The organism is Streptomyces sp. NPDC038707 (assembly GCF_040636485.1).
Classification (GTDB): domain Bacteria; phylum Actinomycetota; class Actinomycetes; order Streptomycetales; family Streptomycetaceae; genus Streptomyces.
This window is the reverse complement of record NZ_JBEZUP010000046.1, coordinates 1-55,044: the sequence shown is the minus strand read 5'-3', so window position 1 is coordinate 55,044 and position 55,044 is coordinate 1. Positions and strand designations below refer to the sequence as shown.

The 55,044-nt window shown below is 72.5% G+C and carries 50 protein-coding genes and 3 pseudogenes; 28 read left to right on the top strand and 25 right to left on the bottom strand.

Going from position 1 to position 55,044, the window contains the following annotated elements; all coding sequences use genetic code 11:
• Positions 1-108: 108 nt before the first annotated feature.
• Positions 109-1,215 (bottom strand): annotated as a pseudogene (locus AB0E62_RS36490) (alkene reductase).
• A gap of 61 nt (positions 1,216-1,276) precedes the next feature.
• Here AB0E62_RS36490 and AB0E62_RS36485 point away from each other — a divergent pair.
• Positions 1,277-1,651 (top strand): MerR family transcriptional regulator, encoded by a 375-nt coding sequence (locus tag AB0E62_RS36485; RefSeq protein ID WP_362204203.1) that lies wholly within the window; start codon positions 1,277-1,279, stop codon positions 1,649-1,651.
• 79 nt (positions 1,652-1,730) lie between these two features.
• On the opposite strand, the gene AB0E62_RS36480 is transcribed toward AB0E62_RS36485, so the two are convergent.
• The 5 genes and pseudogenes from AB0E62_RS36480 to AB0E62_RS36460 form a co-directional block, all read right to left on the bottom strand.
• Positions 1,731-2,867: an NAD(P)/FAD-dependent oxidoreductase gene (locus AB0E62_RS36480; protein WP_362204200.1), complete on the bottom strand. Its 1,137-nt coding sequence runs from the start codon at positions 2,865-2,867 to the stop codon at positions 1,731-1,733.
• Positions 2,868-3,300: 433 nt separating this feature from the next.
• Positions 3,301-3,933, bottom strand: coding sequence for a DUF6368 family protein (locus AB0E62_RS36475; RefSeq protein WP_362204197.1), 633 nt, complete (start codon positions 3,931-3,933; stop codon positions 3,301-3,303).
• A gap of 34 nt (positions 3,934-3,967) precedes the next feature.
• A pseudogene (locus AB0E62_RS36470) lies at positions 3,968-4,237 on the bottom strand (DUF4232 domain-containing protein); the annotation flags it as partial.
• A 255-nt stretch (positions 4,238-4,492) separates the two neighbouring features.
• Entirely contained in the window at positions 4,493-5,569 is a 1,077-nt protein-coding gene (locus AB0E62_RS36465; protein ID WP_362204194.1) for a response regulator, read from the bottom strand.
• On the bottom strand, positions 5,562-5,774 hold the full coding sequence (locus tag AB0E62_RS36460) for a hypothetical protein (protein ID WP_362204191.1): 213 nt from the start codon (positions 5,772-5,774) through the stop codon (positions 5,562-5,564). The genes AB0E62_RS36465 and AB0E62_RS36460 overlap by 8 nt, the downstream gene beginning before the upstream one ends.
• 452 nt (positions 5,775-6,226) lie before the next feature.
• Between AB0E62_RS36460 and AB0E62_RS36455 the strand changes: the two are divergent.
• Positions 6,227-6,685: pseudogene (locus tag AB0E62_RS36455) on the top strand (VOC family protein).
• 73 nt (positions 6,686-6,758) lie between these two features.
• On the opposite strand, the gene AB0E62_RS36450 reads toward AB0E62_RS36455, so the two are convergent.
• On the bottom strand, positions 6,759-7,262 hold the full coding sequence (locus AB0E62_RS36450) for an Lrp/AsnC family transcriptional regulator (RefSeq protein WP_362204188.1): 504 nt from the start codon (positions 7,260-7,262) through the stop codon (positions 6,759-6,761).
• Between the two features lie 136 nt (positions 7,263-7,398).
• Between AB0E62_RS36450 and AB0E62_RS36445 the strand changes: the two genes are divergently transcribed.
• Positions 7,399-8,085 (top strand): nitroreductase family protein, encoded by a 687-nt coding sequence (locus tag AB0E62_RS36445; RefSeq protein ID WP_362204185.1) that lies wholly within the window; start codon positions 7,399-7,401, stop codon positions 8,083-8,085.
• A gap of 46 nt (positions 8,086-8,131) precedes the next feature.
• On the opposite strand, the gene AB0E62_RS36440 is transcribed toward AB0E62_RS36445, so the two are convergent.
• Positions 8,132-9,490 carry a hypothetical protein gene (locus AB0E62_RS36440; RefSeq protein WP_362204182.1) on the bottom strand — a complete coding sequence of 453 codons (1,359 nt, stop codon included), beginning with the start codon at positions 9,488-9,490 and terminating at the stop codon, positions 8,132-8,134.
• A 274-nt stretch (positions 9,491-9,764) separates the two neighbouring features.
• Between AB0E62_RS36440 and AB0E62_RS36435 the strand changes: the two genes are divergently transcribed.
• The 3 genes from AB0E62_RS36435 to AB0E62_RS36425 all read left to right on the top strand — a co-directional run bounded on the left by AB0E62_RS36435 (position 9,765) and on the right by AB0E62_RS36425 (position 12,494).
• The gene (locus tag AB0E62_RS36435) at positions 9,765-10,475 is read left to right on the top strand and encodes a lytic polysaccharide monooxygenase (protein ID WP_362204179.1); all 711 of its coding nucleotides are present in this window, start codon (positions 9,765-9,767) and stop codon (positions 10,473-10,475) included.
• Positions 10,476-10,758: 283 nt separating this feature from the next.
• Positions 10,759-10,905 (top strand): hypothetical protein, encoded by a 147-nt coding sequence (locus tag AB0E62_RS36430; RefSeq protein WP_362204176.1) that lies wholly within the window; start codon positions 10,759-10,761, stop codon positions 10,903-10,905.
• Positions 10,906-11,177: 272 nt separating this feature from the next.
• Positions 11,178-12,494 carry a phytase gene (locus tag AB0E62_RS36425; protein ID WP_362204173.1) on the top strand — a complete coding sequence of 439 codons (1,317 nt, stop codon included), beginning with the start codon at positions 11,178-11,180 and terminating at the stop codon, positions 12,492-12,494.
• Positions 12,495-12,583: 89 nt separating this feature from the next.
• On the opposite strand, the gene xdhC is transcribed toward AB0E62_RS36425, so the two are convergent.
• The 4 genes from xdhC to AB0E62_RS36405 all read right to left on the bottom strand — a co-directional run bounded on the left by xdhC (position 12,584) and on the right by AB0E62_RS36405 (position 18,249).
• Entirely contained in the window at positions 12,584-13,393 is an 810-nt protein-coding gene (xdhC, locus tag AB0E62_RS36420) for a xanthine dehydrogenase accessory protein XdhC (RefSeq protein ID WP_362204170.1), read from the bottom strand.
• Between the two features lies 1 nt (position 13,394).
• Positions 13,395-15,932 carry a xanthine dehydrogenase molybdopterin binding subunit gene (gene xdhB, locus AB0E62_RS36415; RefSeq protein ID WP_362204167.1) on the bottom strand — a complete coding sequence of 846 codons (2,538 nt, stop codon included), beginning with the start codon at positions 15,930-15,932 and terminating at the stop codon, positions 13,395-13,397.
• On the bottom strand, positions 15,929-17,392 hold the full coding sequence (locus tag AB0E62_RS36410) for an FAD binding domain-containing protein (RefSeq protein ID WP_362204164.1): 1,464 nt from the start codon (positions 17,390-17,392) through the stop codon (positions 15,929-15,931). The genes xdhB and AB0E62_RS36410 overlap by 4 nt, the downstream gene beginning before the upstream one ends.
• A gap of 359 nt (positions 17,393-17,751) precedes the next feature.
• Positions 17,752-18,249: a nucleoside deaminase gene (locus AB0E62_RS36405; RefSeq protein WP_362204161.1), complete on the bottom strand. Its 498-nt coding sequence runs from the start codon at positions 18,247-18,249 to the stop codon at positions 17,752-17,754.
• Positions 18,250-18,653: 404 nt separating this feature from the next.
• On the opposite strand from AB0E62_RS36405, the gene AB0E62_RS36400 reads away from it, so the two are divergent.
• Entirely contained in the window at positions 18,654-19,187 is a 534-nt protein-coding gene (locus AB0E62_RS36400) for a hypothetical protein (RefSeq protein WP_362204158.1), read from the top strand.
• Between the two features lie 154 nt (positions 19,188-19,341).
• Here the strand turns inward: AB0E62_RS36400 and AB0E62_RS36395 are convergent, their stop codons facing one another.
• On the bottom strand, positions 19,342-20,253 hold the full coding sequence (locus tag AB0E62_RS36395) for a helix-turn-helix transcriptional regulator (protein WP_362204155.1): 912 nt from the start codon (positions 20,251-20,253) through the stop codon (positions 19,342-19,344).
• Positions 20,254-20,396: 143 nt separating this feature from the next.
• On the opposite strand from AB0E62_RS36395, the gene AB0E62_RS36390 reads away from it, so the two are divergent.
• The gene (locus AB0E62_RS36390; protein WP_362204152.1) at positions 20,397-21,425 is read left to right on the top strand and encodes an alcohol dehydrogenase catalytic domain-containing protein; all 1,029 of its coding nucleotides are present in this window, start codon (positions 20,397-20,399) and stop codon (positions 21,423-21,425) included.
• Between the two features lie 674 nt (positions 21,426-22,099).
• On the opposite strand, the gene cynS is transcribed toward AB0E62_RS36390, so the two are convergent.
• Both cynS and AB0E62_RS36380 read right to left on the bottom strand, forming a co-directional pair.
• Positions 22,100-22,570, bottom strand: coding sequence for a cyanase (cynS, locus tag AB0E62_RS36385; RefSeq protein WP_362204149.1), 471 nt, complete (start codon positions 22,568-22,570; stop codon positions 22,100-22,102).
• Positions 22,571-22,621: 51 nt separating this feature from the next.
• Positions 22,622-23,215, bottom strand: coding sequence for a carbonic anhydrase (locus AB0E62_RS36380; RefSeq protein ID WP_362204146.1), 594 nt, complete (start codon positions 23,213-23,215; stop codon positions 22,622-22,624).
• Between the two features lie 128 nt (positions 23,216-23,343).
• On the opposite strand from AB0E62_RS36380, the gene cynR reads away from it, so the two are divergent.
• A complete protein-coding gene (gene cynR, locus AB0E62_RS36375) occupies positions 23,344-24,267 on the top strand; it encodes a transcriptional regulator CynR (protein ID WP_362204143.1) in 924 nt (307 codons plus the stop codon).
• 79 nt (positions 24,268-24,346) lie between these two features.
• On the opposite strand, the gene AB0E62_RS36370 is transcribed toward cynR, so the two are convergent.
• Positions 24,347-25,804 carry an MFS transporter gene (locus AB0E62_RS36370; RefSeq protein WP_362204140.1) on the bottom strand — a complete coding sequence of 486 codons (1,458 nt, stop codon included), beginning with the start codon at positions 25,802-25,804 and terminating at the stop codon, positions 24,347-24,349.
• A gap of 440 nt (positions 25,805-26,244) precedes the next feature.
• Here AB0E62_RS36370 and AB0E62_RS36365 point away from each other — a divergent pair, with 440 nt between their 5' ends.
• From AB0E62_RS36365 to AB0E62_RS36340, 6 genes are all read left to right on the top strand, one after another.
• Positions 26,245-27,090 (top strand): LLM class flavin-dependent oxidoreductase, encoded by an 846-nt coding sequence (locus tag AB0E62_RS36365; RefSeq protein ID WP_362204137.1) that lies wholly within the window; start codon positions 26,245-26,247, stop codon positions 27,088-27,090.
• A gap of 92 nt (positions 27,091-27,182) precedes the next feature.
• Positions 27,183-27,533, top strand: a complete 351-nt coding sequence (locus AB0E62_RS36360) for a hypothetical protein (RefSeq protein WP_362204134.1) — start codon at positions 27,183-27,185, stop codon at positions 27,531-27,533.
• A gap of 646 nt (positions 27,534-28,179) precedes the next feature.
• A complete protein-coding gene (locus AB0E62_RS36355; RefSeq protein ID WP_362204132.1) occupies positions 28,180-29,085 on the top strand; it encodes a 5-dehydro-4-deoxyglucarate dehydratase in 906 nt (301 codons plus the stop codon).
• The gene (locus AB0E62_RS36350; RefSeq protein ID WP_362204130.1) at positions 29,082-30,356 is read left to right on the top strand and encodes a glucarate dehydratase family protein; all 1,275 of its coding nucleotides are present in this window, start codon (positions 29,082-29,084) and stop codon (positions 30,354-30,356) included. Before AB0E62_RS36355 ends, AB0E62_RS36350 begins: the two co-directional genes overlap by 4 nt.
• A gap of 85 nt (positions 30,357-30,441) precedes the next feature.
• Positions 30,442-31,953: a sodium:solute symporter family protein gene (locus AB0E62_RS36345; protein WP_362204127.1), complete on the top strand. Its 1,512-nt coding sequence runs from the start codon at positions 30,442-30,444 to the stop codon at positions 31,951-31,953.
• Positions 31,954-31,997: 44 nt separating this feature from the next.
• The gene (locus AB0E62_RS36340; protein ID WP_362204124.1) at positions 31,998-33,320 is read left to right on the top strand and encodes an SGNH/GDSL hydrolase family protein; all 1,323 of its coding nucleotides are present in this window, start codon (positions 31,998-32,000) and stop codon (positions 33,318-33,320) included.
• A 316-nt stretch (positions 33,321-33,636) separates the two neighbouring features.
• On the opposite strand, the gene AB0E62_RS36335 is transcribed toward AB0E62_RS36340, so the two are convergent.
• A complete protein-coding gene (locus AB0E62_RS36335; RefSeq protein ID WP_362204209.1) occupies positions 33,637-35,163 on the bottom strand; it encodes an alpha-L-arabinofuranosidase B in 1,527 nt (508 codons plus the stop codon).
• 269 nt (positions 35,164-35,432) lie between these two features.
• A complete protein-coding gene (locus tag AB0E62_RS36330; RefSeq protein WP_362204121.1) occupies positions 35,433-36,038 on the bottom strand; it encodes a TetR/AcrR family transcriptional regulator in 606 nt (201 codons plus the stop codon).
• 100 nt (positions 36,039-36,138) lie between these two features.
• Between AB0E62_RS36330 and AB0E62_RS36325 the strand changes: the two genes are divergently transcribed.
• Positions 36,139-36,537, top strand: a complete 399-nt coding sequence (locus tag AB0E62_RS36325) for a nuclear transport factor 2 family protein (protein WP_362204118.1) — start codon at positions 36,139-36,141, stop codon at positions 36,535-36,537.
• A gap of 106 nt (positions 36,538-36,643) precedes the next feature.
• On the opposite strand, the gene AB0E62_RS36320 is transcribed toward AB0E62_RS36325, so the two are convergent.
• Positions 36,644-37,498: an alpha/beta fold hydrolase gene (locus tag AB0E62_RS36320; RefSeq protein ID WP_362204115.1), complete on the bottom strand. Its 855-nt coding sequence runs from the start codon at positions 37,496-37,498 to the stop codon at positions 36,644-36,646.
• A 112-nt stretch (positions 37,499-37,610) separates the two neighbouring features.
• Between AB0E62_RS36320 and AB0E62_RS36315 the strand changes: the two genes are divergently transcribed.
• From AB0E62_RS36315 to AB0E62_RS36300, 4 genes are all read left to right on the top strand, one after another.
• Positions 37,611-38,513 (top strand): LysR family transcriptional regulator, encoded by a 903-nt coding sequence (locus AB0E62_RS36315; RefSeq protein WP_362204112.1) that lies wholly within the window; start codon positions 37,611-37,613, stop codon positions 38,511-38,513.
• Between the two features lie 231 nt (positions 38,514-38,744).
• Positions 38,745-38,981 (top strand): DUF2945 domain-containing protein, encoded by a 237-nt coding sequence (locus AB0E62_RS36310; protein ID WP_362204109.1) that lies wholly within the window; start codon positions 38,745-38,747, stop codon positions 38,979-38,981.
• 123 nt (positions 38,982-39,104) lie between these two features.
• Positions 39,105-40,316, top strand: a complete 1,212-nt coding sequence (locus AB0E62_RS36305) for a spore photoproduct lyase family protein (protein ID WP_362204106.1) — start codon at positions 39,105-39,107, stop codon at positions 40,314-40,316.
• A gap of 101 nt (positions 40,317-40,417) precedes the next feature.
• The gene (locus AB0E62_RS36300) at positions 40,418-41,191 is read left to right on the top strand and encodes a maleylpyruvate isomerase family mycothiol-dependent enzyme (RefSeq protein WP_362204103.1); all 774 of its coding nucleotides are present in this window, start codon (positions 40,418-40,420) and stop codon (positions 41,189-41,191) included.
• Between the two features lie 50 nt (positions 41,192-41,241).
• On the opposite strand, the gene AB0E62_RS36295 is transcribed toward AB0E62_RS36300, so the two are convergent.
• Positions 41,242-42,177 carry a LysR family transcriptional regulator gene (locus tag AB0E62_RS36295; protein WP_362204100.1) on the bottom strand — a complete coding sequence of 312 codons (936 nt, stop codon included), beginning with the start codon at positions 42,175-42,177 and terminating at the stop codon, positions 41,242-41,244.
• Positions 42,178-42,305: 128 nt separating this feature from the next.
• Here AB0E62_RS36295 and AB0E62_RS36290 point away from each other — a divergent pair, with 128 nt between their 5' ends.
• Complete coding sequence (locus tag AB0E62_RS36290; RefSeq protein ID WP_362204097.1) at positions 42,306-43,682, top strand: MFS transporter; 1,377 nt, start codon at positions 42,306-42,308, stop codon at positions 43,680-43,682.
• A 322-nt stretch (positions 43,683-44,004) separates the two neighbouring features.
• Here AB0E62_RS36290 and AB0E62_RS36285 read toward each other — a convergent pair whose 3' ends face one another.
• Positions 44,005-44,703, bottom strand: coding sequence for an SDR family NAD(P)-dependent oxidoreductase (locus AB0E62_RS36285; protein WP_362204094.1), 699 nt, complete (start codon positions 44,701-44,703; stop codon positions 44,005-44,007).
• Between the two features lie 134 nt (positions 44,704-44,837).
• On the opposite strand from AB0E62_RS36285, the gene AB0E62_RS36280 reads away from it, so the two are divergent.
• From AB0E62_RS36280 to AB0E62_RS36260, 5 genes are all read left to right on the top strand, one after another.
• Positions 44,838-45,776, top strand: a complete 939-nt coding sequence (locus tag AB0E62_RS36280; protein ID WP_362204091.1) for a helix-turn-helix transcriptional regulator — start codon at positions 44,838-44,840, stop codon at positions 45,774-45,776.
• Between the two features lie 219 nt (positions 45,777-45,995).
• The gene (locus AB0E62_RS36275) at positions 45,996-46,265 is read left to right on the top strand and encodes a DUF4190 domain-containing protein (RefSeq protein ID WP_362204088.1); all 270 of its coding nucleotides are present in this window, start codon (positions 45,996-45,998) and stop codon (positions 46,263-46,265) included.
• 649 nt (positions 46,266-46,914) lie between these two features.
• Positions 46,915-47,403, top strand: coding sequence for a MarR family transcriptional regulator (locus tag AB0E62_RS36270; protein ID WP_362204085.1), 489 nt, complete (start codon positions 46,915-46,917; stop codon positions 47,401-47,403).
• 132 nt (positions 47,404-47,535) lie between these two features.
• The gene (locus AB0E62_RS36265; protein WP_362204082.1) at positions 47,536-48,516 is read left to right on the top strand and encodes a zinc-binding dehydrogenase; all 981 of its coding nucleotides are present in this window, start codon (positions 47,536-47,538) and stop codon (positions 48,514-48,516) included.
• Between the two features lie 75 nt (positions 48,517-48,591).
• A complete protein-coding gene (locus AB0E62_RS36260; protein ID WP_362204080.1) occupies positions 48,592-49,494 on the top strand; it encodes an NmrA family NAD(P)-binding protein in 903 nt (300 codons plus the stop codon).
• Positions 49,495-49,556: 62 nt separating this feature from the next.
• Here the strand turns inward: AB0E62_RS36260 and AB0E62_RS36255 are convergent, their stop codons facing one another.
• Both AB0E62_RS36255 and AB0E62_RS36250 read right to left on the bottom strand, forming a co-directional pair.
• A complete protein-coding gene (locus tag AB0E62_RS36255; RefSeq protein WP_362204077.1) occupies positions 49,557-50,516 on the bottom strand; it encodes a C45 family peptidase in 960 nt (319 codons plus the stop codon).
• A 21-nt stretch (positions 50,517-50,537) separates the two neighbouring features.
• The gene (locus tag AB0E62_RS36250; RefSeq protein WP_362204074.1) at positions 50,538-51,743 is read right to left on the bottom strand and encodes an MFS transporter; all 1,206 of its coding nucleotides are present in this window, start codon (positions 51,741-51,743) and stop codon (positions 50,538-50,540) included.
• 175 nt (positions 51,744-51,918) lie between these two features.
• Here AB0E62_RS36250 and AB0E62_RS36245 point away from each other — a divergent pair, with 175 nt between their 5' ends.
• The gene (locus tag AB0E62_RS36245) at positions 51,919-52,575 is read left to right on the top strand and encodes a TetR/AcrR family transcriptional regulator (RefSeq protein ID WP_362204071.1); all 657 of its coding nucleotides are present in this window, start codon (positions 51,919-51,921) and stop codon (positions 52,573-52,575) included.
• Positions 52,576-52,686: 111 nt separating this feature from the next.
• On the opposite strand, the gene AB0E62_RS36240 is transcribed toward AB0E62_RS36245, so the two are convergent.
• Both AB0E62_RS36240 and AB0E62_RS36235 read right to left on the bottom strand, forming a co-directional pair.
• Entirely contained in the window at positions 52,687-54,204 is a 1,518-nt protein-coding gene (locus AB0E62_RS36240) for an ABC transporter permease (protein WP_362204068.1), read from the bottom strand.
• A gap of 87 nt (positions 54,205-54,291) precedes the next feature.
• Positions 54,292-54,432 (bottom strand): keywimysin-related RiPP, encoded by a 141-nt coding sequence (locus AB0E62_RS36235; protein WP_362204206.1) that lies wholly within the window; start codon positions 54,430-54,432, stop codon positions 54,292-54,294.
• Between the two features lie 423 nt (positions 54,433-54,855).
• Here AB0E62_RS36235 and AB0E62_RS36230 point away from each other — a divergent pair.
• On the top strand, positions 54,856-55,044 hold a 189-nt coding region (locus tag AB0E62_RS36230), incomplete at its 3' end, for a hypothetical protein (protein WP_362204065.1).

The following is a 55,044-nucleotide window of genomic DNA, read 5'->3' as shown; positions in this document are numbered from 1 at the left end:
CTTGTCCATGGGCGGTATGCCTTTCGGAGAGGCCTTTCGGTATGCCTTCGGGAGGAGCCCGTTGTCCGGGGAGGTGGGCGGTCGGCGGTCCGCCACGGCCGTGCGGGGTCAGTGCGGGTGGCGGTAGGCGGGGTAGTCCGTGTAGCCGGTGGGACCGCCGGTGTACATGGCGTACCGGGCGCGGACGGGATTGACGGGGGCACCGGTGCGGATCCGCTCGACCAGGTCGGGGTTGGCGAGGAAGGGGCGGCCCAGGGCGACCAGGTCGGCTCCGGCCCGCAGGAGCCGCTCCGCTGCCGCCCGGCCGCCGTCGGCCGGGATCTGGTCGGCGGGCAGGACGGGATTGGCGACGAGGGTGCCGGCCCACTGCTCGCGCAGACGGGTGAACAGCGGCCGGACGGGGTCGGCGAAGGCGATGTGCAGGTACGCGAGGCCCTTGCCCGCGACGGCCTCGATCAGGGCGGGCTACAGGACCTCGGTGTCGGTCTCGGTGATGCCGTTGACGGTGTTGCCCGGGGAGATGCGCAGGCCGGTACGGCCGGGGCCGATCGCCTCGGCGACGGCGTCGACGACTTCGGTGGTGAAGCGGATGCGGCCGGCGACGCTGCCGCCGTAGCCGTCGGTGCGGCGGTTGGTGCCGGGGGCGAGGAACTGGTGGAGCAGATAGCCGTTGGCGCTGTGGACCTCGACCCCGGCGAAGCCGGCGTCGACGGCGCGGCGGGCCGCGGCGGCGAAGTCCGCGATGGTCTGCCGGATGTCCTCGGCGGTCATCTCGCGCGGGGTGACGGCCGGCCGCCGTCCGGTGGGCGTGTGGACCGGCTCGGGCAGCGGGACCGGCGAGGGGGCGATCGGTGTCAGTCCGCTGGTGTCGGGGTGGCCGATGCGTCCGCCGTGCTGGAGCTGGAGGAACATCGGACCGCCGCCCGCGGCCTGGACGGCCTTGGTGACCTGACGCCATCCGGCGGTGTGGCCGTCGGTGTGCAGGGCGGTGATGTTCGGGTACGTCCGCCCGACCGCATTGGGGGTGGACGCTTCGGCGATGATCATTCCGGCGGTGGCGCGCTGGGCGTAGTACTCGGCCATCAGCGGGGTGGGGGTGCCGTCGCTCTCGGCGCGGTTGCGCGTCATCGGCGCCATGACCAGGCGGTTCGCCAACTCGTACCGGCCCAGACGGGCGGGAGCCAGCAGGGGGGACGTGGTGGTGTCGTCTGTCATGGACTTACCGTAGAAGTTGACGCCCATGTCAGATTCAAGCCGGGGAGTTGTGATCCGCGTCATGCGCATCGGTGAACTGGCCCGTCGTACCGGAGTGAGCGAGCGCTCACTGCGCTACTACGAGAAGGAGGGCCTGCTCTCGGCCCGGCGGACGCCCGGCGGCCACCGTGAGTACGCCGAGACGGCGGTGGACCGGGTGCGGCGCATCCAGGAGCTGTACGCGGCCGGGTTGTGCAGTTCGAAGATCGCCGAGTTGCTGCCGTACATGCGCGACAGCGACGGCCGCCCCGTCCGGACCGCGGACGAGTACCTGGTCGGCGAACTGACGGTGGAACGCGCCCGGATCGACCGGATGATCCAGGACCTCCAGCGCTCCCGCGCCGTGCTGGACACGGTGATCGAGGCCGCCGCACGCCCCCGCGAGAGCGCTCCCTGATCCGCTGACCGGGCCGCCGCCGGGCAAGGGCGCCGGCCGGGCGTGCCGAGGCCCCGCGGGAGAGCCTCGGCCGCAGGTCCTACTGGGACTCCTCGTGCCGGATGAGGGCGGCGATCAGGTCGTGGGGTGTGGGGGTGCCGGAGTCGTTCCCGTGGGCGTCGCCGCCTTCGAAGGCGGCGGCTTCCGCGCTCCGGGGGAACATGGCCTGCTCGTAGGCGGTCAACGCGGCCTCCGTGTCGCCGGGATGCGCGGCGAGGGCCTCGCCGAGTCCGGCGCCGTCGAGCATGGCCAGGTTGGCGCCTTCGCCGTTCGGGGCCGCCAGGTGGGCGGCGTCGCCGATCAGGGTCACCCCCGGCACCCGGTCCCACCGGAGCCCTGTCGGCAGGGCGTAGAGGGGGCGCAGGACGGGCGCGGTGTCGCTGTCGGTGATCAGTGCGGTGAGTTCCGGTGCCCAGCCGTCGAATTCCCGCGCGATCCGGGTGGTGGCCGCGGTGGCGTCGGTGAAGTCGATGGCGGCGAACCAGTCCTCCGGTTGGGTCAGTCCCACGTAGGCGTGCAGGGTGTCGTCCTTCTCCCGGTGGGCGAAGAGGTCCTTGTCGGGCGTGTGGACGATCATCGAGCCGCCGCCGACCGCCTTCGCGGCGGCCGGATGGCGGGTGACGGCGTCGAAGAGGTAGGTCTCGACGACCGACTTGCCCGTGTACTCGGGTGTGGCGGTGGTCAGGAGCGGCCGTACCCGTGACCACGCGCCGTCCGCGCCGACCAGCAGACCGGTGACGACCGTGGCACCGTTGGCGAACGTCACCTCGTGACGGCCCTCGCCGAGGGTCCGGACGCGGCCCGCCTTGTGCCCCCATCGGACCGTGCCGGCCGGGAGCGAGTCGAGCAGCATCTGCCGCAGATCGCCGCGCTGCACCTCGGGGCGTCCCCCCGTGCCGTCGTCGGCCTGGTCGAACAGGACGGTGCCGTCCGGGGCCAGGAACCGCATCGCCTGTCGGCCCTCCAGGACGAGGCCGCCGAACTCGTCCAGCAAGCCGGCCGTTTTCAGGGCGAGTTGCCCGTTGTAGTCGTGGATGTCGAGCATCCCTCCCTGCGCCCGGGCGGCCGGGGAGGGCTCCGCCTCGTAGACCGTGGCCGGTATCCCGTGGACATGCAGGACACGCGCCAGCATGAGCCCGCCGAGCCCGGCTCCGATGATCGTGACATCAACAGTCATGGAAGGGTTCCTCCTCTGGTTCGGACCGCCCGGCAAACGCCCGGCGGCCGGTTCCGCAGACACCGCCGCGGACGGCCCGGACGATGTGCCACCGGCAGCCGCCCCGCTGGGAGCCCGCCGCCGGCCACCACCAACCTCCCTCCGCCCGCCTACAAACCACCGACAAACCACCCACGGCCACCGACAGTTCATCGACAGCCGTTCCTGGCTTGGCAGGCCGGCGCGGGTGACGAACGGGGTACCGCCGCCGGCACCGGGGTCGCGGTGCCCCTCGCGTACGGCGCCGCGCCGCTCACGCGCACCGGCGCCCCTGTCTGTCCACCGCCGGCCGGCCGGGCGTCCGCTGGGGCGCCGGCCCGCTCTCGCCTCCGGATCGGGCAACCTGGCGATGGTTCCGGGGCACAGCACGGCATCAGCCGCGGATCTGTCCGGGCTACTTGACCAGTCGGAAGGCGGGGTGCCCGACCCAGGCCCGCAGGAACTCCGCCGTTCCCAGCGCCGTCCAGTCGTCGTTCGTGATCCCCACCACCCCCGGAAGGCCGGCGACGACCGACGCCTGTCCGTCCAGCAGCTCGGCTTTCGCCACGCCCCCGATGACGTCCATGACAGCGGCGGTCAGCAGGGCCGTGGCCACGTGGTCGATCTCGCCGTTGCAGCCGGCGCTGACATTGACGGCATGGGTCGGCCTGAAGCCGAGGACGGCCTCCACCTCGGGCTCGTCCGCGTGCTCAGCCTCGAACGTGCTCTCGTCGCCGGCACCCGGCCCCATCAAGTAGACCAGGAAGGGCCGACGCCGGTCCTCGCGCTGCGGATTGAATCCCACCAGAGCTGTGAGACCCTCGTCCGCCATGGTGTTGCCGAGGAGTGGAAGCGGGAACGGCTTCCGCCAGTCCTTCTCCCGCCTGTCCTCGACGCCCAGTCGTTCCACTGGCACGTTGACGTCGAAGAACCCCGGCCGTTCCTCGTCGAAGCGGGAGGAGAGCCCCGCCATCAACGCGCGCAACTGCCGCAGGGCAGCCGGGGAGAGCGGCTCCGCCAACTCGATCACCAACGTCGGACCGGACATGCTGGAAGCCTAGTTCGATCGGCTCCTCGACCGCTCACCTTGCCTCCACACCGAGTCCCGCCGCTTCACGCACCCGCGCACCCGCGCCGCCGACCCGCCGGCGTACCGTCGTCCGCCACGGTCTGACGCCGAGCTTCCCGGTGGTGCCGAGGTCCAGGTGCGGGGTCACCGTCACCGGATCGGCGCCCTCCTTCGCCCGGCCCCTTACAAAGGGCACGGCGACCGGCGTGCCGGACTCCGTGGTGTTGCGCCAGACCAGGCCGGCGGTCGCCGACTCTCCGGGCTCGAGCCTGACCGGCCGGGGCCGCCCCCGGCCTACTCGGTCGTCTTCACCTTCATGAGCGGCGCCGGCCGGGCCGTGACCAACCGGACCGAGACCGTGCGCGACGTCCGCCCGGGACAGACCGCGCGGGGCCAAGCCGTGCCGTGCCGTGTCGTGCCGATGTCACGATCACCGACAGGCCACCGGCTCGCCGCACTGTCACCCCAGGGGTTCCGTGCCTCGGGTGAGCGCAGAGCGCAGCGGCTGTCCCGGCACGGGCGGTCCCGGCAAGCCGGGCTACTGGCCGTGTCGTTCCAGGTAGATGGAGGTGAACACGGCGACCTTGGCGCGCAGGGCCCAGGGGTCGAAGGGCTTGCTGATGTAGTCGACGGCGCCGGCGGCGTAGCCACGGGCGGAGTGTTCGGACCCCGTGCCCATCGCCGTCAGGAAGATGATGGGCACGTCTCGTGTGCGTGGGCGGCGTTTGATGTGGGCGCAGGTCTCGTAGCCGTCCATCTCCGGCATCTGCACGTCCATGATGATGACGGCGAAGTCGTCGTGGTCGAGCAGGGCCTTGAGCGCCTCCCGGCCCGAGGAGACCGTGACGAGCTCCTGTTCGAGCGTGGCCAGCACCGCGGTCATCGCCAGCAGGTTGTCCGGCTGGTCATCGACGACGAGGATCTTGGGCATGCCCTGCCGGCCCGGCGGCAGCACGGCCGTCGTGGCCTGTTCGACGGCATCCAGCTGGCGTTCGAGCAGCTCGCAGCGGTCCTCCGCCGCGGCGCGCTGGGCCTGTGCCTCCTCCAGGGCCGCGCCGAGGCGTTCGACCTCGAACTGCAGCGCGTCGCGCTCCCGGAGAAGGCCGTAGACATCCGGATGCGCCTTCGCGATCTCGTCCGCCCGCCGCTGCACCGCGGCGCGGTCGACCTCCAGCTGGTTGAGCCGTGTCTCGAGGTCTGCGATGCGCTGCGTCCGGTCCAGCAGCGCATCGCCGAGGACGTCACCGCGGACGCTGGAGCGGCGGGAGACATGGTCGGCGTCGGCCAGTTGCCGCTCCAGGATCTCCACGGCGTGCTTGGGCGAGGAGGCGGCGTCCACGGCCGATCCGTACAGGCCGCGCACCAGCTCGATGGCCTCGGTGGTGACCGCGGTCCCACGATGTTCGGCGACATCGGCGAAGAGGTCGCTGATCACCTGCCATGGCGGTAACCGGGTGCCGTTGAGGTACCGGGAGACCGTGCCCGGGTCGAGCCGGCGCCGGGCCGCGTACCGGCGGACGGACACATCGAGGCTTTCGAACAGTTCGCGCAAGGCCTCGGCCAGTGCCCGGGGCGCCTCGTTCAGGTCGTCCCCCAGAGGTCGCAGTTCACCCATGGCTGTCGCTCTCGGCCTGACCGGCGTCCGCGGGGGCCGGCGGCTGGGCAGCGCTGCCCTCGGCGGCGACGAGCCGGTTGAAGAACGCCACGGCCGGCCCCGTGGCGGCAAGGCCCACGAGCAGGCTGCGCGCGGCCCCTTCCCCGGCGGCGGCCGTCAGCCCGCCCGCCGCCGCGCCGGTGAGCAGGCCCAGCAGAAGTACCAAGGCCGATCTCAGTGACAACAGAGGACGGTCCACCGCGCGCTCCATTCTTCCCATCCCGCCGGCGTACGACGGGACGTGCCCCCCATCCGGCCGTTCGCGGACGGTGGGACCAGGATGGACGAAGCCGGGGGTGTTGCGGTCCACGATCCTGAAGCGGGGTCGTGCGAACCGCCTGTTGCGCGGACGTTGCCGCCGCTCGTGCCGCCGTTCTGGCCGGTCAGGCGCTCGGTACGCGGGCCTCGCGCCGGTGTTGCTCCGCAACGGTGTCGCTCTTGGGCAACGCCCGGCAGCGCGGGGCGACTTGCCGGAGGACGACGGCGACCGACTCGGCACATGTCCGTTACGGGTCACGCGGACCTGCTCCGCATCGTGCGGATGCGACAGAGCACCGGACATCCTTGCGCACCTCGCTCGGCGACACTCCTGGCGGGCACATTGGATCGTCGGCCGACATGACGCTGCGACCTGTGCAGGTGGACATCAAGGCTCTCGACAGCTCGCGGTCGGCCGGTTCTGGGCGGAGGCGCTCGGCTGGACCGCCGACAGCCCGGGCGTGACCACGTACGTCGGTCCCGCGGGCGGCATCGTCCGGCCGAACCCCGTCCTCGTGTGCGTCGATGTCATTCCCGTCTCCGAGTCCGGGACGCCCGCGAAGAACACACACGTCGGCCAGGGACACCGGGCCGGTCGCCAGGGTCGTGGTCGACTGCGCGGATCCGCGGGGCGCGAAGACCGTGCCGGACCGCGTCCACCTCGGCCTGTTGCCGTACCCCGGTGACGACAAGGCGGCGGAGGTGGCCCGGCTGCGGGCTCTCGGGGCCGCCGACCTCGACCTGGGCCAGGGCGACGTGCCGTGGTCGTGCCTCACCGACCCAGAGGGCCACGAGTACTGCGTCCTCGCCCCGTCCTGACTCGCCCCCTCCCGACACGGGGCCGCCGCAAGACGTCCGGCCCGCCGGCCCCGGTCCGTGCGGCCGGCGCCGGTCATCCGGGCCCTGCGTCCGGCTTCCCCGGCAGGCCGGCCAGGTCGTCGACCAGGGGCTGGACCCGGTAAGGGATGACCGCGCTCAGCGCGATGACCGTCGTGCTGCGACGGACTCCTGGCACTTCCAGGACGTGGTCGATCACCTGTTGCACGTGCTGGTTGCTGGTGCCCGCGATGCGGCACCAGATGTCGCCCGGGCCCGTCACGATGTGGGCCTCGAGGATCTGCGGCACGGCCCGCAGGCGCGCGGCGATGGCGGCGCGGGCCGGCTGGTCCACCTCGAACGTGGTGAACGCCTCGACGACGTGGCCGAGCGCGGCGACGTTCACGTCCGGTCCGTAGCCGGTGACCACGCCGGAGCCGGTCAGCCGGTCGAGCCGCGCCTGCAACGTGCCCCGGGCGACGCCGAGTTGGCGGGCGATCTCCAGCAGGCCCTCGCGCGGGCGCTCCCTCAGCAGGCGCAGCATCCGGCCGTCGAGCCGGTCGAGTCCCTGTCGTGCCACCGTACCTGCCGATCTGTGACCTCGGAGACACCTTCACGCCCCATTCTTTGTCAGATTAGCAACGGGAGACGGAGTCTGTTGCCTGTACGACGGCCGATGGCTCACGCTGTGGGATCCCCGTCCACGAGGAGCAGTCGTGAGGCAGCACTCCCACCCGTTCATCCCGTACCGTCCCGAGCGGTACGACGAGGCCGAGATGGTCCGGCGGGGGAAGGACTTCGTGTCGTTCCTCGACCGCCGGCGCAGTGTGCGGTTCTTCAGCGACGAGCCGGTGCCGCGCGGTTGCGTCGACCTCGCCATCGCCGCGGCGAACACCGCGCCTTCCGGGGCTCACCTTCAGCCGTGGAAGTTCGCCGTGATCGGCGACGCGGAGACCAGGCACCGTATCCGGATCGCCGCCGAGGAGGAGGAGCGGGTCAATTACGAGGGCGGCCGGATCCCGCCCGAGTGGCGCGCCGCGCTGGCCCGCCTGGAGACCACTTCGGACAAGAGCTATCTCGACGTGGTGCCGTGGATCGTCGTCTGCTTCGCCGAGAAGAGCACCGTCCTGCCGGACGGTTCGCTGCGCAAGAACTACTACGTGAACGAGAGCGTGGGCATCGCCTGCGGCTTCTTCATCGCCGCCCTGCACGCGATGGGGCTGAGCACCCTGACGCACACGCCCAACCCGATGGGCTTCCTCACCGAGATCTGCGGGCGGCCCGGCAACGAACGGCCCTACATCCTCTTCCCCGTCGGCTACGCCGCCGCCGACTGCGAGGTCCCGGACCTGGCGCGCAAGTCGCTGGCCGAGGCGACCGTGGAGAGCCCGGGGCTGCTGTGACCGCGCTCCCCCGAGCGGCGCGGCCTCGCGTGTCGCGGGGGGGCGTTCAGCGGTCCGCGGCTTCCAGGGACGGGGGCAGGCGCAGGGCGAGGATGTCCCGGTGGCCGTTGACGTCACCCGGTACCAGGCCGTCGTCGTGGGGGAAGACCGCGGTGCGGCCGGTGGTGTCCGTGGTGACCTCTTCCGTCCCGGTGGGGCTCTCGGTGCCGTCCGCGGCCACGTCCAGCCGTCGTACGACGCCGGTGCGCAGGTCCTTCGCGAACACGTCGCGGGCGCCGTTGGTGTCGCCGGGCACGAGATTGTCCGCCGCGGAGGTGAAGAAGACCCGGCGCGCGCCCGCGCTGAGCCGGCCCCGGCCCGAACCGTCGTGTGCCTGCGCGCCGTCGGCGGCGGTGCTCACGCGCCGGGTGGTGCCGGTCGTCAGGTCACGTACGAACACGTCGGCCGCGTCGTTGGTGTCGCCGTCCACCACGTCGGCCGACGGGGAGGAGAAGACCGCGTAGCGCCCGTCCGGGCCGAGGCCCGTCGTGGGTGACGCCGGCATGTTCAGGGTGTTGCCCTCGCGGTCGACGGCGGCGGGCACGGTCTTCCCGGTGCGGGTGTCGTGGACGTAGAACCACCAGGGCCTCGGTCCCCGTGGTGCCCGCGCCGCGGCCGTCCCGCGCGGCGGGTACCACATCCGGCGGAACCCGATCCTGCTGCCGTCCGCGCTGATCGTGGGCGCCAAGGAAGTGCTGGTTCCCCCGATGTGGTCGGTGAAGACGCTGGCCAGCCTCGTGGTGCCCCTCGCCCGGTCGTGCACGAACACGTCGATACCGCTGTTGGTGTCCTGCGGCACCAGGTCGTCGCGGTAGGAGGCGTACGCCACATGGCGGCCGTTCGCGCTGATCACCGGGTCGTAGCTGTTTCCGGGATCTCCGCCCGGGCGGGGCACGACGGCCTCGGTGCGTCCGGTGGCGCGGTCGTGCACGAAGACGTCCCAGGCGCCGGGGGTGTCTCCCGGGGCGAGGTTGCCGGCGTAGGAATCGAACGCGACGTAGCGTCCGTCCGCGCTCACGGAGACGTGCGAGGCGGCGGCGTCGGCCTGGCTGCCGTCGTCGGCGACGTCGGCGCGGTCCACGGCACCCGTACGCAGGTCCTTCACGAAGACGTCGGCGAGGCCGTTGGTGTCGCCCGGCACCAGGTTGCCGGCGTCCGAGACGAACGCGACGAAGCGGCCGTTGCCGCTGACCACGGCGTCTCGCGACTCCCCGTCGGCCGGGGTGCCGTCCGCCGCCGTGCTCACCACCACCGGGCGGGGGTGCCACGTCCCGCCGCTCGCCGGGGGTGTGGCCGCCGCCGGCACCACGCCCGCCACGCAGGCCAGCACCGCCGCCGGTAGGACGACCGGTCCCCGGAACCGCATGTCCCCTCCCCTGCCCCGCTGAGGGCCCTTGCGGCCCGAGCCGAGCCAATCCCGGCGCGCCCGCCCGGGTCAACAGGCGTTCCGGCCACCGGCGGTGGCTTCGCAAGTTCACCTTGTCCAAGGTCTTGACCGGGACCGCTCCATGGCTATGGTCTAGACCTAACAGGCGAAAGGTCCAGACCACCGTCGGCCCTCGCCCCGCCCCATCCCGCATGACCGGCAAGCCCGGTTCCTCAGGCGACGGTTGAGACACACACCGAAGGAAGTGGCAGGCATGAACACGAAGAGACGAGCGGCTCTCACGATCGGCGCGCTGGTCGCCCCGGTGCTCGCCGTCAGCCTCCCGGCGAGCACGGCCAGCGCCCACGGCTGGGTGACGCTGCCCACGAGCCGGCAGCAGCAGTGTGCCGAGGGCGTCGTCGCCTGCGGTCAGATCAAGTACGAACCGCAGAGCGTCGAGGGGCCGAAGGGCCTGCGGAGCTGCAGTGGCGGACACGCGGAGTACGCCGAGCTCGACGACGACAGCAAGGGCTGGAAGGCCACGCCGGTCGGCACGACCGCGACGTTCACCTGGCACAACACCGCCCGGCACGCCACCGCCAACTGGCAGTATTTCATCGGGGGTCAGAAGATCGCCGAGTTCGACGGCCGCAACCAGCAGCCGGCCGCGGACGTCAGCCAGCAGGTGAACTTCGGCGGCTTCACCGGCCGTCAGAAGGTGCTCGCCGTCTGGAACATCTCGGACACCGCCAACGCCTTCTACTCCTGCGTCGACGTCAACATCGGCGGCGGCAACGACGGTGGCAGCGGTGGCGGCGGCGGAGACACCTGCACCGCGCCGGCCTGGGACTCCACACGCGTCTACAACGGCGGCGACACCGTCTCCTACGGCGGTCACACCTGGCGCGCCAAGTGGTGGGTATCGGGCGACAAGCCCGGCACCACCGGCCAGTGGGGCGTCTGGGAGGACCTCGGCACCTGCTAGACCCGGGCCCGGGCCCGTCGGTGCGCCCCCCGGGGGGCGCACCGGCCTCAGCAAAGCGCGGGGACGGGAGTGCCCAGGGGAGCCCGGTTCGGGGCAGGGCACCCGTACCGTCGGCCGGGCCCGTCGCCCGCACTGCCCAGTAGGTGGCCAGGACGGCTCGCGGACGATCGGCTGGGCGGGGCCGTTCCCGCCCCCGGAAAGCGGGTGGACCGCCCGTCTCCGGGTAACCGGGAATCCAACCAGTGCCGCAGCAGGAGCAGCGCACGACGACGGGAGGAGCGTCATGGCCGGGGTTGTCGAACGGATCAAGCAGTTCGCGAGGAGCCCGCAGGGCCGGCGGACGATCGAGCAGGTGCGCAGGACCGCCGCCGATCCGCGCCGCCGCGCCCAGGCGCAGGAACTGATGCGGAAGTTCCGCGGTCGCCGGTGATCCGGACCGGGCCGCGGGCGGCGGGACCAGGTTCCGTGAGCGCGGTCGGAACACGGCGCGGCGGGCCCGTCCTCCCGGAGGCACTGCCGCCGGGGCCGGGCCTGCGGCACCGGCGGCGGCAGCGGGCCCGAGAGGAGCCGGACGAGCGGTGATGAACGACAGTTGGCCTGCGGTCGTCCCGCCCGTGACCGGCTGTCCAGCTCCCGGTTCCCTGAAGGCAAAGTTCTCCCCCCAAGATCGGCATGTCCGTGACACCGATCAAGGAAGCGCTTGTGAACACGCATCGCACACCGCGCAGAGCCGCCGCCCTCGCCCTGGGGGCCGCCCTGCTGGCCCTGCTGACCGCCGCCCCGGCCGGGGCCGACGACGAGGGCCTGCCCACGGTCACCCCGGTCGGCGAGACCGCCGCCCTGTACGACGACAAGGCGGGCGGCGAGGCCGACGCGGACGACCCCGCGATCTGGCGCAACGCGGCCGATCCCGACCACAGCCTCGTCATAGCGACGGCGAAGAAGGGCGGCCTGCGCGTGTACGGCCTGGACGCCCGCCTGGTGCAGTCGTTGCCGGCGCCGCGTCCGCCGGCCGAGGACGACGCCCCGGGCCGCTTCAACAACGTCGACCTGGTCACCGGCCTGAACACCCCCGCCGGCCGGACGGACGTGGCCGTGGTCAGCGACCGGGGCAACGACCGGCTGCGGATCTACCGCATCGACCCGTCCCGGCCGGGCGCCCCGCTGACGGACATCACCGACCCGGCCGCCGCCCCGGTCTTCTCCGCCGACCAGGCCGAGATCAACGACCAGCGCACCGCGTACGGCCTCGCCACCTGGCGGGACAAGACCACCGGCCGCTCCTACGCCCTGGTCAGCCAGCGGGAGCGGACCCGGCTCGCCCTGCTGGAACTGACCCCGACCGCGCGCGGCACCGTCGGTTACCGCAAGGTCCGCACGCTCGACCTGCCCGCGTCGTTCCGCCTGCCCGACGGCACCACCTGGTCCCCCTGCGCCGAGCCCGGTGAACTCCCCCAGGTCGAGGGCATGGTGGTGGACCCGGCCACCGGCACCCTGTACGCCGGCCAGGAGGACGTCGGCATCTGGCGGCTGCGCGCCGACCTGACCAGTCGGCCGGTCCTGGTCGACAAGGTCCGCGAGTACGGCGTCCCCGGCGTCTACGACGAGACCACCGAGGAGTGCACGGCCGGCGCCGATCCCGGTTTCGGCGGTGAGCACCTGACCGCGGACGTCGAGGGCCTGACCCTGTTCCAGGAGTCCGACGGCGACGGCTACCTCTTCGCCTCCAGCCAGGGCGACAACACCTTCGCCGCGTACGACCGCGAGGTGAGCGAGGACAACGAGTACGAGGGCGGCTTCCGCGTCGGCCCGGCGTCCGCGACGCTCGACGGTTCGGAGGAGTGCGACGGCGCCGCCGTGCTGAACGCGCCGCTGGGCAGCCGCTTCCCGAACGGCCTGCTGGTCGTCCAGGACGGCCATGACACCCCCGAGGTCCCCGACGGCGAGGGCGGGACGCGTACGGCGACCGGCTTCAAGTTCGTCGACCTGGGCGACGTGGTGGACGCCGCCGGCCTGTGACATGAGGGTGCCCCGCGGATGTGCGTTCGCACGAGCGCGGGGCACCCTGCCGTCCCGTGGGGGAGCTCCGGGCTTCGCAGGTCCGGGGGTCAGTCCCCCTCGGTTTCGAAGGTGTGCAACAGATCCGCGGCGACGCTCACGGCGATGGTCGCGGGTTCCTTGCCGGTGATGCCGGGCAGCCCGATGGGGGTCTTGATCCGGTCGATGGCCGAGTCCTCGTGACCGCCCTCGGTGGCGAGGCGTTTGCGGAACCGCGCCCACTTGGCCGCCGACCCGATCAGCCCGATGGAGCCGAGGTGGGCGGTGCGCAGGGCGGCGTCGCACAGAGCGGCGTCCTCGGCGTGATCATGCGTCATGATCAGGACATGGGTGCCGCGCGGCAGTTCCTCCAGCACCTCCTCGGGCAGCAGCGGCGTGTGATGCACGCGCACCTGCGCCACCGCGTCCGCCAGCACGCCGAGCCGTTCCTCGGTGAGCAGGTCGGCACGGCTGTCGATCAGGTGGAGGTCGAGGTCCTGACGTGCCAGGATGCGTGCCAGTTCCAGCCCCACGTGTCCGACGCCGAAGATCGCCACCGCCCGTACCACCGGCAGGGGTTCGAGCAGCACCGAGACCGTGCCGCCGCAGCACTGCACCCCGTGCTGGTTGGTCACCTTGTCGTTCAGGGCGAAATCGATCAGCTCCGGCTCCGGCTCGGACGCGGCGATCATCTCCCGGGCCCGGTCGATGGCGACGGCCTCGACGTTGCCGCCGCCGATCGAGCCCCACGTGCGGGTCCGCCCCACCACCAGTTTCGCACCGGCGTCGCGCGGGGCGTGACCGCGCACGGTCGCCACGGTCACCAGCACGCCGGGCTCCCGGCGTGCTCGCAACCGTGCGACCGCGGCGACCCAGGTCATGTCAGGCACCGCGCAGCGCTTCCGCGTCGGTCCGGTCCCTGCCGACGGCAGCCTGCCCGTTGCCCGCGTGCCCATTGCCCGCGTGGCCGTTTCCGGCGTGGCCGTCGACGGACTGCCCGAGCCTGACCTGGCCGTTCCCTGCGTGACCGTTCCCGGCGTGACCGTCGGCGGCGGACCCGGTGCCGGCCTGACCGCCCTGGGAGGCGTCGGCCTGGCGAGCCGCCTGGATCGCCCAGTACACCGCCTCCGGCGTCGCCGGCGAGGCCAGCTCGACGCTCGCCCCGCTCGGCCCGAACGCGGCGGCGGCCTGCCGCAGCGCCTCCCGCACCGAGAACGCCAGCATCAGCGGCGGCTCGCCCACCGCCTTGGAGCCGTAGACCGCGCCCTCCTCGGTGGCGTTCTCCAGCAGCGTGACGTTGAACTCCTCGGGCATCTCCGAGAAGCTCGGCAACTTGTAGGTGCTCGCCGCCTGGGTCAGCAGCCGGCCGCGGTGCGGCCCGTCACTGGCGTCCCAGCGCAGATCCTCGAGCGTCAGCCAGCCCGCACCCTGCACGAAACCGCCCTCGACCTGACCGATGTCGATCAGCGGGGACAGGCTGTCGCCGACATCGTGCACGATGTCCACCCGACGGATGCGGTACGCGCCGGTGAAGCCGTCCACCTCCACCTCGGTCGCCGCGGCGCCATGGGCGAAGTACTTGAACGGCGAGCCCCTGAAGGTCTTCGCGTCCCAGTGCAGCCCCTCGGTCCGGTAGAAACCGGCCGCCGACAGCTGAACCCGCTGGAAGTACGCCGTGCGCACCAGGTCGTCCCAGGCCAGCTCCTGGTCGCTGCCCAGGAGGCGCGCCACGCCCCCGACGATCCGCACGTCCGAGGCATTGCCGCCCAGCCGGCTCGCGGCCACCCGCAGCAGTCGCTCGCGCAGCTGCTCGCAGGCGTTCTTGATCGCCCCGCCGTTGAGGTCCGCCCCGGAGCTGGCGGCGGTCGCCGAGGTGTTGGGCACCTTGTCGGTACGCGTCGGGGCCAGCCGCACCTTGTGCAGCGGGATGCCCAGCGTGGTCGCGGCCACCTGCATCATCTTGGTGTGCAGGCCCTGGCCCATCTCGGTGCCGCCGTGGTTGATCAGGACCGAGCCGTCCTTGTAGATCAGCACCAGCGCGCCGCCCTGGTTGAAGGCGGTGAGGTTGAACGAGATGCCGAACTTGATGCCGGTGAGCGCGAGCGCCCGCTTGGTGTGGGGGTGCGCGGCGTTGAAGGCGGCGATCTCCCGCTTGCGGTCGGCGAGGCCGGCGTTGTCCTTGACCTGCTGCCAGACGGTGGCGATCCGCTCGGCCTGCGTGACCGGCTGTCCGTACGGCGTCGTCTGGCCCTGGGCCGGCCGGTAGAAGTTGCGCTCGCGCAGCTCCACGGGGTCCAGGCCGAGCCGCGGTGCGCAGCGGCCCAGGATGTCCTCGATCACCAGCATGCCCTGCGGTCCGCCGAAGCCGCGGAAGGCGGTGTTGGAGACCGTGTGGGTCTTGGCGATACGGCCGGCGACGCGGGCGTTGGGGATCCAGTAGGTGTTGTCGATGTGGCACAGCGCGCGGGCCAGCACCGGCTCGGACAGGTCCAGGCTCCAGCCGCCGTCCGCGACCAGGGTGGCGTCCAGGGCCTGGATGCGGCCGTCCGCGTCGAAGCCGATCTTCCACCGGGCGTGGAAGCCGTGCCGCTTGCCGGACATGGTCAGGTCCTGCGTCCGGTTGAGCCGGAACCGCACCGGCCGGCCGGTCAGCTTGGCGCCGAGCGCGGCGACCGCCGCGAACCCGTGCGGCTGCATCTCCTTGCCGCCGAAGCCGCCGCCCATGCGCAGGCACTGCACGGTCACCTCGTGGGCGGGCACCCCGAGCACGTGCGAGACGATCTCCTGGGTCTCCGACGGGTGCTGGGTGCTGCTCTGGATGAACACCTGCCCGTTCTCGTCGATCTGGGCCAGCGCGGCGTGGGTCTCGAGATAGAAGTGTTCCTGACCGGCGAACTGGAACTCGCCGGTGAACACGTGCGCGGAGTCGGCGAAGCCGGCGTCGATGTCCCCGGTCTCCATGAGGGGCTGGGCGCCGTGGTAGCTGCCGGCCGCCATCGCGTCCTGGAGCGTGACCAGGGACGGCAGTTCCTCCAGCTCCACCTCGACGGCCGCCGCACCGAGCCGGGCCGCTTCCAGGGTCTCACCGAGCACCCAGGCGACCGCGTGGCCGTAGAACATGACCTCGTCGGGGAACAGCGGTTCGTCGTGCTTCATCCCCGCGTCGTTGACGCCGGGCACGTCGGCTCCGGTCAGCACGCGTACCACGCCGGGCAGCGCGAGCGCGCGCTCGGTGCGCAGCGCGGTGATCCTGCCGTGGGCCTTCATGACCTGGACGGGATAGGCGTGCAGCACGTCCTTGGTGCGCCAGACCAGGTCGTCGGTGTAGAGCGCGGTGCCGGTGACGTGCAGGGCGGCGCTCTCGTGCGGCAACGGGACGCCGACGACGGGATTCTCGGGGCGTTCGGACAGATGACTCATGACGACACCGCCTCGGTGGTTCCAGCGTACAGCTTCAGCAGGCTCTGGCCGAGCATCGCGGAGCGGTAGTCGGCGCTGGCACGGTGGTCGTTCATCGGCGTGCCCTCGGCCTGCAGCACCCCGGCCGCGGCCTCGACCGTCTGCGCCGTCCACGGCCTGCCCTCCAGGGCCGCCTCGGTGGCCAGGGCGCGGATCGGGGTGGCGGCCACGCCGCCCAGGCCGATGCGTGCCTTGCGGACGATCCCGTCCTCGATGTCGAGCGCGAAGGCGACCGCGACGCTGGAGATGTCGTCGAAGCGCCGCTTGGCGATCTTGTGGAAGGCCACGACCGGCGACAGCGGCAGCGGGACGCGCACCGCGCGGATCAGCTCGCCGGGGCGGCGCACGCTCTGCCGGTAGCCGGTGAAGTAGTCCGCCAGCGGCACCTCGCGCTCCCCGTCGGCGTCGGCGAGCACCAGCGACGCCTCCAGCGCGAGCAGCACCGGCGGGCTGTCACCGATGGGGGAGCCGGTACCGAGGTTGCCGCCGAGGGTCGCGCTGTTGCGGATGAGCCGGGACGCGAACTGCGGGAACAGCTCCGCCAGCAACGGGATGTCGCCGTCGAGGCGGCGTTCGATCTCGGTGAGCGTCAGCGCCGCCCCGATCTCGATGACGTCGGATTCCACGCGCAGTTCCCGCAGTTCGGGCAGCCGGTCGACGGCGACCACGCAATCCGCCCGGCGGGACCGGATGTTGACCTCCACGCCCCAGTCGGTGGAGCCGGCGACCACGACCGCGTCGGGCCGCTCGCGCAGCAGCCGGAGCGTCTCGTCCAGGGTGTCCTTGCGCAGGAACGCGCTGTCGTCCTGGGTGTACTCGGTGGCGACCGGTGCGGGCGGGGACTGCTCGCGGCGCTGCGCGAGCGGGTCCTCGGCTGTGGGCTCACCGACGGCGAACGCGGCGTCGCGGATCGGGCGGTAGCCGGTGCAGCGGCACAGGTTTCCGCTCAGGGCGTGCAGGTCGAACCCGTTCGGACCGTGCTCGGCGTCGGTGGCGTCGGCGGGGGCCGCGTGCGCGCAGCGGTCGGGCCGGTAGTACTCGGCGGCCATGCTGCAGACGAATCCCGGGGTGCAGTAGCCGCACTGGGAGCCGCCGCGGACCGCCATCTCCTCCTGCACCGGGTGCAGGGTGGAGGGCTTGCCGGGTTCGCCGGCGGTGGCGAGGCCTTCGGCGGTGACGACCTCCTGGCCGTCGAGCGCCGCGACCGGGACCAGGCAGGCGTTGACCGCCACCCAGTCGGTGGGCTTGTTCACCCCGGGACGGGCCACCAGAACCGAACAGGCGCCGCACTCACCCTCGGCGCAGCCCTCCTTGGTGCCGGTCAGGCCGCGCTCGCGCAGGAAATCCAGCACCGTGGTGTGGGGCGCGGCCGGTGAAATCGGTGTTTCTTTTCCATTGACCGTGATGCGCGCCGCTACCATGACAGGCCTTCGTTCCGGTTCGCGATCGATCGATTCATCATGTTCGCCAATTTCAGGCAGCTTTCTGTGTTCAGACGCGCCGCGCAAAAGGGGCGGGCGCCAAACGGCACGCGACAGCTACATGCCGGGATATCTGCGGGAAAACTCGGGACGTGCCACGGGCGGGCATCGGAACGGCGAGGTCAGCAGCCGTGTGCGATGCGACCCGGAACCCAGACCGTGCGGCGAGCGAGGCGACCGGGATCAGAGCTGGTGTACATCTGCTGGTCGCCTCCTTTCGGCGGTTATGGTTCGACGTCTACCGCAAAATAGTGGCTGGGACCACGGAGTTCAAGAGGCCGGTCCCGGCCGCCCTCTTTTCAGTAGTCGACGCGGTCGGACTTCGCGATCCACGCGTCGAACGGCGCGGTGCGGTTCGGCAGGTCCAGATGGGCGACCTGCAGCGGCCACGCCTCCATGGGCCGCTTCTCGAACAGGTCGTAGAACTTGCGGTCGTCGAAGCCGGCCACCGCGGCGTCGTGGCGGTCGGCGCAGTACACGAGCCGGTCGAGGCGCGCCCACAGGGCGGTGGACAGGCACATGGGGCACGGCTCGCACGAGGTGATCAGGGTGCAGCCTTCGAGGATGAAGGTGTCCAGTTCCTTGCAGGCGGCGCGGATCGCGTTGACCTCGGCGTGCGCGGATGGATCGTTCGTGGCGGTGACCTGGTTGTGTGCGGTGGCGACGACCACGCCGTCCTTGACGATCAGGGCACCGAAGGGGCCGCCGCCGTTGTTCGCGCTGTCGGTGGCGGCGGCGATGGCCTGCTGCATCCACTCCTGCTCGTTCTGGACGATGGTCGCGGTGTTCACGGTCACGGTTGCTCCTTGTCGAATGCGGTGGGGCGGGGTGCGGGTACCGTCGGGGAGGCGACGGCACCCGCACGAGCAGGGGTCCGGTCGGACGCGGCGGACGTGCTGCGGGGAGCTTCCCGCTCTTTCGCCGTTCGTGCTTGTTCGAGCAGTACACAGCCAGCCGAACGAATCAGCCAGGCGCCGAAAACATGAAACGTGAGCAGTGCGGGACGGATGCCTTGTAGGTTCCTACGAGGGCTGCCCCGGCCCGGTGTCGGTGATGCGACCGTCTCGTCTGGAAAGCTGCTGTTCGGCAGGGGTGTGTGCCGCTTCGCCGGGGATCCTGGACTCCTCCCGGACAAGATCGGTACGGGAGGATCCCGGCCACGGGCGCGGTAGGGCATCCGGTACGGGGGTACGCGTGCGGCATGCTGAAACGCGCGCTGTGGCAGGGGCTGGTGGCGGGTGCCGCCGGGGTCGTGGTGATGACCCTCGGCGAGAAGGCCGAGCAGCGCCTGACCGGCCGGCCCGACTCCCATGTCCCGGCACGCACGCTGGAGCGGCTGACGGGCCTGTCCGAGCGGCCGGGACGGCAGCCACTGGCGGTGAACTGGGCGATGCACTACGGGCAGGGCGCGCTGCTGGGGGTGCTCCGCTCGGTGATGGCACAGGCCGGGCTGCGCGGGCCGGTGGCGTCGGCGCAGTTCACGGTGGTGAGGCTGACCAACGACCAGATCCTGGAGAACGCGACCGGGGTCGGCGCGCCGCCGCAGACCTGGCCGCGCGGGGAACTGCTGGTGGACCTGGTGCACAAGGCCGTCTACGCCTTCGCCGCCGGCGCCGTCGCCGACGCCCTGGCCGCCCGCTCCGGCCCCGGCCCCGGACAGGGGCACGCCGCCGCACGCCCCGGCCGGCACGCCGGCGCGGGACCGCTCCCCCGCCGTCGGTCCTACGGTCGCTGAGCGAACGAACGGCAGCGGGCAGCGAACGAACGGCAGCGGGCGCGGAGTGTTCACCGCGGCCGGGGCACGGCGGCATCCACCGGACACGTCCTACCAGCCCGCGATCACTGGCGCCGGCCCCGCGCCGGGCTGCCGCCCCGCCGGTGCCGTGCGGTCAGGACGGCACGCGGGGAAGTCGCCCTCCGGGTACGTCGTGCACGTCGGAGGACGCGGTCGTGTCGAGCAGGAGCAGGGCGTCGTGGTCGGGGGTGCCGGGTTCGGCGGTGTAGACGCCGATGCGCTGTCCGGGGGTGCCGTCCAGGTGCATGGGCTGAGAGGTGAGGGTGAGGGTTCCGACGCGGGGGTGGTGGAAGGTCTTCTGGGCGGGCTTGCGGCCGGTGACCTCGTACCGCTCCCACAATCGGACGAAGTCCGGGCTCTTGAGGAGGAGTTCGCCGACGAGGTTGGTCAGGTCGGGCGCGTCGGGGGCGGTGCCGGCGGCGGCGCGCAGGCGGGCGACGCAGCCGGTGATCTGCCGGTCCCAGTCGGTGAACAGGTCGCGGGCCGCGGGGTGGAGGAAGAGGTAGCGGGCGAGGTTGCGGTGCCCGGCCGGCCAGTCCGCCAGGCCCGCGTACAGGGCGAGGCCACCGGGGTTCCAGGCGAGTACGTCCATGCTGCGGCTGATGACGTAGGCGGGGTACGGGCGCAGCGACTCCAGCAGCAGTTTCAGGTGCGGGCGCACGGAACGGCTCGGCGCGGGCGGTGGTCCGGGCGCGTAACGGGCGGCCCGGGCGGCGAGATCCCGCAGGTGCTGGTGTTCCTGGTCGTCCAGCCGCAGGGCGCGGGCGAGCCCGTCGAGGACGGCGGGGCTGGGGCGGGTCTCCCTGCCGCGCTCCAGGCGTACGTAGTAGTCGATGCTGATCCCGGCGAGGGTGGCCAGTTCCTCGCGCCGCAGCCCCGGAGTCCGGCGCGGGCCGGGGCCGACGGTCAGTCCGACCTGCTGGGGGCTGGTCCGGGTGCGGCGGGCGCGCAGGAATCGGCCCAGTTCCGCGCCCTCGCTGGAGCCGGTGCGGTGTTCGGATGCCATGGCTTCAGTGTCACACCGCTGTGACCTGGGCGGCAGCGGCGTGGGGGGCCCTGTCATGACCCCCGAACAGCCCGGCCTGCCCACGGGCGGGGAAAGGCGCGACGGTGGACACCCCGAAATCCCTTGTGGAGGTTGCCTTTCTCATGCGCGCAGCAGTCATGTACGGAGCCGGAGACGTCCGCGTCGAGGAGCGGCCCGACCCGAGGATCGTCGAGCCGACCGACGCCGTGGTGCGCACGCTCGCCTCCTGTGTGTGCGGCAGCGACCTGTGGCCCTACCGGTCCATGCCCGCCGCCGGCACCGGACGTCCCATGGGCCACGAGTTCCTGGGCGTGATCGAGGAGACCGGCGCGGATGTGCCCGGTCTGAGGCCGGGTGACCTGGTCGTCGCCCCCTTCACCTACAGCGACGGTACGTGCGATCACTGTGCCAAGGGCCTGCACTTCTCGTGCCGCAACGGCGGCCGCTACGGATTCGACGGGGTCGACGGCGGCCAGGGGGAGGCGGTGCGCGTCCCGTACGCGGCCGGCACCCTGGTCAAGCTGCCGGTGTCCGCCGACTCGGCGCTGCTGCCGTCGCTGCTGGCGCTGTCGGACGTGATGACCACCGGTCACCACGGTGCGGTCACCGCCGGCGTCGGCCGCGGCGACACGGTGCTGGTCGTCGGTGACGGGGCGGTCGGCCTGTGCGCGGTGATCGCCGCCCGGCGGCTCGGCGCCGAGCGCATCGTGCTCGCGGGCCGACACCAGGAACGTACCGCGCTGGGCCGCGAGTTCGGTGCGAGTGAGGTCGTCGCCGAGCGCGGTGCGGAAGGCGTCGCCCGCGTGCGGGAGTTGACCGGCGGCGTGGACAAGGTGATCGAGGCCGTCGGCACCCGCCAGGCCCTGGACACCGCTCTCGGGGCGGTCCTGGACGGCGGCACCATCAGCCGCCTCGGCGTCCCGCAGTACGAACAGGGGCCGCTCGGCCGTGCCGAGTTCCTGCGCAACATCACCCTGACCGGCGGTGCCTGCCCCGCCCGCGCCTACATCGGGCAGCTGCTCCCCGACGTCCTGGACGGGACGATCGCCCCCGGCCGCGTCTTCGACCGCGCCTTCCCTCTCGACCGGGTCCCGGACGCCTACCGGGCCATGGCCGACCGCCAGGTCATCAAGCCCCTCATCCTCCCCTGAACGGCCCGTGGGCGGGGCCGGGGGTTTCACGGCCCCGCCCAGGGTGGCCGATGAGGAACAGGGGGCCGTGCAGCCCGCGCACGGCCACCGCGGCGTCGGTGACGGCGGCCGTCGTGATCACCGTCAGCGGTGGGGGGTGCGGGTCGCCAGTTCAGGGGTCGGCTGCCCAAAGTGGCCGTCGTGCACCGGCGAGGGCCCGGCGCCCACGGCCGAGATGGGTGCGCACGGTGCGACGAATGCGGCAACAGGCTACTGACCGGGACGCTGTGCGTGGTGGTCGGCCGGCTCGTCGTCGCCGCCCGGCCGCAGCGCGATCGCTCGCGCGCGGTGCTGCGCCGGGCTTACCGCCGGGGGGGTCGTCCGTGCTGCTCGTCGTGGGCCCGTCGGCACCGGCTCGGGGCCGCACGCGGGCGACTCTTCCGACGTGCATCGGATGCCCTTCGACGGGGCGGCCGTCACCGCCGTGCGCGGCGTGATCGCCGCGGAGTGCCTTGTCCTGGGCCACCTGCCGGCCGCGGGCCGGCGCCGCCGGGTGCCGTGCCGCGGCGAGGGCGACGCGGACCGCTCCCGCCCGCAAGAGGGCGGAACCGCCAGGCCCGCGGGAGACCGCCGGAGGGACCGGAACCGGTCGGCCCCTCCCCCGCGGAGTGGGTTGTCAGAACGGCCTCAGGTTGTCAGAACGGTTTGGTCGGCAGGTACTTGCCGTCCAGCGTGATGACCGCGCGCTCGCCGCCCTCGGGGTCGGCGACCTTCTTCACGTCCAGCTTGAAGTTGATCGCGGAGATGATCCCGTCGCCGAACTGCTCGTGGACGAGTGCCTTGAGCGTGGTGCCGTAGACCTGGAGCATTTCGTAGAAGCGGTAGATCGTCGGGTCGGTCGGGATGCCGCCGGGGATCGAGCCCCGGGTGGGGATCGTCTGCAGCAGCAGCACCGCGTCCTCGTCCAGGCCCAGCAGTTCCGCGACGGCCTCGGCCGACTCCCGCGGCAGGGCGTGCTGGCCGAGTACGGCGGCGGTGGTGAAGGCCACCGACAGACCGGCGGCGTCGGCGATCCGCTCCCAGGTGAGGTCCTTGCGGGTCTTGGCCTCGACCGCCTTCACGGCGAGGGCCTGGCGGGCGGCGGGGTCGAACTGTGCGTGCACCATGAGAATGACGCTCCTCGAGAGAAGGGTGAGAGGGGGTGTGTGAGCCGGAGGTCAGGCCACCTCGGCGGCCGGGTGGCCGCCGGGGGCGAGGTCGTCGACGCGGCCGGAGGCGATGTCGTAGACCCAGCCGTGCAGGGTGAGCGTCCGTTCCACCAGGCCGCGGGCGACCGAGGGATGGGTGGCCAGGTTCGCCAGCTGCGCGAGCACGTTCTGCCGTACCAGCGCCTCGACGTCGCCGGCGCGAGCGGTGCGGGCCCTGGAGGCGTCCGCATGCCGCAGCCAGGCGGCGACCGCCCGGGCGCCGGACAGATCGTGGTGCCGGGCGAGGGCGGTCATCGCGCCGCAGGCCGAATGCCCGCACACCACGACGTCCGTGACGCCCAGGACCGCGACGGCGTACTCGACGCTCGCCGCGACCCCGTCCGGGCAGGGACCGTGAGCGGGTACGAGGTTGCCGGCGGTGCGCACGACGAACAGCTCGCCCGGTTCACTGTCCGTGATCAGCTCCGGGACGACACGGGCGTCCGAGCAGCCGATGAACAGCGTGTGCGGGCCGTGCTGACCGGCCAGACCGGCGAAAAGGGCCGCCTTGGCCGGGAAGACGTCCCGCTGGAACCGCGCGACGCCCTCCGCGAGATGACGCATGGGATCACTCCCCTTCGATGGGATCACCGCCCCTGACGGGCCGACGCGTCCCACCATGCATGACCGTGCCCTATAGCGTCCAAGACTTACCGGACCTAGCTCCTATAGGTGTCATCTATAGTTCCGGGATGGCCTTGGAACTCCGTCATCTGCGCTACCTGCTCGCCGTGGCCGAGAACGGCACCTTCACCCGCGCCGCCGAAGAACTGCACGTCTCCCAGCCGACGCTCTCCCAGCAGATCAAGCAGCTCGAGAGACTGCTCGGCGCCCGGCTGCTGGACCGCGGCGGCCGCACGGTGCGCCTCACCGACGCCGGCGAGGCCTACGTCCAGCACGCGCGCCGCGCCCTGCGCGACCTCGCCGCCGCCGAACGCGCCGTCCACGACGTGCACGACCTCTCCCGCGGTCATCTGCGCCTCGCCGTCACCCCCACCTTCACCGCCTACCTCACCGGACCGCTCGCCGCCGAACTCCACACACGCCACCCCGGCATCACCCTGACCCTGCGGGAGATGACCCAGGACCGCATCGAGGCCGGTCTGCTGGCCGACGAGATCGACCTCGGCATCGCCTTCACCGGCACCCACCTGCCCGGCATCACCGCCACCGAACTGTTCACCGAAAGCCTCACCCTCGTCACCGGCACCCGTCATCCCGCCGGCGACCGGAGCGCACTACCCGTGGAGGACCTCGCCCGGATGCAACTCGCTCTGCTCACCGCGGACTTCGCCACGCGCACCCACATCGACCGCTACTTCGACCAGCACGGCATCAGCCCCCGCACCGCGGTGGAGGCCAACTCCATCCAGGCCCTCACCGCGATCGTCCAGCGGACCACGCTGGCCACCGTGCTGCCCGACGCCCTCGCCCACGAGCACCCCGACCTCACCGTCATCCCGCTCGACCCGCCCCTGCCGGACCGCACCGTCGCCCTGCTCGCCCGCACCGACGCCTACCGGAGCGCCGCCGCACGCGCCTTCGTCCGACTCACCCACGACCTCGTCCGCACCCGCCCCTGCACCCCCGCTTCCCCCGCTCACCGGACCGGATGAGGTGAGAGCAGTACCGGTAGTGCGTCAGGGTGGGGTGGACCCGCTTGTCGATGTGGCCCCGTACCCGTTCATCCCCCGTTCACCGGTCCGCCCCGGCACGGTCGCCGGCCTCGGGTGACGCGCCCTTCCCCCCGCCGGCGGGCCTGGTGCCGCGCAGGCCGGAGGCGGAGACCGCCGCGCCCAGCAGCACCATGGCCACCGGGACGACGAGCGCGGTGCGGTAGGCGTCCAGCACCGCGCCCGGTGAACCGTCGGCACCGGCCACCGCGATCCCGTACACCGCGGTCACCGCGGAGATCCCGACCGCCGAGCCGAACTGGGTGAAGGTGTACAGCAGTCCGCCGGCCAGACCCTGCTCGTCCTCCGCCACGCTGTCCGTCGCCGCGATGGTGAGCGGCCCGTAGGCGAGGGCGAAGGCGGTGCCCGCCGTGATCAGGCTCGGGAACATCACCGCGTACGACCAGTCCGCCCGGACCGGCAGGAAGAGTCCGTAGGCCACGACCGCCAGCAGGAAGCCTCCGAAGATCACCCTGCTGGTGCCGTAGCGGCTCACCAGGCGCGGGGTGAGGACGGGCGCCAGCACGGCGTCGCAGCCCATGGCGATCAGCGCGATCCCGGCCCGCAGGGAGGACCAGCCGCGCAGTTCCTGCAAGTAGAGCGTGACGATGAACTGGAAGCCGAAGAACGCGCCCAGGAACAGCGACGCGCCGAGGTCGGCCCGCACCATCGCGGTCTTGTGGAAGATCCCCAGCCGGACGAGCGGGACCTTGGCACGCCGCTCGACCACGACGAACGCCGCCACCAGCACCGCTCCCGCGACGAACGCGCCAAGGGTCAAGGCCCCTCCCGTGCCCGGGTGTTCGAGCCGGGTGATGCCGTAGGCGAAAAGCAGCATCGCGGCGGCGGCGCAGGCCGCGCCGGTCAAGTCGATCCCCCGTGACCTGGGTTGGGGACGGGTCTCGGCCGGCAGCAGTACGAGCGCCGCGAGCAGGATGGCGACGGCCAGGAACACCGGGGCGAAGAACACCCAGCGCCAGCCGAGTCCGGTCAGGAGTCCGCCGATGACGAGGCCCAGCGAGAAGCCGCCTGCGCCGACACCGGCGAAGACCAGCAGGGCCTTGTCGCGCCGTGGCCCCTCCGGATAGGAGGTCGTGATGATCGACATCGCGGCGGGGGTCATGAAGGCCGACGCAACGCCCGTGACGAACCGGGCCACGACCAGCATCCAGCCGGTCGTCGCGAAGCCGCCCAGCATGGAGAAGACCAGGAAGACGCCCAGCCAGGTGAGGAACATCCGCCGCCTGCCCAGCAGATCGGCGGCGCGGCCGCCGAGCAGGGTGAAACCGGCGTAGCCGAGCACATAGCCGCTCATCACCCACGCCGTGGTGCCGGTGGTCAGGCCGAGGTCGGCGCGGATGCCGGGGACGGCGACGGCCAGCATGGCGACGTCGCTGCCCTCGAGGAAGATGGTGCCGCACAGGACGAGCAGCAGGGCCCGGGCTCGTCGGCCCTCGCGGGCCGCGGGGACGGTGGACACGGTCCCGCCCCTCATCCGCATCGCCTGGTCGACGCCGGTTCGCCCGCGCCCGACACCGCTCGTCGCCCACCCCGCGCGCCGGACGGCTCGGACCCCGCCCGCGCGTCGAACCCCACCCGTCCCGGAGCTCCCACCATCGCCATGGCGGCGACCGTACCGAGCGGCCGGCAGGCCGGGCCACTCCTTTTGCGCGCGCCCCGGGATTCAGGTGGACGGCCGGCACACGGGGGGCGATGTGGTCAAATCTCCGTTGAGCGCAAGGGAGTTGAGAGCCGGGGCCCGGAAATTGCTTTGCCCCGGGGATCCGGCCGTCCTAGGCTGAGGGCACTTCGATGAGAGGCTCCCCGGAAGTACGCCGCAGTGCGGGAGCGTTCCGCCTCGCTGAGGCGCCGGAGGGGCGGCAGCTGTCTTCGGCGACCCTTCCTTCCGGAGGTTCCTTCATGAACATCGGTATCGGCCTGCCCATCGGCGACCCTGCCGCCCTGCTGACCTGGGCCCAGCGCGCCGACGCCGGGCCGTTCAGCACGCTCGGCCTGCTCGACCGGCTCGTCTACCACAACCCGGAGCCGCTGGTGGCCCTCGCCGTGCTGGCCGGCGCCACCTCCCGTGTCCGGGTCCAGACCGAGGTGCTCCTCGCCCCGCTGCGCGACACGGCCCTTCTGGCCAAGCAGGCGGCCACGTTGGACCGGATGACCGACGGACGCCTGGTCCTCGGCCTCGGCGTCGGCGGCCGGGATGACGACCACCGGGCCACGGGCATCGACAAGCACACCCGGGGCCGGCGCCTGGACGAACAGATGGCGGTGCTGCGCCGCCTGTGGTCGGGCGAGCCGTACGGCGAGGGAGCCGGCCCGATCGGCCCCGCTCCCGCCCGGCCCGGCGGCCCCGAAGTGCTGTTCGGCGGCTTCCGGCCCGTCGCGCTGGAACGCGTCGCGCGCTGGGGCGATGGCTTCCTCTCCGCCGCGGCGCCTTCCTGGGCAGGCGGCTTGTTCGAGACCGTCCGCGCGTTCTGGAAGGAGTACGGACGCGAGGGCGAACCCCGCATGGTCGCGCAGGTCAACGTCGCGCTGGGCCCCGAAGACGTCATCGACGACGCCCGGGCCACCATGCACGCCTACTACACCTTCACCGGCATGGCCGACAGCATGGTGGCCGACCTGCTGACCACACCCGCCGAGATCCGCGCCGCGATCGCCGTCTTCACCGACCTGGGCGCCGACGAGGTCATGCTCTATTGCCACGGCCGGGACCCCAACCAGGTGGACCGCCTCGCCGACGTCCTCTGACGGCCCCGGACACACACGGGGCCGCCGGCATGGTCGCGTTCCGGGGCCGGGCTGCTTCCCGCACGGGCGGGACTGCGAAGATGCGCTTCGTGATGACGGACGCGGAGTGGGAGGCTTTCCAGGGGGATCTGCGCTTCGGGCAGGTCTTCCGGGGCACCGTGGTGAAGGTGCCCAGACCTGGGGCGATCGGACTCTTCGTGGACATCGGACGGGACGTCGGTGGCTTCGTCGACGTCCTGCTGTTGCCGGAGCGGACAGAGCGCTGGCCCGTCGAGGGCACTGTCGCTGATTTCGAGGTCTGGTGGGCGGACAGCCGCCGGCAGGTCCGGCTGAAGCCGTCCGACCCGCGGTATCTACGGGATGACTTCCCGGACTTCGTGGCCCGTGTCAGACCCGGCTGGCCGTCCGACATCGGCCGCCCTGTGCGCACCGACGTGTTGTAGGACCGAATGAACGTGCCGCCCGCGCCCCAAGCCGCCGGCCTCCCCGCCAGGTACGGGACGGCCCGGAAGCCGGGGGCGGCTTCCGGGCCTCGTGCTGCCCTGGTACTCAGTACCAGTACCAGCCCCTGGTGCTCAGCACCAGAACCAGCGGCGGGCGGGCTTGTCGCTGAAGATGCGTCGCATCGATGCGGCCATGGCTGTTCACCTGCCTCCCCGTCGCGGGTGAGGGCGGTCAGCGACTCGGTCAGCAGCGTCTGCGCCACCGCCGCGCCGGCACAGGTGTAGGGGCCCGCGCCGAACGGGACGTACGCGCCGTGTTCGCCCGGCTCCTCCCAGCGCCGGGCCGGAAGGTGACACCACCGAGTTCGACGGGGTGAGAGAGGGTGCGGCCGAGCAGCCAGGGGCGCTCGCCGGCGCCTTCGTCGGGCACGCCGACCAGCGCGGTGCCGTCCGACATCCTCCCGAAAGTTTCGCTGACCGTTCGACCGATTGCGGAGGCTCGAACACCGGGAGGAAGGTGCGTCGACAGCCCAGATGAGCCCTGCACACACCTTGACCCGGCTCGGCGGCTGACCATACATTCCCACCGACCATTCGTCATCGTGACGTCCATTCACATATATGACTAACACCGGATGAGGTCAGCGTGCTGAAGGGCATTCTCTTCTTTCCCGTCACCCCCTTCGCGAAAGACGGTTCGGTTGACACAGCGAAACTTTCGGAGCATCTGAAAGCGGGGATCGAGGCCGGAGCGGGCGGTGTCTTCGTCGCCTGCGGGACCGGGGAGTTCCATGCGCTGGGCCCGGAGGAGTTCGCCTCGGTGGTGCGTACGGCGGTGCGCGTGGTGGGTGGCCGGGTGCCGGTGTTCGCGGGCACGGGCGGCGCGTCGGCCCTCGGCCGCCAGTACGCGCGGGTCGCCGAGGAGGCCGGTGCGGACGGACTGCTGCTGATGCCGCCGTACCTGGTGGCGGGGCCGCCCGCCGGGCTGGTCGCCTATGTGCGCGAGGTCGTCGCCGCCAGTTCCCTGCCGGTGATCGTCTACCAGCGCGGCACCGCCCGGTTCGATGTGCCGGCGGCTCTCGAAGTGGCGCGGCTGCCCCAGGTGATGGGGTTCAAGGACGGCACCGGCGACCTGGACCTGCTGGCCCGGATCGTGACCGCGGTCCGGGCGGACCCGGCCACCGGCGGGGAGGAGTTCCAGTTCTTCAACGGCATGCCCACCGCCGAGGGGACCCAACTCGCCTACCGGGCCATAGGCGTGGAGCTGTATTCCTCGGCGGTGTTCTGCTTCGCCCCCGAGACCGCCCTGGCCTTCCACCGGGCCGTCACGACCGGCGACGACCACCTGGCCCAGCGGCTGCTGGCCGGCTTCTTCCACCCCCTGATCGCGCTGCGCGAACGCGTGCCCGGCTACGCGGTGGCCCTGGTCAAGGCGGCCGTCCGGCTGCGCGGCCTCGACGTGGGAGGCGTGCGTCCCCCGCTGACCGATCCGACACCCGGGCATCTGGCCGAACTGGAGGAGATCATCGCGAAGGGTGCGGCGATCCGATGAGCGAGCACCCGACGATCACCCGCGTCGACATCACACCGGTGGCGTTCAAGGACCCCGCCCTGCTCAACGCCGTCGGCGTCCACGAACCGTACGCACTGCGCGCCGTGGTCGAGGTGACGACGGACCAGGGCATCACCGGTCTGGGCGAGACCTATGCCGACGAGGGGCATCTGCGCAGGCTGCGCTCGGCGGCCGACGCGATCACCGGCATGCGCGTCCACGCCCTCGGCACGATGCGCCGCCGTGTCGCCGATGTGATCGGTGACGACCGCGGCGCCGACGGCCACGGCCTGACCGGCATGATCACCACCAGCAGTACGGTCGACCGGGTCTTCTCCCCCTTCGAGGTGGCCTGCCTGGACATCCAGGGCCGCGCCGCCGGCCGGCCCGTCAGCGACCTGCTCGGCGGCGCCGTCCGCGACCATGTGCCCTTCAGCGCCTACCTGTTCTACAAGTGGGCCGCGCATCCCGGCCACGAGCCCGACGCGTGGGGACCCGCCCTGGACCCGGACGGCATCGTGGCGCAGGCCCGGCGCCTGGTGGCGGAGTTCGGCTTCGGGGCGATCAAGCTCAAGGGCGGGGTGATGCCGCCCGGACAGGAGGTGGAGGCGGTCCTCGCGCTCCGGGACGCCTTCCCCGGCCTCCCGTTGCGTCTGGACCCCAACGCGGCGTGGACGGTGGAGACTTCGCTGAAGGTGGCCCGCGAGCTGGAAGGCGTCCTGGAGTATCTGGAGGACCCGACCCCCGGCCAGGAGGGCATGGCCCGGGTCGCCCGGGAGGCGCCGATGCCGCTGGCCACCAACATGTGCGTGGTCGCCTTCGACGAACTGCCCTCCGCGGTACGCGACGACGCCGTCCAGGTCATCCTGTCCGACCACCACTACTGGGGCGGCCTGCACCGCTCCAAGCTGCTCGCCGGGATCTGCGCCACCTTCGGCATGGGTCTGTCCATGCACTCCAACTCCCATCTCGGCATCAGCCTGGCCGCGATGACCCACCTCGCCGCCGCCACCGAGAACCTCACCTACGCCTGCGACACCCACTGGCCGTGGAAGGACCCGGCGGAAGACGTGATCGTCCCGGGCGTGCTCGGCTTCCGCGCCGGCTCGGTCGCCGTCCCCCGCTCCCCCGGGCTCGGCGTGGAACTGGACCGCGACGCGCTGGCCCGGCTGCACGAGCAGTACCTGCGCTGCGGACTGCGCAACCGGGACGACACCGGGTACATGCGGCGGCTGGACCCGTCGTACGAGAAGAAGTCACCGCGCTGGTGACACCGGACCGGCCCGGCCCACAGCTCCCCGCCCGTCCCGATGCCCGCGTCTCCTGCCGCCGTCCCCACGACAAGAAGGTCCTCCCATGCACTGGCTCGACTGGGCGGCCGTAGGCGCCTACTTCCTGGTGATGCTCCTGATCGGCCTGTGGTCGCACCGGCGTGTCGGCGATGTCTCCGACTACTTCACCGGTGGCGGCAGGATGCCCTGGTGGCTGACCGGCATCTCGCACCACATGTCCGGCTACAGCGCCGCCGTCTTCGTCGCCTATGCGGCGGTGGCCTACAACTACGGCATCACCGTCTACGTCTGGGCCTTCCTGCCGCTCGCCCTGGGTACCGGCGTGGGCGCCTGGATCTTCGCCCCCCGGTGGAACCGGTTGCGCGAGCGCTACCGGGTCGCCTCCCCGCTGGAGTACCTGGTGCGCCGCTACAACCTGCCCACCCAGCAGGCGCTGGCGTGGAGCGGCGCCCTGCTCAAGGTCTTCGACGTGGCCGCCAAGTGGGCTTCCGTGGCAGTGCTGTTGAAGGTCTTCACCGGCATGTCGATGACCCACGGAATCCTGCTGACCGGCGTCGTCACCCTGCTGTACTGCACGGTCGGCGGGCTGTGGGCGGACGCGCTCACCGAGTTCGGGCAGTTCGTCATCCAGGGTGTGGCCGCGCTGTCGATGATGTGGGTCGTCCTCGACCGGCTCGGCGGCGTCTCCGGCTCCGGCACCCTGTGGCACCGGCTCCCGGCCGGGCACACCGACCCCCTCGTCGGCCCTTACACGGCCGGCTTCCTGACCGCGTACGTCGTCGTGAAGCTGTTCGAGTACAACGGCGGGATGTGGAACCTGGCGCAGCGGTACATGGCCACCGACTCGCCCCGGTCCGCCCGCCGTTCGGCCGGTCTGTCGGCGGTCCTCTACCTCGTGTGGCCGGCCGTGCTGCTGCTGCCGGCGGTCGCCGCGCCGGTGCTCATGCCGCACATCGCCGACCCGCAGCAGACCTACGCCCTGATGGCCAAGTCGTACCTGCCCGTGGGCCTGGTCGGGCTGACCCTCGCGGGCATGTTCTCGCACACCATGGCCATGGCCTCCTCGGACGCGAACGCCATCTCGGCGGTGGTCACCCGTGACATCCTGCCCGCCGTCCTGCCCGGTTTCCGCGGGGTGAGCACCGCGCGCGGCCTGCGGGCGGCGCGGGTGGTCACGGTCGTCTTCATCACCGTCTCCATGGTCGTGGCCATCGAGGCGGACCACTTCGGCGGAGTCCTCGGCATCATCGTCGGCATGGTCGCGGCCGTGATGGGACCGATCTCCATTCCGATGCTGCTCGGACTGCTGCCCGCCTTCCGCCGCTGCGGTCCCCGAGCGGCCCTCACGTCCTGGGCGCTCGGTCTCGGCGGCTACTTCCTCGTCAAGTACGGCCTGGACGGGGCCTCACAGACCACGGTGGTCGTCACCCCGCTGGTCACCTCGCTCGTCGTCTACACGGGCCTGGGCCTGCTCCTGCCCGAACCGGACGCGGAGGCGGACGCCCTCGTGGCGGCGGTCTCCGGCCCGGAGCCCGGATCCGGCACGGCCGCACACCCGGTGGCGGAGCAGGCCTGACGCACACCGGCCCCAGCAATCGGACCAGTTGGAGGAACCTTCTCATGAAGCGAGCAGCGTCGTACGTGGTCGCCGCCGCGGCGGTCGTCGCCACGGTGGGCCTCACCCCGCACGCGTCGTCCGGCACGGCCGGTCCGCCGAGCGGCGGTTCCGCTCCCGCGCGGCCGGCCGCCATGACGGCCGGGAGCGGTCACTGGCTGGACACCTGGGTGTCCATGCCCCAGCTGACCGAGCCGGGCAACATGCCCCCGGCGCCGTTCACCCAGAGCGACCGCGTCCTCGACAACGCCACGCTGCGGCAGACCGTGCACGTCGGGGTGGGCGGCACGCGCATACGGCTGCGCCTGTCCAACGCCTTCGGCGGCGCCGACCTGCCCGTGACGGCCGTCTCCGTGGCCCGTCCGGCCGGCGGCAAGGCGGGCGTCGGCGCGATCGTGCCGGGCAGTTCGCGGCGGGTGACGTTCGGCGGGCAGCCGGGCTTCGACATCCCGCAGGGCGCGCAGGCGGTCAGTGATCCGCTGGATTTCGACGTGGCACCGGGAGCCAACCTCACCGTGACGCTGTACCTCGCGCACGGGCAGGCCTCCACCGCCATCACCTCGCACCCCGGTTCCCGTACGACGTCCTACCTGCTCGCCGGTGACCACCTGGACGACACGGACCTGTCCGGCGCCACCACCGTCGACCACTGGTACTTCCTGAGCGGGCTGGAGGTCCGGTCGAGGCCGGCCGGCTCCGCGACCGTCGTCCTCGGCGACTCGCTCAGCGACGGCCGCGGATCCACGACCAACGGCAACGACCGCTGGCCGGACCGGCTGCAGGCGCGGCTGGCGTCCCGCTCCGGCACCGCGGACATCGCCGTGGTCAACGAGGCGGCGGGCGGCAACCGCGTCCTGCGGGACGGGCTGGGCCCCAATGCCCTGGCCCGGCTGGACCGCGACGTGCTCGCCCAGAGCGGCGTCAACCGGCTCATCGTCTTCGAGGGCGTCAACGACATCGGCACCGCCGGCACCTCCCCGGCGGACTCCGAGCGCATCGCGGCCGAACTCATCGGCGCCTACCGGCAGATTGTCACCCGCGCCCACGCCCAGGGCATCCAGGTCTACGGCGCCACCCTCACCCCCTTCGGCGGCAACGGCTACGACGACCCGGCCGGCGCCCACGAGGCGGCCCGGCAGAAGGTCAACCAGTGGATCCGCACCGGCGGCGGGTTCGACGCGGTCATCGACTTCGACCGGGCGGTCCGGGACCCGGACGCCCCGGGCCGGCTGCGGCCGGCCTACGACACCGGTGACCACCTCCACCTCAACCCGGCCGGCTACCAGGCCCTGGCCGACGCCGTCCCCGGCGCCCTGTTCCGTCGCTGACCGGCACCCGGCGACGCGTCACGACCACGGACGGCCGGTCCCCCGGGGACGGAGGGGACCGGCCGTCGCTTCGGCGGGACGACCGTCCGTGTCGGGGGCCGGCCCAGGTGGGGCCGGCCGCGGCCGGTGCCGCCGGACACGGTGCGTGGGAGCGCTCCCAGGCTAGGAAGGCGTCACGGGAAGCACAATGCACGGGACGGATGTTTCCGGTCCGGTCTGCCGGAAAAGCGAAAGTTTCGCCCTGGGGGGCCACATGGGGCGGCCGTGCCACCGGGTCGGGTGGCACGGCCGGAGTGCGGGTGTCGCGCGGCGGGCGTCAGGCCCAGGGGGAGGTCACGACCCAGCTGGTGTCGTCGGCCCAGGCGGTGGCGTTGTCCCAGGCGTGGGAGCCGCCGTGGCTCGCGACGTAGGCGTCGTACGCGTAGTGGCGGACGAAGTCGCCGGGATAGTTTGCGGACCGGAGGGACACGCCCTGGCCGTTGTGGCTCGGCTGCGGGCAGAACGTGGCGTCCAGCCTGGACAGCGCACCGCTGTCCAGGGCGTCGACGCGCAGCCGGAAGTCGTAGTGGCGCAGGTACTGGCCTGGCTTGTCGGCGGACTCGAAGGAGACGCACGAGGCGTCACCCAGGCCGGCGCGCACGATCCAGGTGGCGGCGGCCTTGTCGGCGGACGGGCTGGAGGCGGAGACCGCACCGATGGCGGCGTTGTTGTCGGCCGTGTTGTGCCGGAGGTAGTCGGTGGTGCAGCAGGAGGTGGTGGCCCGCAGCGAGACCCTGGACCCCACGGCGGGGGCGCCCGGCAGGGCGGAGGTGGCGTACCCGGCCGCGTTGATGTTGGCCTGTACGGCGTTCTCGGTGGCGTCCGACGGGTAGCCGGAGGTCATCACGCCCTCGTAGAAGGTGCCGGCGGAGCCGTTGCTGTTGTCGCCGCCGATGCCGAGGATGATGGCCCCCTCCTTCTTCATCGGGTTGTAGCCCGAGGCGTTGGGGCGCACTCCGTCGTAGTACGTGGACAGGCCGCCCGACTGGGCGTTGCCGGCCCGGATCGCCCAGTGGTTCGGTCCGCCCTTGACCACGGCGGTGAGGAACCGGTGGCTGACGCTGGGGTCGTTGGCGTTGTAGCCGCGGTTGACTCCGGAGAACAGGCCGTTCTCGAGGTCGGCCATGACCCAGGGGCCGTTGCCGGTGCCGTAGCCCCAGGACTTGCTGTTGCCGAAGTAGACGGTCTCCATCGTGCCGTTGCCGTTGTCGCGGCTGTTGGTCTCGGCGTTGCCGTAGTCGAAGCAGCAACCGCCGTTGTAGTGGCTGCCGTCGAGGAGCGCGTACATGCCTTCCGGCTGGTCCCCGGTCGCGATCCCGTTGGTGTTGTTGTTCCGGTAGCCGGTGCCGGGGGCGATGAAGACGCCGTACGCCTTGTGGCCGCCGACGGTGACCGGTGCGGCGGACGCCTCGGCCAGGTTGTCGTAGCCTCCCGCGGCGGGGCCCTGGAATCCTCCGGGCGGTGCCTGGGTGAGGTGGTTGCCGCGGCCGGACTGGTCGTAGATGACGGTGATCAGGCAGCTGGTGCCCGCGCAGAAGGAGTCCTGCGCGGCGGCGTCGGCGTAGCCGCCGGCGCCGAGCGCGCCGATGTCCCGCGTGGCACCGTCGGAGGCGCGTTTCACCTGGTAGAGGCGGCTGCTGTACGCGGAGTACAGGGCGCGGGTGGTGCTGTGCGCGGCCACGCAGGGCGTGCCGCCGGCCGCGTACAGGTCACAGGGCAGCGAGCCGGCGGCCACGGCGCTGCCGCTGGTGGCCACGGCGCTGCCGCCGGCGGCGGCCCGGCCGCCGAGCAGGGCCGTGGCCATGGCCAGTACGAGGGCCAGCACGGCGAGCGGCCTGGCCCGCCCGGGGCGGGCCGGTGTCACGGACATGAGCGGTCTCCTGGGGATGAGTGGGGGCCGGTGGCGTCCCACCACCGGGCAATGGACCAGCAGGGCATGCGCATGACAATAGATTGATCGGTTCGGTATTTCGGATGTTGATCGTGGTGACGGACAAGGTTCGATGATAGGAAGCGCCCGGAGGGTGTCAACAGAACGCGCACGTCCGATACTTCGGCCACCGAAACCCGAGGTCAGCGAGGTGCGGGGGGCTCCTTGGCCGACGGAGCGGCCCCGTCGCGGGCGCACAGTTCGGCCACCAGGTCGCGCGCGTACCGTTCGTCCGTTCCCGGGACCGAGAACACCACCCGGAAGTAGAGGGGCGCGACCACCCGGTCGAGCACGCGCTCCAGCGTGGGCACCGACTCGCCGCGCCCGGCGGCGGCGTCCAGCGGCGCCCGGAAGCGGGCACTGACCCGCTCCAGGCAGGCACGCAGGCCGGCCCGGCGTTCGTCCACGTCCGGTGCCACCTCCGCACGGAAGAACGCCACGCCTCCGGGCCGGGACAGGTCCGCGAGCGTCCAGACCGCCACCCGCTCCAGATCCTCGCGGAGATCGCCGGACAGTTCGGGCGCCTCCTCGTCCTGACGCCGGTCGGCCACGTCCGCGAGGAGGGCGGCGGCCGTACCCCAACGGCGGTACACCGAGCTTGGGTTGACGCCGGCGCGGCGCGCCACCGCGGGGACGGTCACCTTGTCGGCGCCGACTTCGTGCACAAGCTCCACCACCGCGCGGTGCACGGCGGCGCGCACCCGGGCGCTGCGCCCTCCGGGACGGCTGTCTCTGCTTTTGACGGTCACCCTCTCACCTTAAAGCAAAGAGTTGCGCTTTAACCAGCAGGTCCTCTAGGCTGCGTTAACGCAAAGATCACTGCTTTAGCTGCGCTTCCGTGGAGGAACCATGCCCTCGCACAAGGACCAGTACGAGGCCGCGCACCGGCTCGGCACGCGGTTCCACGCCTGCCTCGCCGCCGGTGACTGGGACGGCATCCGGTCCCTGCTCACCGACGACGCCACCTGGACGCTGCCCGGTGACAACACCGTCTCCGGTACGGCCGTGGGTGCCGACGCGGTCGTGGAGCGGGCCAGGAAGATCGCTTCCTACGGTCTCGACTTCCGGCTGCTGCACATCCTGGTCAGCCGGGAGAACATGGCGCTGTCCCTGCACAACACCGCCCGGCGAGGCGATGTCCGGCTGGACGAACACCTGTCCACCGTCTGCCGGCTGCGCGACGGCCGGATCGCGAGCATCGAGACCTACCTCTCCGATGTCCCCGGCATGAACGCGTTCTTCGTCTGACCGCGCCGGACGGGGCGGCGCGGTCGTCAGGCGACGGTCCTCAGGGCTGGGCCGGGCCGCCGGGCGCGGCCGGGCCGCCCTCCGCCGGACGGATGCGCCGGGCGGCTCACCCCTGGGCTGCGCGCCCGAGGAAGAACCGGGCCAGAGCGCCGGCCACGGCGGCGGCGTCGTTCTCCATCGGGATGTGGCCCGCGCCCGGCACCCGGACCAGGGTGCTGTGCGGGACCTCCGTGACGAACCGCTCCGCGTAGGCGACCGGCTGGAAACGGTCCTCCTCCCCCCACACCAGCAGCTTCGGCGCGGTCGACGCCCTGAGGGCCGGGAGCGCGGCGAGCGTGTGGCGGGCCTCCGCCGCGGCGGCCAGGCACAGCCACGAGCGAACGGTGCGGGGGTCGGTCCACGGCTCCAGGTACTCGGTGATCTCGGCCTCCCCGGCCGGGCGGCCCAGCGCGGCCGTCAGGGCGGCCCGGCGCGAGGCCAGCAGTTCCTCCACCGTGACGGCGGCCCGTACGGCCGGATCGCGGAACCGGGCCACGCCGGGGACCGGCCAGGAGTCGTAGCTCACCGAGTTCACCAGTGCCATCCGCCCGACCTCCGCGTCCTGTCCCGCGAGCAGGTGCTGGGCGACGGCACCGCCGATGTCGTGCCCCGCCACCCGCAGCGGCCCGGGCAGACCGAGGGCGGTGGCGAACCGCGCGACCCAGGAGGCCAGGGCCGGGACCGCGGCCCTCTCCATCGTCAGCTCTCCGGCCGACCGCCCCAGCCCGGGCAGGTCGACGGCGACCGGGCGCAGACCGGCGGCGGCCAGGTCCGCGAGCACCGGCAGCCAGACACGGCTCCAGTAGGTGCCGTGCAGGAGCAGGACGGCCGGGGCGTCGTCGCTCCCGGCGGTCAGGTAGGAGGCGGACCGGCCGTCGACCTCGATCTCGGCACGGCGGACTGCGGAGGATGTGGTGGTCATGCCAGAACCCTTCTGCCATGGTGGACCGGCGGTCAAATGACGGCGACGGTATGTGCGCATGCCGGTCCGCGCATGATCGCTGGTGATCGGCCGACATCTCCGGGGAAGTGTGATGCGTCTTACGCAACTACGCGTACTGCTGGCCGTGGTGGACCACGGCGGCTTCACCGCGGCGGCGGAACGGACCGGGGTCTCCCAGCCCGCGGTCAGCCGCGCGGTCGCCGCCCTGGAGAGCGAACTCGGGGCCCGGCTGGTCGTCCGCGGCCGGGACGGCGTCCGGCTGACCGAACCCGGCCGGCGTGCGGTCGCGCACGCGCGCGAGGCGGTGCGCCACTTCGACCTGGTGCGCACCGAGGTGGCGGCGGCCGCGGGCGAGGTGACGGGTGAACTGCGGCTGGCCTCGCTGCCGACCGCCACCGGCGCCCTGCTGGCACCCCGGATCGCGGAGTTCACCGACCGTTACCCCCAGGTCCGGGTGCGGCTGCTGGAGGGTTTCGACCGGGACGTACGGGCCTGGCTGGAGCGGGGCGCCGTCGAGGCCGGGCTGCTGACACGTCCGGCGCCGGGACTGGAGGCGGTCGAACTGGCCTCGGACGAGATGGTGGCTCTGCTCCCGGCGGCCCATCCCCTGGCGGACGCCTCGTCTGTGCCGGTGTCCGCCCTGGCGAGGGAGCCGTTCATCCTCTCCTCCGGCGGCTGCCGTCCGCTGATCCGGCAGGCGGCCCGGGACGCGGGGGTCGAACTGGACGTCGCGTTCGAGGCGGCGCAGCTGTCGGCGATCGTCGCGATGGTGGGCAGCGGACTCGGCGTCAGCATCGTGCCCACACTCGGCCGGGACGCGTGGCGGAACACCGAGGGTGCCGTCGTGACCCGGCCGCTGCGGCCGCGTCTGCACCGGACCCTGGCCCTGGCCTTCTCCCCGGCCGGCGCGGAAGCGGGAGAGCTGTCCCCGGCGGCCCGGGCGTTCCGGCAACTGGTACGGGACCATGCGGAGCCGGGACCGGCCCGGGTGTGAGCGGCGTCCTCGGCGCGGATTCCCCACCGCCGGACGGGCACGGGCCCGGCCAAAGCCGCGCCACCGGCCGCCGGGCCCCGGCGCCGCCCGCGGGCGCACGCGCCGGCGTGTTCCGCGGGAGGCACGCGAGGCCGGGCCGCCCGGGCAGCGGGCGCGGAGGCACGGATGCGGTCCCCGGCATCCGCGCGCACCCTGGCGGTAGGCACCGACCCCGCACGAGGGAGCACCGCCATGACCAGGAAGAAGAACACTTCCGGCGGAGGAGAGCCGGCCGAGGGCGACAAGGTCGCCTGGCGCAGCCACGGCCGCGAGACCACGGGCACCGTCGAGAAGAAGATCACCGAGCGGACCGAGGCGTCCGGGCGCACCGTGGACGCCTCGCCCGACGCACCCCAGTACGAGGTGCGCAGCGACAAGTCCGGGCGTACGGCCGTACACAAGCCGTCGGCCCTCAAGCGGAAGAAGTGACGCACGCCGTCCGCTCACCCTGGCGGGCCGGTCAGGTGGCCGATGGCGGACGGCGGACCGCCTACAGTGGAATGTGGCCCCCGCCCCCCGCGGGGACCCTCCCTACTGTTCGGCAGCACGCGCATGACGTACTCCTCCTCAGGCCCCGGCGACGACGGCGCCGACGCCCTGTTCGGCCTGGACGCGCTGGACGTCGTCCCGGGGACTCCCGAGTGCGGCGGCGCGGGTTCCGGACGCGACCCGGACGGCCGCCCGCCGTTCCACGAGTCCGCCGCGGCCCGCCGGCTGCTGCCCGTCCGGACGATCTACGCGGAACCGGCCGCCGCGGCCTCCGCGCGCGGCCGTCAGATCCTTGCCCGCTTCCCCGGAGCCGGACTGATCGAGGTGGACTCCCACTGGCGCATCCCGGGGCTGCACGGCAACGAGGGCAATGTGGAGCGCTGGGTGCGGGTGAAGGGGGAGACGCTGGTCCTGGGCGAGCGCAAGACGCTGACCACACGGCCGAACGGACGGTCCGCCGACTGGATCGCCCCCGGCCCCTCCAACGGATGCGCCATGGCGTGCGCCTACTGCTACGTCCCGCGTCGCAAGGGGTACGCCAACCCCGTCACGGTCTTCACCAACATCGACGCCATCATCGCCCACCTGGCCCGGCACATCGCCCGCCAGGGCCGCAAGCCGGAACCCAACCAGTGCGACGAGTCGGCCTGGGTCTACGACATCGGGGAGAACGGTGACTGCTCGGTGGACGCGCTGATCAGCGACAACACCGCGGACCTGGTGCGCGCCTTCCGCCGCTGGCCCACCGCGAAGGCGTCGTTCGCCACCAAGTTCGTCAACCCGGACCTGCTGGCGCTGGATCCCCGGGGCCGCACCCGGATCCGCTTCTCCGTGATGCCCGCGGCTGACTCACGGCTGCTGGACCTACGGACGTCGCCGGTGGGTGACCGGATCGCCGCCGCGGCGGATTTCCTGGACGCCGGCTACGAGGTCCACTTCAACCTCTCCCCCGTGGTGCTGCGCCCCGGCTGGGAGGAGGCCTGGGCCGAGGTGCTCCGGCAGCTCGACGACGTCCTGCCCGAGCGGGTCAAACGGCAGGCGGCCGCCGAGGTGATCCTGCTCACCCACAACCGGGACCTGCACCAGGTCAACCTGGGCTGGCACCCCCGGGCCGAGGAACTGCTCTGGCGGCCGGAACTGCAACAGGACAAACGCTCGGAGAACGGCGCGCTGAACGTCCGCTACGGCGATCAGGTCAAGGCACGGGCCGTACGCACCCTGCGCGACCTGGTCGCGGCACACGCCCCGTGGCTGCGCATCCGGTACGCCTTCTGAACCGGGCGGGGACGGTTGAGGGCGGCGCGAGCCGGGGAGCTTCCACGGCTCACGGGCCGAAAGACGGTGGCGCTCCTGCGGGCCAGGTGGTAGACAGCGGCGTGCACGAGGTACTCGAGTTCCCCGCCCGGCTGCGGCTGATCGACGAACGGTCCGTCGCGTTGCGGGCCGCGGTGTCCTCCGGGACCGGCCTGGACGCGCGGGTGCCGTCCTGCCCCGAATGGACGCTGTTCGATCTGGTGCGGCACCTGGGCGGCGGGCACCGCTTCTGGGCCGCCGTCGTCGCCGCGGGCCCTGCCGGCGCTCCCCCGGTCGAGAGGCAGGCCGTCTCGGACGCGCCCCGGGACCGCGACGCCCTGCTGGAGTGGTCGGCGGAGTCGACGCGGCGGCTGCTGAGCGCGCTGCGCGCGGCCGGCCCGGAGGCCGGCTGCTGGGCGTGGTGGTCGGTGTCGGGATCGCCGCGGACCGCCGGTGCCGTCGCCCGGCACCAGGTCCAGGAGGCCGCGGTGCACGCCTACGACGCCCAGCTCGCCGTGGGCGCCGCGCAGCCGCTGCCGGACGAGGCGGCGCTCGACGGTGTGGCCGAGTTCCTGTCCACCTGCTGCACGACGACCAGCGCCTGGCCGCACGAGCCCGCCGTCGTCGACTATCACGCCACCGAAGGCCGCTCCTGGCGGCTGGCGCTGTCCGCCGACGGCGCACGGGCCACCCGGCTGCCCGTGCCCGGCACCGCGCCCGCCGCCGACGCCTGCGCCCGGGGCACGGCCGGGGAACTGGTCCTCGCCCTCTACGGCCGTATCCCGGTGGACTCCCTGGAGCTCGACGGCGACCGGCGGCTGTTCGACCTGCTCCACGCCTGGGAGCCGGAGGACTAGGGCCCGGTACGGCGGCGGGGCCGACGGCCCGGCAGGCGGCGGCGCTGCTGTCAGTGCCGTAGTACCCAGCCCGGGGTCCAGGTCCCGGCGGCGTCGTGGCGGGTCGCTGTGGCGGCGAGGTGGGCGCGGAGCGTGGCCAGCGCCGGGTGGGGGTTGTCGCGGTGCCAGAGGAGGGAGTGCGGGTAGACGGGCGTCGGGTCGGTCACGGGGATGCGGCGCAGTCCGTGTCCGGCGGGCCAGACGAGGCGTGTCCCCTCGCCCATGAAGGTGGCCAGGGCCGGGGTGTCGGCGACGGTGTCGAGGAGCGCGTCCGAGCCGAAGTTGGGGCCGGTCGCCTCCAGGGTGAGCCCGAACTCGGCCACCAGGTCGTCGTAGTAGGCGGCCCACTCGGTGCCGGGGACGACGCCGGGCATCCAGATGCGGTGTCCGGCGAGCTGCGCGAGGCGCACGGACCGGGCGCCCGCCAGGGCATGGGCGGGGCCGGTGAGGAGCTGGAGCGGTTCGTCGAGCACCCGCACGGACTCGATGTCCTCGGGAAGGGGCCGGCCGGGCGCGGCCACGGCGCGGAAGGAGGCGTCGATCTCGCCGGACCGGAGAGCGGTGACGGCCGCCTCGATGTCGAACAGCCACACGACGTCGAGCTCGGTCCCGGGGTGCGCGCGATGGAAGTCGCGCATCAGGCCGGACGGCGCGGCGCGCGAGGCGATCACATCGACGCGCAGCGGACGCCGGCCGGTGCGTACGGAGGTGACCGCGCGCTCGGCGATGCGCAGCAGCTCGCGCGCGTGGGGCAGGAACGCCTGCCCGTCGATGGTGAGTCCGGCACCGCGCGGGGTACGGGTGAACAGCCGCACGCCGAGGTCGCGTTCCAGAGCTGCGATGCGCTTGGAGACGGCCTGCTGGGTGAGCGACAGCTCGGCGGCGGCCCCCTGGAACTGCCCCGCGTCGGCGGCGACGACGAAGGTCCGGACGGTCTCGATGTCCATGCCGACACCCTAGGACCACAACCATCGGTTGTGGTGTCGGGCTCCGCGGTTGTTTGATCCCCGGGCCCTTCGCTCGCTTTGATGCTTCCGGTCGCGGATCGGTTGTGCGCAGGCGAGGGGACGCGGGTATGAGGAGCGGGCACGGGTGGGGACGACCGCCCGGACACCGGCTGGGGCGGCGCTTCGGGTGGCTCTGGGCGGCGTACGGGAGCAGCGCGCTCGGCACCTGGCTCGCCTTCGGCGCGTTTCCGCTGATCGCCGTCCAGGTACTGGACGCGGGACCGGCCGAGGTCGCCGCGCTGTCCTCCGTGGGGGCCGCGGTCGGTGCGGCCGTGGCGGTGCCGCTCGGTCCGTGGATGGAGTTCCGCCGCAAGCGGCCGGTGCTGATCGGGATGGACCTGGTGCGGTGCGCGGCGCTGTTGACGGTCCCGGTCGCGTTCGCGTTCGGTGTCCTCACCTTCCCTCAGCTCCTGCTGGTCTCGGTCGTCGTCGCGGCGGCCGACATCGCCTTCCGCGCCGCCTCGGGCGCGTATCTGAAGACGCTCCTGGGGGGCGAGGACCTGCTCGTCGCCAACGCCCGGTTCGAGGCGACGGCCTGGACCACCACGATCGTCGGCCCGCCGCTGGGCGGCGCGGCGATCGGGTTCCTCGGCCCGGTGGCGACGGTGGTGGCCGACGCGGTCAGCTATCTGCTCTCGGCTCTGGGCATCCGCGCGATGGGCCACGGCGGGACGCGGCCCGCCCTGGGCGGACACCGGGCGCCCGGCGCCGCGGCCGGTGGCGACACGCGGTCCCCGGCGGACGGAGGCGGGGCACGGCCCGCCGCGGCCGGGCACGAGGCGCGGCCCGGGCGCCGGCAGGCCTCGCGCATGCGGGCCGGGGACCTGCTCGACGGCTGGCGGTACATCCTCGGCGACGCGGCGCTGCGCCCGTTGTTCTTCAACGCGGCCCTGTTCAACGGCCTGGTGATGGCCGTCGAGCCGCTGCTGGCCGTGCTGCTGCTGGGCCGGTTCGGATACGCGCCGTGGCAGTACGGCCTCGCCTTCGCCGCGCCCTCCGTCGGCGGACTCGTCGGCTCCCGGCTGGCCCGGCCGCTGGTCGCCCGGTTCGGGCAGCACCGGGTGCTGGTCGTGTCCGGTGCCCTGCGCGCGCTCTGGCCCGTCGGTCTCGTCCTCGTGGGGCCCGGCACGGGAGGCCTGCTGCTGGTGATGGGCGTCGAGCTGGGGCTGATCTTCTGCTGCGGGGTGTTCAACCCCGTCCACGCCACCTACCGCCTCGAGCGCACCGCGCCCGACCGCGCCGCGCGCACGCTGTCCGCCTGGACGGTGACGACCAAGTCCTCGACCGCGCTTCTGACGGCCGTCTGGGGCGTGCTGGGCGGCCTGCTCGGCCCGCGTACGGCCATCGGCCTGGCCGGTCTGCTGGTGCTGACGACCCCGCTGCTCCTCCCCCGCCGTACGCCGGTTCCCCTCTCCGAACCGGTCCCGGCACCGAGCCACACGTGACCCCGCCGAGCGGACTCCGCATGTCATGTGCGCCATGGCGGCCGTGGCTGGACTCCGGCGAGCACCGTGCTCACGAGTCGGTGGACGGCGGCCGTGGCCGGCGGGTCCGGGTCGCGGTCCCCCGCCCGGCTCCGCCCCGGCCGGCTGACCGCGGTACCGGACGCGGTCGGGGACGCCATCGACGCCCTGGGGGCCGCTTCACCATGCGGTGCACCACGCTGGCGACCACCGCCGTCCGCCGGGCACACTGATCCCGTCGCGGCCGGCCTGCCCCCGCCCCGCGCCGAGGGCGTTTCCCGCCCGCCCCCGGCGTCGCCGCCGTCTACCAGGGCAACTCGGCGTCGTCCTCCTGGAACGTGCCGGTGGGACCGTCCTTGCCGAGGGTCGCCATGCGAACGACGACTTCGGCGCTCTCCTCCACCGGACGCCCGCCCGGGAAGTCCGCGGTGAAATCGGTGGCGGTGAAACCGGGTTCGACGGCGTTGACCTTGAACCCGGGCAGCGCCTTGGCGTACTGGACGGTGAGCATGGACACGGCCGCCTTGCTCGCCCCGTACACGATGAAGGCGTAACGCGACTGGCGGCGCTCGGGGTTGGTGACCGCCCAGAACGAGCCGAGTGCGCTGGAGACGTTCACCACGACCGGGTTGTCCGAGGCGCGCAGCAGCGGGAGCGCGGCCTGGGTGACCCGGACGACACCGATGACGTTGGTCTCGAACACGGCCTGCGCGCCCGCGGCGGTGACTCCGTCGGCGCCGAGGGTGTGGTCCGCGATGCCCGCGTTGTTGACCAGGACGTCGAGGCGGCCCTCGCGCTCCTCGATCACGCGCAGGGCGGCCCGGACCGACGCGTCGTCGGTGACGTCGAGCCGTACGGACCGGGCCCCCAGCTCGGCCGCCGCCGCCTGCCCGCGCTCCGGGCTGCGCGCCCCGATGTAGACGGTGTGCCCTTCCCCGATCAGCCGGCGGGCGGTCTCGCGTCCGATTCCCTTGTTCGCTCCGGTGACGAGTGTCACGGTCATGTCCGGTGTGTCCTCTCTTGCCGAACCAGTTCCGGGTCGATGGTTCGCCCGGGCCCGGCGGCGGAACAGGGCCCCCGTGATCCTGGGGGTGACAGGACCAGGCAAGGGGCCGGGGATCCGCCTACGCTCCCGTCATGACCCGTGACACGAACATGCTCGGCGCGTATCTGCGGGCCCGTCGCGAACTCGTCACGCCGGAGAGTGCCGGCCTGCCCCAGCTCGGCGTCCGTCGCGTTCCCGGTCTGCGCCGCGAGGAGGTCGCGATGCTCGCCGGCATCAGTGCCGACTATTACCTGCGCCTCGAACAGGGCCGTGACCGCAACCCGTCCGTCCAGGTCCTCGAATCGCTCGCCCGTGTGCTCCAGCTCGATGACGCCGCTACGGCCTATCTGCTCGGCCTGGGTTCCGACCGGCCTCGCCGCGCCCGTCGCCGGCCCCGCAAGGAGGCCGTGCCCGCCGGGATCCGGGGGCTCCTGGACTCGCTGCCGCAGCCGGCCTTCCTCGAAGGCCGCTGCTTCGACGTCCTGGCGGCGAACGCGCCGGCGACGGCGCTCTCGCCCCGCCTGGCCGCCGGCCGCAATCGTCTGCGCGACGTGTTCCTCGATCCGGCCGAGCGGGCCCTCTACCCGGCCTGGGAGGAGGCCACCGCCGCCCTGGTCGCCGGGTTCCGCGAGTCGGTCGGCACGGACATCGACGATCCGCGGTTCATCGAGCTGGTGGGCGAGCTCTCGCTGGCGAGCGACCGCTTCCGCCGGCTGTGGGCCCGCCATGACGTCCACGCCCGCGAGGGCGCGTCCGTCACGCTCGACCATCCGCAGGTCGGCCCGCTCACGCTGAACCGGGAGAAGCTCCTGGTGTCCGGATCCGCCGGTCTGCTTCTCGTCGTCTACCACGCCGACCCCGGCAGCGACAACGACGAGAAGCTCCGCCTGCTGTCCTCCTACCAGGCCACTGCCCGTACGGCGGCGGCCGCTGACACCCGCGTGCCCGACGCCCGGCGGCACGGCCGCGGCGAGGGCGCGGTGCGGCGACGGACACCGACGGCTCCGGACCCGTCCTCGGACCGCGTCTGACCCCTTCGCGCGCGAAACGCGACGACCGTCGGGGGTGCCACCGGTTCCGGAGGCGAACACGGACGCACCCCGGCACATGGCCACATGGACTCGCCAACTCCGCTTTGCCCAGCACGATTTGTGTGCTCCTCCGCCAGGCATGACCCGGCCGTGACGGGCAACCAGAAGGGAACCGAAGGAGTTGAAAGAAGACAGTAACGACGGTTAGGGAGATAAGTGATGTCGTCCTACAGCGCGGGCACCCACAAGACGAGCCGGACCAGTGGTCTGGCGATCGCGGGGCTGGTCTGCGGCATCGTCGGCCTGTTCCTCCTGCCGATCATCCTGGGGCCGCTGGCCATCATCTTCGGCGCCGTGGCCCTGCGGCGAACCGGTTCCGCGATGGCGAAGTGGGACATCGGCCTCGGCGTGGCCGACCTCCTCCTCATGATCGTGATGTTCGCCGTCGCCGCAGGCAACGGCGGCACCTTCACCTGGCACATCGGCTGACCCTTCACCCCCGCGCCGCCCACTGGCTCCACTGCCGGGGGGCGGCGCGGGCATGACGGACGCGACACGCGGATCCCACGAGCGGGCCGTCCTGCAATGCGGCCACATGACGATCATGTCGCTCGGTCCCACCGGTCACCGTGGCCGTCCGGCACAGCGCGACATTGCGGCGGCGGAGTCGGGCCGCCGCCGGAGGCGGGCCGGGGCAACCCGGGGCCTGCCGGCTTCCGGCCGCACACTCCGGCACCTCGGGCACCTCGGGCACCTCAGGCACCTCAGGCACCTCGGGCACCTCGGGACGAGCCGGACCCGTCCGCGCCCTGGACCGAGTCCGCCGGCGCCCTGCGCGAGCTGTGCACGGAACCAGCCCTCGCACACCGTCCGCGAGAGTGAGCCCCCGCTGCGGGCGAGCACGGACCGGGCTTGGCGTTCCCGCCCCGAAATCCCCGCCCCGCCCGGCTGCTCTCCCCTCCCTTCCCCTGCCGTGATCCCGCCGGCCCGGGGCCAGACGTCCGGCTTCCTTCACCGACTCGGCGCCCGGGCCGGCGAACTCGCTTGCCCGGAGAACCTGTACGGACTTGCCGGAAGCCCCGCTCAGGAGTAATAGTTGGTTGGTCACAACCAATCAATCGGGATCGTGGTGTCGGTGATGGGACGCACGTCTGCCGGTTCCTCAGACGGGCCGGACGAACAGCGCAAGGCTTCCGGTGAGGTGGCGGCAGCCCTCGCCACGGTGGGGAACTGGATGTTCTCCACCGCGGCACGGCGCCGCATCATGGCGGCCTCGGGCCTGGAACTGTCCCTCGGGGACTACACGTTGCTGGCCCAGATCTCCCAGCACGCGCCGGTACGGCTGTCGGTCCTCGCGGAGCTGATGGAGGTCGACAAGTCCACGCTCACGCCGCCCGCCAAGCGGCTGGAGGCGCGCGGCTTCATCGTCCGCGAGCCGGACCCGGCGGATGCCCGCGCCCAGCTGGTCAGCGTCAGCCGGGCGGGCAAGCTCGCCATCCGCAAGCTCTGGCAGGCGCGGGCCGACATCGTGGCCGAGCTGATGGACGACTGGAGCACCGCGGACATCAAGAGCCTGGCCGCGAACCTGGCCGCCTTCGCCGAGGCGATCGAGAGAAAGGGCACGTAGGAAGGCAGCCCCGGGGGAGGCCCGGGCGGCCGCCTCCTGCGCGCCGGCGGCCGGTCCGGCAGCCCTCCGCCCGGCCCCCGTCGTCGAGGACCAGCGATCCGTTCACGATCCACCACTAAGGAGTGAGGACAGGTGCGTGCCGTCCTGCTGAAAGAATTCGGTCCACCGGACCGGCTGACCCCGGCCGAGGTGCCGGACCCCTATCCCGGCCCGGGCGAGGTGGTGATCAAGGTCGCTGCCGTCGGTATCCAGTTCCTGGAGACCCAGGTCCGCTCGGGGGCGATGCGCGGGGCCATCGGTGACGCGCTCCTGCCCGTGATCCTCGGCAAGGAGGTCGCGGGCGAGGTGGCCGAGGTCGGCACCGGGGTCGACCCGGCGCTCATCGGCAGCCGGGTGCTCGCCACCACTGGGGGCCTCGGCGGTTACGCCGAACTCGCCCTCACCCCCGCCGAATCGCTCATCCCGGTGCCGGAGGGGCTCGAATTCCGCGATGCCGTCGCGCTCTACCGCTACGGAGCCACCGCCCGCGGCCTCATCGACGCGGCGCGTGTCACCCCGGGCGACCGGGTCCTCGTGCACGCCGCGGCCGGTGCCGTCGGCACGATCCTGGTCCAGTTGCTCAAGCGGGCCGGTGCGACGGTGATCGGCACGGCCCGCGGCTGGCACAAGCTGGCCTTCGTCAAGGAGCTGGGCGCCGATCATGTCGTCGACTACTCGTCGGCCGGCTGGACCGAAGAGGTGCGCCAGGTCGCGCAGGGTGCCGTCGAGGTCGTCTTCGACCACGTCGGGGGCGAGCTCGGACGCGAGTCGTTGTCCCTGCTCACCCCCGGCTCCGGACGCCAGGTGGTGTTCGGTGCCTCCAGCGGGAAGCCGCTCGACGTGAAGCCCATGGAGTTGTTCGGCCGGGGGCTGACCCTGACCGGCTTCAGCGCGGGCCTCATCTGGAACCGGCCCGCCCACGCACGTGAACTCGTCACCGGCGTGCTGGACCTGGCCGTCGCCGGCGAGATAGAGGCGGTCGTCGGGCAGAGCTTCCCGCTGGAGCACGCGGCCGAGGCCCACGCCGCCGTGGAGTCGCGCGACACGGTCGGCAAGACCCTGCTCATCCCGTGAACCACCTTTCGTCCACCGTGGATTGCTTACCGTCCGGGCCGGAACGGTCCGGTTCTTACCGAGGAGAACAACACCATGACCACCACATCCAAGATTTTCGTGGCCGGCGCCACCGGTCTGCTGGGCGGCCGGATCGTCGCCGCCCTGCTCGACCAGGGTGCCGCCGTGCGTGCTCTGGTCCGGCCGGGCACCGAGGGTGACAAGAAGGCCGCGCTCACGGCCCTGGAAGCCCGCGGCCTGGAGCTGGTCGAGGGCGACCTCAGCGATCCGGTGGAGAAGCTGGCCGCCGCCGTCGGGGATGCCACGACCGTGATCTCGGCGGTGCAGGGCGGACCCGACCTGATCGTGGACGGCCAGGTGAACCTGGTGCGCGCCGCGGAGCGGGCCGGTGCCCGTCGCTTCGTCCCGTCCGACTTCGCCGTCGACATCACGAAGCTCGATGACGACGACAACTTCATGATCGGCTGGCGGCGGCAGGCCGCGGCCGCGTACGGCGACACGAGCCTGGAGGTGCTCTCCGTACTCAACGGCGCCTTCTACGAGGTCATGGTCGGCTTCATGGGAATCGTCGACTGGGAGGCGGGCACCGTCTCCCACTGGGGCGATGCCGACCAGCCGCTGGACCTCACCTCGATCACCGACACGGCCGCCTTCACCGCCGCGGTCGCCCTCGACCCGGAGGCCAAGGGCACCCAGCGGTTCGCGGGAGAGGTGCTGTCGATGCGCCAGTTCCACCAGACCCTGGAGCGGGCCACCGGCCGCACCCTCGAACTGAAGAACCTCGGCACCGCCGACGAACTGCGCGCCGAGATCACCCGCCGGGCCGCCGCTTCCCAGAACCCGTTCGACTACGTGGGTCTGCAGTACCAGTGGTGCATGGTGACGGGCAAGGCCAAGTTCGACACCCTGGACAACGCCAAGTACCCGCAGGTCAAGCCGGTTTCCCTGGAGGAGTTCGTCCGGGAGGGCCACGTCTGAGGCTGACACCGCCTCAAGAGAGCGCCGGCACGGTGCCCGTCGCACCGGGCACCGTGCCGGCGTCAGCTGTCGTCGCTCCCGCCGGACAGTCCCAGGGTGACGGTGAGGGATCCCGGGGAGAAGCCGTCGAAGGAGTGCTCCCAGCTCTGTCCGGGCCAGTGGTAGGTCACACGGCCCTCGTCGGCACGGTACTGGGCCGTGTACACCGTGCCCAGCCAGTCGTCGTAGGCACACTGATACAGCGGCGGTCGCAGCATCGCCGCGACATCGACACCCGCCGCCTGTATCGCGGCCAGCCGCGCCTGGGTGCGGGTGACCTGCTCCTGCTCGTCCGGCACCGGGAGGTGCTGGTGGTTGGCCGCGCACGAGTCCTGTGTCTCGGTCAGCGGGATGTCGGGTCCGGTGTGGACCGTCACGGTCCGGTCCGGATCGACGAGGGTGACGTTCTGCGGAATCGCGATGGGGAGGGTGCGCAGTCTCTCCAGCGCCTCATCGACGGTTTCGCAGGTCTCCAGCAGATAGCGCAGCACCAGGGGTATGGCGAATCCTCGTCCGTGGACGTACCGCCCGCCGAAGGTGAGTGATACCGCGAGGCCCGCGTCGTTCATGCCGTCCAGCAGCCCCCACCCGGCCTCCTGCATACCGATCACGGGGCGGAGGAAGCGGGAGGAGACGATGGTGCCTTCGCAGTGTTCGGGAGCGTAGTCGTAGTTCCTGAGCAGAGTGCCGGGGCGGCCGATCTGCGTGCAGCCGGAGAAGAACGGCCGCACCGCCGCCAAGGTGAGAAGAGTTCTGGCCTCGGGTGAGGGCAGTTGGCCGGCGAGCCGGTCCAGTGCCGGGACGAGTTCGGGCATGTGCTCCTCGAAGAGCCGCCGGGCACGGGCCGCGCCCTCGGGAGTCCTGCCCTCCTCGGTCAGCCAGTCCGCCGCGCCCGCCATGGCCGGCCGGACCCGCTCGGCCCACCGCCCGTCGCCGCCGTCACCGATCTCCACGGCCTGGAATGTCTTGACGTGTCGAGTCATGAGGCGTGACCCAACCGAATTTCAGCCCTTTTTGCAATGCGGGCGCCGGCGCGACAGGGCGGCCGCTGCCGACAGGCACAGGGTGGCCACCAGTGCGGTGAAGATCCGCACGGCCGGCAGGAGCCCGGTGGCCGTGGCCAGGAAGCCGACGCCGACGACGGGGATGCCCACGCCGAGGTAGACGACGACGTAGAAGCTGGAGAGCACGTCGGCGTGGCGGCCCTGGGGGGCGGCCCGGTTGATCTCGGTGACGGCGCCAAGGAAGGTCAGTCCCTGCCCGGCGCCGCCGATGACGGTGGCCGCCAGCAGCAGCGGCAGCGGCAGCGGCAGCGAGGAGAGGCCACCGGCCACGGCCAGCAGCACCAGGCCGGTGACCTGGACGCCGGCCGGCCTGCGCCCCGCCGCCGCGATCTGGGCGAGTGCCGAACAGCGAGCATCAGGGTGACGGCGCCGCCGGCCAGGGCGAGATTGCCGCTGCCGGTGAGTTTCGTGACGTAGGCCGGCACCAGGCTCAGGAAGATCCCGGTCACGGAGAAGGCGAGGAAGCTCGCCGTGCCGCCGGCCAGGAACAGCCTCCGCATGGTGGGCGGGACGGTGGGGCGGCGCGGGCGCCAGCGGGCGGTGGGCCGGGTGGCGGGGAGGGTGGCCTTGGCGAGGGCCGCGGGAATCAGCAGCGCGATCTCCGAGGCGTAGGGCAGGACGCAGGGCCAGGGGGCGTACTCGGCCGGCAGGCCGGTGATCAGCGGGTCCGCACCCCAGGCCTCCGACGGAGGCGACCGTCGACACCAGTGCGGCCCGGCCCGGGTCGCCGCCGGGCTCCAGTTCGGTCAGTGCCGCCGTGAGCGCACCGGAGGCGGCCCCCACGGCGAGGCCCTGGAGCAGGCGGGCGGCGATAAGCCGGCCGACGCCGTCGGCGAGGGCGAGGACGAGCGAGCCGAGGGCGGCCAGCACCACGGCCGGCAGGAGTACGGTGCGGCGCCCGACGGAGTCGGACAGTGGGCCGGCGATCAGCAACGAGGGGATCAGCGCGGCCACGTACACCGCGAAGACCAGCGTGACCACGAGCGGGGAGAAGCCGAACTCCTGCTGGTCGCCGCGGTACAGAGGGGTGGGCAGATTGGTGCCGGTCAGCAGGCGGAACAAGGTGCAGGCGGTGGCCCGGAAACGGGCCGGGCTCCGCGTGGCGGTCCCGGGTCCGGCGGGGGCCGCCGGTCCGTGCGTGGTCATCGCGTCGTCCTCGGGTTCAGTCGCGGGTGCGTCGCCACGGCCCCGTCGGCCGGTTTTGACCGACGGTCAGTCAAATAAGTGACCGACGGTCGGTCAAGGGGACGGGACCGACCGTCGGTCAGCTATATTGAGGACCCGAATCGGGCTGCGCGACACCGCGTGAACGGAGGTGGGCATGCCGGCGACGACGCGGAGGAAGCGAGTCACCAAGAGCCCCGACGACCGCAGGGACGACATCCTGCGTGCAGGGCAACGGGTGTTCGGCACGACGGGCTTCGAGCGCGCCACCATCTCCGAGCTCGCGGACGCGGCCGAGATCGGCAAGGGCACCTTCTACCTGTACTTCGAGTCCAAGGACCACCTGCTCGGCGCACTGTGGGAGCGTTATGTCGACGGCATCGTCTCCACCGCGCAGGAGATCCTGGACGAGAGCGACGACTGGTGGCCCACCATCGACCGGGTGATGAGCGCCCTCGTCCGGCACGCCGTCGAGAACGCCGAACTGCACCGGATCGTCTACGGCTCGGCCAACGCCAAGGCCCTGGAACTGTGCCGGCAGGCCAACCAACGGGTCATCGACCTGATGTGCGCGTTCGTCGAAGAGGGCACGGACGCCGGCGCGTTCCGGGCCGCCGACACCCGCGTGGCGTTCCGCATGGCCTACCACGCGGCCGACGGCCTGCTGGACGACCTCATCGGCCAGGACGGCGAGGGCCCCGGCGTCGATGAGCGCCGGGTCGTCACCATGGTTCTCGAACTCGTCCACCGCGCCCTGGGTGATCACGCGTACGCGCCCGCACTGCTGAACCCGGTCGCCACGGCTGCCGGTTGAGCCCACGATGGCGGGCGCACGAGGGCGAGGCCGTCACGGGCGCGGACACGGTGCACGCGACGGCCGGTGCGGCCACTCCCCCGCCGGGCCGGCAGGACATGACCCGGGCCGTCACGTCAGGTCGTCGGCGCGGCCGAAACCGCGGGCGGCCCAGAGCAAGGCGGTGACCGCAGTCAGCAGGAGGACACCCGCCTCGATGACCGGCGGCGGCTGCCAGGCACCCCAGCGGACGCCGGCCGCGGCACTGGGGCGGGCGGTGCGGCGCAGGATGTCGGCGGCGTAGGCGAGCGGGTTGAGGGCGGCCGCGGAGGTCACCCAGGACGGCAGGGTGGAGAGGGGGACCAGCGCGCCCGATCCGAAGAGGAGCGGCGCGCTGGTCAGGGCCAGGAGCGTGGTGAAGGTCTCGGGCCGCCGGGTGAGTACGGCCGGCACGAGGGTGAGCGCGGTCGGCGCGAAGGCGGTCAGGGCCAGTTCCGCGAGGAGGCCGCCCAGCAGCAGGGGCCGGTAGGGCAGCCCGCCGGCCGGTGCCAGGGCGAGCAGGACGGCGCCCTGGACCGTGGCCGTGGCACAGCCGCCGAGGCAGATCCCGCACAGCAGGCTCGACCGGCGGGCGGGGGTGACGAGCAGTTCCCGGACGATGCCGCTGTACCGGTCGGTGATCAGCCGGAAGCCGACGCTGACGGCCGGTGCCTGGACGGCCATGAGCAGGATGCCGGGATAGAGGAAGGCCCGGTACTGGCCGCCGAGCGCGGCGTCGGGGACGAGCGCGGACAGGCCGCCGCCGAAGGCGAGCGGGAACAGCAGGGGTTGCAGGAGCGGCAGCACGGAGTTCGTGGGGCCGACGAGGTCCTGTCCTTCCCAGTGCACGGTGACCAGGTGGCCGGCTGCCCCGGCGGCCAGGAAGCGCAGGCTCGTGGAGTCCAGCCCTCCGGAGAGGTCGGCGCTCACCGTGCCGCCGTCGGCAGTACAGGTGCCGACCGTGTCCGTCAGTGCCGTACGCACCGCCGCGGCGGCCTCCGTCAGGGACAGGTGCGGTTCGGGGGGCTGCCGCCAGCGGGCCGTGGGGCCCCGGCGCCCGTCGCGCTCCCGCACCAGCGCCTCGTGCGGGGGTACGGCACGCACGTTCCGCCAGTAGGTCCGGTCGGCGAGGAGCGTGGACGTCACCGGCGGGTACAGGAGCCGCACGGCCAGCGTCTCGGGGTCGGGATCCGCGCCCGACAGGGCGGCCAGCACATCGGCGCGGCCGGCCGCCACCGGCACCCCGTCGACATGTGCGGTGAAGACACGGCACACGGCCGATGCCGTACCGCGCGCCCACACCCGGCCGCCCACCGATGCCAGCACGTGGAAGCTGCCCGCCAGACCGGACACGGCCCGTTCCGCCTCCGCGGGCAGGCGCACCCGCTCGGTCCGCCGCCGTAACACCTCGGCCCGCGCGGCGCTCCGTCCCAGGACGATGACGCGCGCCTCGCCCGTCCGCGCCGACACCTCCCGCCGGGCGTCCCAGCGGCCCACCAGCCACGGCCGTCCCGAGGCGTGCGGCACGCAGCGCACGCCCTCACGGCACAGCCGCCCCGCGACAGCGGCGGCGGCCCGCGAGTCCGGCAGCATCACCCACCATTCGTCCACGGAACTCCTTCTTCGCACGGGCAGGTCGGGCGGCCTCACGCCCGGCGGGCACGCGTCGCACGCCCGCCGGGGTTCACAGCACCGGGCTCATTCGCCGTAGGGGCAGCGCCAGAACGGCGGGAGACCGCCGTCGAAGCGGTTGCCGTACGGCCAGCCGAGGGTGACCTCGGCGAAGTCACCGGCCTCGCTCAGCATCGGCGCCTCGTAGGCCTCCTCGCGGTTCTCCATGTCCGTCACCTCCTCCCGTCTCCTCCGGGTCGAACGGGTGTGGAACGGCCCTGTCCGCCGGCCTGCGGGGTCCGTTCACCCAACGGTGATGACCGGGCGTGCGTGGGCTAACCGGCTGAACGGCATAAACGCCCCCCAGGGATGAAGGTGCGGCACAACCCCGGCAGTTCACGCACAACTCACCACGGAAAGCAACCGCGGCTCGCTTCGGCGTGCCGGCGCGCGTCAGGGTCCGCCCGCGTACTGTGCGCGCCGCACACCCCCGGCCAGTCGGCCACACCGGGCCGCCTCCGCGACGAGACGGCGCTACGCGCACGTCCGCCTCGCCGCACAACACTCCGGGGAGTCGTACGGCGAGGCGGACGTGCGGTACCACGGCGGGCAGCCATGGTGACCGGCGAGTGAGACGCCGGGGCAGGGAGCGTGGCTCCGCCTGCCCCCGAGCGGGACCCGTGCCCCGGTGGACGGCACCGGTGGGGTCCGCGGGCGGTACGGGGAGCGTGCCGGACCCGGCGGGTCTCCCTCCACCTCGTCCACGGCTACGCACCCAGGGAGTACGCGGTGTGCTACCGCGTCCACCACAGCACCGAGGACGGCATGGGTGCCGTGCAC

Coding starts and splice junctions, on each gene's coding strand:
- AB0E62_RS36485 (WP_362204203.1), top strand. CDS start 1,277: ATGCGCATCGGTGAACTGGCCCGTCGTACCGGAGTGAGCGAGCGCTCA.
- AB0E62_RS36480 (WP_362204200.1), bottom strand. CDS start 2,867: ATGACTGTTGATGTCACGATCATCGGAGCCGGGCTCGGCGGGCTCATG.
- AB0E62_RS36475 (WP_362204197.1), bottom strand. CDS start 3,933: ATGTCCGGTCCGACGTTGGTGATCGAGTTGGCGGAGCCGCTCTCCCCG.
- AB0E62_RS36465 (WP_362204194.1), bottom strand. CDS start 5,569: ATGGGTGAACTGCGACCTCTGGGGGACGACCTGAACGAGGCGCCCCGG.
- AB0E62_RS36440 (WP_362204182.1), bottom strand. CDS start 9,490: ATGCGGTTCCGGGGACCGGTCGTCCTACCGGCGGCGGTGCTGGCCTGC.
- AB0E62_RS36435 (WP_362204179.1), top strand. CDS start 9,765: ATGAACACGAAGAGACGAGCGGCTCTCACGATCGGCGCGCTGGTCGCC.
- AB0E62_RS36430 (WP_362204176.1), top strand. CDS start 10,759: ATGGCCGGGGTTGTCGAACGGATCAAGCAGTTCGCGAGGAGCCCGCAG.
- xdhC (WP_362204170.1), bottom strand. CDS start 13,393: ATGACCTGGGTCGCCGCGGTCGCACGGTTGCGAGCACGCCGGGAGCCC.
- xdhB (WP_362204167.1), bottom strand. CDS start 15,932: ATGAGTCATCTGTCCGAACGCCCCGAGAATCCCGTCGTCGGCGTCCCG.
- AB0E62_RS36410 (WP_362204164.1), bottom strand. CDS start 17,392: ATGGTAGCGGCGCGCATCACGGTCAATGGAAAAGAAACACCGATTTCA.
- AB0E62_RS36400 (WP_362204158.1), top strand. CDS start 18,654: ATGCTGAAACGCGCGCTGTGGCAGGGGCTGGTGGCGGGTGCCGCCGGG.
- AB0E62_RS36395 (WP_362204155.1), bottom strand. CDS start 20,253: ATGGCATCCGAACACCGCACCGGCTCCAGCGAGGGCGCGGAACTGGGC.
- AB0E62_RS36390 (WP_362204152.1), top strand. CDS start 20,397: ATGCGCGCAGCAGTCATGTACGGAGCCGGAGACGTCCGCGTCGAGGAG.
- cynS (WP_362204149.1), bottom strand. CDS start 22,570: ATGGTGCACGCACAGTTCGACCCCGCCGCCCGCCAGGCCCTCGCCGTG.
- AB0E62_RS36380 (WP_362204146.1), bottom strand. CDS start 23,215: ATGCGTCATCTCGCGGAGGGCGTCGCGCGGTTCCAGCGGGACGTCTTC.
- cynR (WP_362204143.1), top strand. CDS start 23,344: ATGGCCTTGGAACTCCGTCATCTGCGCTACCTGCTCGCCGTGGCCGAG.
- AB0E62_RS36365 (WP_362204137.1), top strand. CDS start 26,245: ATGAACATCGGTATCGGCCTGCCCATCGGCGACCCTGCCGCCCTGCTG.
- AB0E62_RS36360 (WP_362204134.1), top strand. CDS start 27,183: ATGACGGACGCGGAGTGGGAGGCTTTCCAGGGGGATCTGCGCTTCGGG.
- AB0E62_RS36350 (WP_362204130.1), top strand. CDS start 29,082: ATGAGCGAGCACCCGACGATCACCCGCGTCGACATCACACCGGTGGCG.
- AB0E62_RS36345 (WP_362204127.1), top strand. CDS start 30,442: ATGCACTGGCTCGACTGGGCGGCCGTAGGCGCCTACTTCCTGGTGATG.
- AB0E62_RS36340 (WP_362204124.1), top strand. CDS start 31,998: ATGAAGCGAGCAGCGTCGTACGTGGTCGCCGCCGCGGCGGTCGTCGCC.
- AB0E62_RS36335 (WP_362204209.1), bottom strand. CDS start 35,163: ATGGCCACGGCCCTGCTCGGCGGCCGGGCCGCCGCCGGCGGCAGCGCC.
- AB0E62_RS36325 (WP_362204118.1), top strand. CDS start 36,139: ATGCCCTCGCACAAGGACCAGTACGAGGCCGCGCACCGGCTCGGCACG.
- AB0E62_RS36320 (WP_362204115.1), bottom strand. CDS start 37,498: ATGACCACCACATCCTCCGCAGTCCGCCGTGCCGAGATCGAGGTCGAC.
- AB0E62_RS36315 (WP_362204112.1), top strand. CDS start 37,611: ATGCGTCTTACGCAACTACGCGTACTGCTGGCCGTGGTGGACCACGGC.
- AB0E62_RS36310 (WP_362204109.1), top strand. CDS start 38,745: ATGACCAGGAAGAAGAACACTTCCGGCGGAGGAGAGCCGGCCGAGGGC.
- AB0E62_RS36305 (WP_362204106.1), top strand. CDS start 39,105: ATGACGTACTCCTCCTCAGGCCCCGGCGACGACGGCGCCGACGCCCTG.
- AB0E62_RS36295 (WP_362204100.1), bottom strand. CDS start 42,177: ATGGACATCGAGACCGTCCGGACCTTCGTCGTCGCCGCCGACGCGGGG.
- AB0E62_RS36290 (WP_362204097.1), top strand. CDS start 42,306: ATGAGGAGCGGGCACGGGTGGGGACGACCGCCCGGACACCGGCTGGGG.
- AB0E62_RS36285 (WP_362204094.1), bottom strand. CDS start 44,703: ATGACCGTGACACTCGTCACCGGAGCGAACAAGGGAATCGGACGCGAG.
- AB0E62_RS36280 (WP_362204091.1), top strand. CDS start 44,838: ATGACCCGTGACACGAACATGCTCGGCGCGTATCTGCGGGCCCGTCGC.
- AB0E62_RS36275 (WP_362204088.1), top strand. CDS start 45,996: ATGTCGTCCTACAGCGCGGGCACCCACAAGACGAGCCGGACCAGTGGT.
- AB0E62_RS36270 (WP_362204085.1), top strand. CDS start 46,915: ATGGGACGCACGTCTGCCGGTTCCTCAGACGGGCCGGACGAACAGCGC.
- AB0E62_RS36260 (WP_362204080.1), top strand. CDS start 48,592: ATGACCACCACATCCAAGATTTTCGTGGCCGGCGCCACCGGTCTGCTG.
- AB0E62_RS36255 (WP_362204077.1), bottom strand. CDS start 50,516: ATGACTCGACACGTCAAGACATTCCAGGCCGTGGAGATCGGTGACGGC.
- AB0E62_RS36250 (WP_362204074.1), bottom strand. CDS start 51,743: ATGACCACGCACGGACCGGCGGCCCCCGCCGGACCCGGGACCGCCACG.
- AB0E62_RS36245 (WP_362204071.1), top strand. CDS start 51,919: ATGCCGGCGACGACGCGGAGGAAGCGAGTCACCAAGAGCCCCGACGAC.
- AB0E62_RS36235 (WP_362204206.1), bottom strand. CDS start 54,432: ATGGAGAACCGCGAGGAGGCCTACGAGGCGCCGATGCTGAGCGAGGCC.